Annotated in this window: 58 protein-coding genes, 1 pseudogene and 1 other annotated feature (1 of these 60 running past the window's edge); of the genes and pseudogenes, 47 read left to right on the top strand and 12 right to left on the bottom strand. The window is 37.6% G+C overall.

The genetic code is table 11. The features are described from left to right. The 6 genes from thiM to AC58NB_RS10875 all read left to right on the top strand — a co-directional run. On the top strand, positions 1 to 400 hold the 3' portion of the coding sequence (thiM, locus tag AC58NB_RS10900) for a hydroxyethylthiazole kinase (protein WP_497426856.1). It extends 356 nt beyond the left edge of the window; the window shows 400 of its 756 coding nt (coding positions 357–756); its start codon lies beyond the left edge, outside the window; its stop codon occupies positions 398 to 400. After that, complete coding sequence (gene thiD, locus AC58NB_RS10895) at positions 397 to 1,212, top strand: bifunctional hydroxymethylpyrimidine kinase/phosphomethylpyrimidine kinase (RefSeq protein WP_497426855.1); 816 nt, start codon at positions 397 to 399, stop codon at positions 1,210 to 1,212. The genes thiM and thiD overlap by 4 nt, the downstream gene beginning before the upstream one ends. Beyond that, complete coding sequence (thiE, locus tag AC58NB_RS10890) at positions 1,191 to 1,853, top strand: thiamine phosphate synthase (protein ID WP_497426854.1); 663 nt, start codon at positions 1,191 to 1,193, stop codon at positions 1,851 to 1,853. The genes thiD and thiE overlap by 22 nt, the downstream gene beginning before the upstream one ends. Positions 1,854 to 1,931: 78 nt before the next feature. Beyond that, a complete protein-coding gene (locus AC58NB_RS10885) occupies positions 1,932 to 2,063 on the top strand; it encodes a hypothetical protein (protein ID WP_497426853.1) in 132 nt (43 codons plus the stop codon). 193 nt (positions 2,064 to 2,256) lie between these two features. Then, positions 2,257 to 2,715 (top strand): GNAT family N-acetyltransferase, encoded by a 459-nt coding sequence (locus AC58NB_RS10880; protein ID WP_497427045.1) that lies wholly within the window; start codon positions 2,257 to 2,259, stop codon positions 2,713 to 2,715. A 143-nt stretch (positions 2,716 to 2,858) separates the two neighbouring features. Further along, on the top strand, positions 2,859 to 3,059 hold the full coding sequence (locus tag AC58NB_RS10875) for a twin-arginine translocase TatA/TatE family subunit (protein ID WP_497426852.1): 201 nt from the start codon (positions 2,859 to 2,861) through the stop codon (positions 3,057 to 3,059). Between the two features lie 390 nt (positions 3,060 to 3,449). Here AC58NB_RS10875 and AC58NB_RS10870 read toward each other — a convergent pair. After that, positions 3,450 to 4,084: pseudogene (locus tag AC58NB_RS10870) on the bottom strand (pentapeptide repeat-containing protein). A gap of 521 nt (positions 4,085 to 4,605) precedes the next feature. Between AC58NB_RS10870 and argC the strand changes: the two are divergent. The 6 genes from argC to AC58NB_RS10840 are packed head-to-tail and all read left to right on the top strand — an operon-like array spanning position 4,606 to position 10,097. Continuing rightward, on the top strand, positions 4,606 to 5,643 hold the full coding sequence (gene argC / locus AC58NB_RS10865) for an N-acetyl-gamma-glutamyl-phosphate reductase (RefSeq protein WP_497426851.1): 1,038 nt from the start codon (positions 4,606 to 4,608) through the stop codon (positions 5,641 to 5,643). A 30-nt stretch (positions 5,644 to 5,673) separates the two neighbouring features. Then, a complete protein-coding gene (gene argJ / locus AC58NB_RS10860) occupies positions 5,674 to 6,894 on the top strand; it encodes a bifunctional ornithine acetyltransferase/N-acetylglutamate synthase (protein ID WP_497427044.1) in 1,221 nt (406 codons plus the stop codon). Between the two features lie 14 nt (positions 6,895 to 6,908). Continuing rightward, positions 6,909 to 7,679 (top strand): acetylglutamate kinase, encoded by a 771-nt coding sequence (gene argB, locus AC58NB_RS10855; protein ID WP_497426850.1) that lies wholly within the window; start codon positions 6,909 to 6,911, stop codon positions 7,677 to 7,679. Further along, a complete protein-coding gene (gene argD / locus AC58NB_RS10850; protein WP_497426849.1) occupies positions 7,679 to 8,842 on the top strand; it encodes an acetylornithine transaminase in 1,164 nt (387 codons plus the stop codon). The genes argB and argD overlap by 1 nt, the downstream gene beginning before the upstream one ends. A gap of 59 nt (positions 8,843 to 8,901) precedes the next feature. Continuing rightward, positions 8,902 to 9,864, top strand: coding sequence for an ornithine carbamoyltransferase (gene argF, locus AC58NB_RS10845; RefSeq protein WP_497426848.1), 963 nt, complete (start codon positions 8,902 to 8,904; stop codon positions 9,862 to 9,864). A gap of 47 nt (positions 9,865 to 9,911) precedes the next feature. Then, positions 9,912 to 10,097: a YjzC family protein gene (locus tag AC58NB_RS10840; RefSeq protein WP_497426847.1), complete on the top strand. Its 186-nt coding sequence runs from the start codon at positions 9,912 to 9,914 to the stop codon at positions 10,095 to 10,097. Between the two features lie 25 nt (positions 10,098 to 10,122). Here AC58NB_RS10840 and AC58NB_RS10835 read toward each other — a convergent pair whose 3' ends face one another. After that, positions 10,123 to 10,314 (bottom strand): YjzD family protein, encoded by a 192-nt coding sequence (locus AC58NB_RS10835; RefSeq protein ID WP_497426846.1) that lies wholly within the window; start codon positions 10,312 to 10,314, stop codon positions 10,123 to 10,125. Between the two features lie 265 nt (positions 10,315 to 10,579). On the opposite strand from AC58NB_RS10835, the gene AC58NB_RS10830 reads away from it, so the two are divergent. From AC58NB_RS10830 to AC58NB_RS10820, 3 genes are all read left to right on the top strand, one after another. Continuing rightward, positions 10,580 to 11,302, top strand: a complete 723-nt coding sequence (locus AC58NB_RS10830) for a hydrolase (protein ID WP_497426845.1) — start codon at positions 10,580 to 10,582, stop codon at positions 11,300 to 11,302. A 60-nt stretch (positions 11,303 to 11,362) separates the two neighbouring features. After that, complete coding sequence (locus tag AC58NB_RS10825; RefSeq protein WP_497426844.1) at positions 11,363 to 12,115, top strand: hypothetical protein; 753 nt, start codon at positions 11,363 to 11,365, stop codon at positions 12,113 to 12,115. Positions 12,116 to 12,191: 76 nt separating this feature from the next. Further along, positions 12,192 to 12,374: a ComZ family protein gene (locus AC58NB_RS10820; RefSeq protein WP_497426843.1), complete on the top strand. Its 183-nt coding sequence runs from the start codon at positions 12,192 to 12,194 to the stop codon at positions 12,372 to 12,374. 7 nt (positions 12,375 to 12,381) lie between these two features. Here the strand turns inward: AC58NB_RS10820 and AC58NB_RS10815 are convergent, their stop codons facing one another. Next, positions 12,382 to 12,624, bottom strand: a complete 243-nt coding sequence (locus tag AC58NB_RS10815) for a hypothetical protein (protein ID WP_497426842.1) — start codon at positions 12,622 to 12,624, stop codon at positions 12,382 to 12,384. Between the two features lie 186 nt (positions 12,625 to 12,810). Between AC58NB_RS10815 and AC58NB_RS10810 the strand changes: the two genes are divergently transcribed. From AC58NB_RS10810 to AC58NB_RS10795, 4 genes are all read left to right on the top strand, one after another. Then, entirely contained in the window at positions 12,811 to 13,746 is a 936-nt protein-coding gene (locus AC58NB_RS10810) for a beta-ketoacyl-ACP synthase III (RefSeq protein ID WP_497426841.1), read from the top strand. Between the two features lie 33 nt (positions 13,747 to 13,779). Beyond that, positions 13,780 to 15,021 (top strand): beta-ketoacyl-ACP synthase II, encoded by a 1,242-nt coding sequence (gene fabF, locus AC58NB_RS10805; RefSeq protein WP_497426840.1) that lies wholly within the window; start codon positions 13,780 to 13,782, stop codon positions 15,019 to 15,021. 132 nt (positions 15,022 to 15,153) lie between these two features. Then, the gene (locus AC58NB_RS10800) at positions 15,154 to 15,930 is read left to right on the top strand and encodes a DUF2268 domain-containing putative Zn-dependent protease (RefSeq protein ID WP_497426839.1); all 777 of its coding nucleotides are present in this window, start codon (positions 15,154 to 15,156) and stop codon (positions 15,928 to 15,930) included. Positions 15,931 to 16,029: 99 nt separating this feature from the next. Further along, positions 16,030 to 16,791, top strand: a complete 762-nt coding sequence (locus AC58NB_RS10795; RefSeq protein WP_497426838.1) for a YjbA family protein — start codon at positions 16,030 to 16,032, stop codon at positions 16,789 to 16,791. A gap of 834 nt (positions 16,792 to 17,625) precedes the next feature. Here AC58NB_RS10795 and trpS read toward each other — a convergent pair. Further along, positions 17,626 to 18,615, bottom strand: a complete 990-nt coding sequence (gene trpS / locus AC58NB_RS10790; RefSeq protein ID WP_497426837.1) for a tryptophan--tRNA ligase — start codon at positions 18,613 to 18,615, stop codon at positions 17,626 to 17,628. A gap of 47 nt (positions 18,616 to 18,662) precedes the next feature. After that, positions 18,663 to 18,903: a binding site (T-box leader), on the bottom strand. Between the two features lie 47 nt (positions 18,904 to 18,950). Continuing rightward, positions 18,951 to 19,331 (bottom strand): DUF3899 domain-containing protein, encoded by a 381-nt coding sequence (locus tag AC58NB_RS10785; protein ID WP_497426836.1) that lies wholly within the window; start codon positions 19,329 to 19,331, stop codon positions 18,951 to 18,953. Between the two features lie 370 nt (positions 19,332 to 19,701). Here AC58NB_RS10785 and AC58NB_RS10780 point away from each other — a divergent pair, with 370 nt between their 5' ends. The 6 genes from AC58NB_RS10780 to AC58NB_RS10755 all read left to right on the top strand — a co-directional run bounded on the left by AC58NB_RS10780 (position 19,702) and on the right by AC58NB_RS10755 (position 26,839). After that, a complete protein-coding gene (locus AC58NB_RS10780; RefSeq protein WP_497426835.1) occupies positions 19,702 to 21,351 on the top strand; it encodes a peptide ABC transporter substrate-binding protein in 1,650 nt (549 codons plus the stop codon). Positions 21,352 to 21,477: 126 nt separating this feature from the next. Then, positions 21,478 to 22,407 carry an oligopeptide ABC transporter permease gene (opp3b, locus tag AC58NB_RS10775; RefSeq protein WP_497426834.1) on the top strand — a complete coding sequence of 310 codons (930 nt, stop codon included), beginning with the start codon at positions 21,478 to 21,480 and terminating at the stop codon, positions 22,405 to 22,407. Beyond that, positions 22,407 to 23,435: an oligopeptide ABC transporter permease gene (opp3C, locus tag AC58NB_RS10770; RefSeq protein ID WP_497426833.1), complete on the top strand. Its 1,029-nt coding sequence runs from the start codon at positions 22,407 to 22,409 to the stop codon at positions 23,433 to 23,435. Before opp3b ends, opp3C begins: the two co-directional genes overlap by 1 nt. A gap of 18 nt (positions 23,436 to 23,453) precedes the next feature. Further along, positions 23,454 to 24,524 (top strand): ABC transporter ATP-binding protein, encoded by a 1,071-nt coding sequence (locus AC58NB_RS10765; RefSeq protein ID WP_497426832.1) that lies wholly within the window; start codon positions 23,454 to 23,456, stop codon positions 24,522 to 24,524. Position 24,525: 1 nt separating this feature from the next. Further along, positions 24,526 to 25,467 (top strand): ABC transporter ATP-binding protein, encoded by a 942-nt coding sequence (locus AC58NB_RS10760; RefSeq protein ID WP_497426831.1) that lies wholly within the window; start codon positions 24,526 to 24,528, stop codon positions 25,465 to 25,467. A gap of 172 nt (positions 25,468 to 25,639) precedes the next feature. Continuing rightward, on the top strand, positions 25,640 to 26,839 hold the full coding sequence (locus AC58NB_RS10755; RefSeq protein ID WP_497427043.1) for a putative glycoside hydrolase: 1,200 nt from the start codon (positions 25,640 to 25,642) through the stop codon (positions 26,837 to 26,839). 345 nt (positions 26,840 to 27,184) lie between these two features. Here the strand turns inward: AC58NB_RS10755 and AC58NB_RS10750 are convergent, their stop codons facing one another. Further along, entirely contained in the window at positions 27,185 to 27,373 is a 189-nt protein-coding gene (locus tag AC58NB_RS10750) for a hypothetical protein (protein ID WP_497426830.1), read from the bottom strand. A 298-nt stretch (positions 27,374 to 27,671) separates the two neighbouring features. Here AC58NB_RS10750 and AC58NB_RS10745 point away from each other — a divergent pair, with 298 nt between their 5' ends. From AC58NB_RS10745 to pepF, 6 genes are all read left to right on the top strand, one after another. Further along, positions 27,672 to 28,253 (top strand): GNAT family N-acetyltransferase, encoded by a 582-nt coding sequence (locus AC58NB_RS10745; RefSeq protein WP_497426829.1) that lies wholly within the window; start codon positions 27,672 to 27,674, stop codon positions 28,251 to 28,253. 359 nt (positions 28,254 to 28,612) lie between these two features. Continuing rightward, on the top strand, positions 28,613 to 29,008 hold the full coding sequence (spxA, locus tag AC58NB_RS10740) for a transcriptional regulator SpxA (protein ID WP_066101447.1): 396 nt from the start codon (positions 28,613 to 28,615) through the stop codon (positions 29,006 to 29,008). Between the two features lie 257 nt (positions 29,009 to 29,265). Further along, positions 29,266 to 29,925, top strand: coding sequence for an adaptor protein MecA (gene mecA, locus AC58NB_RS10735; protein ID WP_497426828.1), 660 nt, complete (start codon positions 29,266 to 29,268; stop codon positions 29,923 to 29,925). A 185-nt stretch (positions 29,926 to 30,110) separates the two neighbouring features. Continuing rightward, a complete protein-coding gene (gene cls, locus AC58NB_RS10730) occupies positions 30,111 to 31,625 on the top strand; it encodes a cardiolipin synthase (protein WP_497426827.1) in 1,515 nt (504 codons plus the stop codon). 118 nt (positions 31,626 to 31,743) lie between these two features. Further along, positions 31,744 to 32,895: a competence protein CoiA gene (locus AC58NB_RS10725; protein WP_497426826.1), complete on the top strand. Its 1,152-nt coding sequence runs from the start codon at positions 31,744 to 31,746 to the stop codon at positions 32,893 to 32,895. Between the two features lie 51 nt (positions 32,896 to 32,946). Beyond that, the gene (gene pepF / locus AC58NB_RS10720; RefSeq protein WP_497426825.1) at positions 32,947 to 34,758 is read left to right on the top strand and encodes an oligoendopeptidase F; all 1,812 of its coding nucleotides are present in this window, start codon (positions 32,947 to 32,949) and stop codon (positions 34,756 to 34,758) included. 222 nt (positions 34,759 to 34,980) lie between these two features. Here pepF and AC58NB_RS10715 read toward each other — a convergent pair whose 3' ends face one another. The 5 genes from AC58NB_RS10715 to AC58NB_RS10695 form a co-directional block, all read right to left on the bottom strand. Then, entirely contained in the window at positions 34,981 to 35,154 is a 174-nt protein-coding gene (locus AC58NB_RS10715) for a hypothetical protein (protein ID WP_497426824.1), read from the bottom strand. Positions 35,155 to 35,467: 313 nt separating this feature from the next. Continuing rightward, positions 35,468 to 36,352 (bottom strand): ClpXP adapter SpxH family protein, encoded by an 885-nt coding sequence (locus AC58NB_RS10710; RefSeq protein WP_497426823.1) that lies wholly within the window; start codon positions 36,350 to 36,352, stop codon positions 35,468 to 35,470. Continuing rightward, positions 36,345 to 36,749 (bottom strand): globin domain-containing protein, encoded by a 405-nt coding sequence (locus AC58NB_RS10705; RefSeq protein ID WP_497426822.1) that lies wholly within the window; start codon positions 36,747 to 36,749, stop codon positions 36,345 to 36,347. Before AC58NB_RS10705 ends, AC58NB_RS10710 begins: the two co-directional genes overlap by 8 nt. Positions 36,750 to 36,990: 241 nt before the next feature. Next, positions 36,991 to 37,659, bottom strand: a complete 669-nt coding sequence (locus AC58NB_RS10700) for a lytic transglycosylase domain-containing protein (RefSeq protein WP_497426821.1) — start codon at positions 37,657 to 37,659, stop codon at positions 36,991 to 36,993. Between the two features lie 6 nt (positions 37,660 to 37,665). After that, on the bottom strand, positions 37,666 to 38,277 hold the full coding sequence (locus AC58NB_RS10695) for a CYTH domain-containing protein (RefSeq protein ID WP_497426820.1): 612 nt from the start codon (positions 38,275 to 38,277) through the stop codon (positions 37,666 to 37,668). Positions 38,278 to 38,526: 249 nt separating this feature from the next. Here AC58NB_RS10695 and yjbM point away from each other — a divergent pair, with 249 nt between their 5' ends. The 3 genes from yjbM (at position 38,527) to AC58NB_RS10680 (ending at position 41,016) form a co-directional block, all read left to right on the top strand. Then, the gene (yjbM, locus tag AC58NB_RS10690) at positions 38,527 to 39,150 is read left to right on the top strand and encodes a GTP diphosphokinase (protein WP_497426819.1); all 624 of its coding nucleotides are present in this window, start codon (positions 38,527 to 38,529) and stop codon (positions 39,148 to 39,150) included. Positions 39,151 to 39,171: 21 nt separating this feature from the next. After that, positions 39,172 to 39,966, top strand: coding sequence for an NAD kinase (locus AC58NB_RS10685; protein ID WP_497427042.1), 795 nt, complete (start codon positions 39,172 to 39,174; stop codon positions 39,964 to 39,966). A gap of 138 nt (positions 39,967 to 40,104) precedes the next feature. Further along, entirely contained in the window at positions 40,105 to 41,016 is a 912-nt protein-coding gene (locus tag AC58NB_RS10680; protein WP_497426818.1) for an RluA family pseudouridine synthase, read from the top strand. A gap of 58 nt (positions 41,017 to 41,074) precedes the next feature. Here AC58NB_RS10680 and prpE read toward each other — a convergent pair whose 3' ends face one another. Continuing rightward, entirely contained in the window at positions 41,075 to 41,821 is a 747-nt protein-coding gene (gene prpE / locus AC58NB_RS10675; RefSeq protein ID WP_497426817.1) for a bis(5'-nucleosyl)-tetraphosphatase PrpE, read from the bottom strand. A gap of 132 nt (positions 41,822 to 41,953) precedes the next feature. Between prpE and mgtE the strand changes: the two genes are divergently transcribed. The 13 genes from mgtE to AC58NB_RS10610 all read left to right on the top strand — a co-directional run bounded on the left by mgtE (position 41,954) and on the right by AC58NB_RS10610 (position 57,521). Continuing rightward, positions 41,954 to 43,315 (top strand): magnesium transporter, encoded by a 1,362-nt coding sequence (gene mgtE, locus AC58NB_RS10670; RefSeq protein WP_497426816.1) that lies wholly within the window; start codon positions 41,954 to 41,956, stop codon positions 43,313 to 43,315. A gap of 106 nt (positions 43,316 to 43,421) precedes the next feature. Beyond that, positions 43,422 to 44,201 carry an enoyl-ACP reductase FabI gene (fabI, locus tag AC58NB_RS10665; RefSeq protein ID WP_497426815.1) on the top strand — a complete coding sequence of 260 codons (780 nt, stop codon included), beginning with the start codon at positions 43,422 to 43,424 and terminating at the stop codon, positions 44,199 to 44,201. A 329-nt stretch (positions 44,202 to 44,530) separates the two neighbouring features. Further along, positions 44,531 to 45,502 carry an ABC transporter ATP-binding protein gene (locus tag AC58NB_RS10660; RefSeq protein WP_497427041.1) on the top strand — a complete coding sequence of 324 codons (972 nt, stop codon included), beginning with the start codon at positions 44,531 to 44,533 and terminating at the stop codon, positions 45,500 to 45,502. Beyond that, positions 45,480 to 46,475, top strand: a complete 996-nt coding sequence (locus AC58NB_RS10655) for an ABC transporter ATP-binding protein (protein ID WP_497426814.1) — start codon at positions 45,480 to 45,482, stop codon at positions 46,473 to 46,475. The genes AC58NB_RS10660 and AC58NB_RS10655 overlap by 23 nt, the downstream gene beginning before the upstream one ends. Positions 46,476 to 46,488: 13 nt before the next feature. Continuing rightward, positions 46,489 to 48,087: an ABC transporter substrate-binding protein gene (locus AC58NB_RS10650; RefSeq protein ID WP_497426813.1), complete on the top strand. Its 1,599-nt coding sequence runs from the start codon at positions 46,489 to 46,491 to the stop codon at positions 48,085 to 48,087. 75 nt (positions 48,088 to 48,162) lie between these two features. After that, complete coding sequence (locus AC58NB_RS10645) at positions 48,163 to 49,170, top strand: ABC transporter permease (protein WP_497426812.1); 1,008 nt, start codon at positions 48,163 to 48,165, stop codon at positions 49,168 to 49,170. A gap of 18 nt (positions 49,171 to 49,188) precedes the next feature. Further along, positions 49,189 to 50,088: a nickel transporter permease gene (gene nikC, locus AC58NB_RS10640; RefSeq protein WP_497426811.1), complete on the top strand. Its 900-nt coding sequence runs from the start codon at positions 49,189 to 49,191 to the stop codon at positions 50,086 to 50,088. Between the two features lie 196 nt (positions 50,089 to 50,284). Further along, positions 50,285 to 50,836 (top strand): hypothetical protein, encoded by a 552-nt coding sequence (locus AC58NB_RS10635; RefSeq protein WP_497426810.1) that lies wholly within the window; start codon positions 50,285 to 50,287, stop codon positions 50,834 to 50,836. Positions 50,837 to 51,204: 368 nt separating this feature from the next. Continuing rightward, positions 51,205 to 51,675 carry a sporulation protein gene (locus AC58NB_RS10630; RefSeq protein WP_497426809.1) on the top strand — a complete coding sequence of 157 codons (471 nt, stop codon included), beginning with the start codon at positions 51,205 to 51,207 and terminating at the stop codon, positions 51,673 to 51,675. 12 nt (positions 51,676 to 51,687) lie between these two features. Beyond that, positions 51,688 to 52,167 carry a stage V sporulation protein AC gene (gene spoVAC, locus AC58NB_RS10625; protein ID WP_497426808.1) on the top strand — a complete coding sequence of 160 codons (480 nt, stop codon included), beginning with the start codon at positions 51,688 to 51,690 and terminating at the stop codon, positions 52,165 to 52,167. Between the two features lies 1 nt (position 52,168). Then, positions 52,169 to 53,185: a stage V sporulation protein AD gene (gene spoVAD, locus AC58NB_RS10620; protein WP_497426807.1), complete on the top strand. Its 1,017-nt coding sequence runs from the start codon at positions 52,169 to 52,171 to the stop codon at positions 53,183 to 53,185. 22 nt (positions 53,186 to 53,207) lie between these two features. Next, a complete protein-coding gene (spoVAE, locus tag AC58NB_RS10615) occupies positions 53,208 to 53,564 on the top strand; it encodes a stage V sporulation protein AE (RefSeq protein ID WP_491076560.1) in 357 nt (118 codons plus the stop codon). Between the two features lie 198 nt (positions 53,565 to 53,762). Further along, positions 53,763 to 57,521 carry a PDDEXK-like endonuclease domain-containing protein gene (locus AC58NB_RS10610; RefSeq protein ID WP_497426806.1) on the top strand — a complete coding sequence of 1,253 codons (3,759 nt, stop codon included), beginning with the start codon at positions 53,763 to 53,765 and terminating at the stop codon, positions 57,519 to 57,521. Positions 57,522 to 57,671: the final 150 nt, after the last annotated feature.

Genomic DNA, 57,671 nt, shown 5'->3' with positions numbered 1-57,671 from the left:
TGCCACCATTGCTTGTGTGGACTGGACACAAAAGGGAGTAGATGGTGGATCAGGTGAGATGGATATAGAAAAGGAATCAAAGAAAATCGCCAATCTATATAACTGCTTTGTGATTGTATCTGGAGAGAAAGATGTTTTAACGGATGGGTCAATATGCGCCATGGTAGAAGGAGGCCATATCAACATGACACAGATTACCGGTACAGGTTGCTTGTTAAGTGCAATTTCTGCTGCTGCCTTGACAATCAAAGAGGTAAATCTGGTTCATTTGCAGGAACTGTTACATGAATATAAACTTGTCGGCAGTTTGGCCAGTAAACAATCTCACTATATAGGTGACTTCCAAACAGTCATTTTAAATGAATTGAATCGGTTATCCAGGGGGGAGGACTTGATATGAAAGTAGTTATGACGATTGCTGGTTCTGACAGTGGCGGTGGAGCAGGAATCCAGGCTGATTTAAAAACTTTTCAGGAGTTGAAAGTATTTGGGACATCAGCCATTACGTCCTTAACAGCGCAGAATACAAACGGAGTACATGAAATCTATCCTGTTGATCCCTTGTTTGTTCGGAAGCAAATTGAAGTACTTGTTGAAGATTTTAATGTAGCAGCCATTAAAACAGGCATGTTATATTCTGAGGAAATTATTGAGGAAGTATATCAAGTACTAAAGGATCTCGACATCCCACTTATTATTGACCCCGTTATGGTGGCAAAAGGCGGAGCGAGTCTATTGCATGAAAAAGCGGTACACAGCCTGCGCACAAAGTTATTTACTATCTCTAGCATGATTACACCCAATATACCGGAAGCGGAAGTACTGAGTGGAATAGACATCGTAACTGCAGAAGATAGGAAAAAGGCAGCAAGAATCATTTTGAGCTATGGAGCAGAATGCGTGGTCATAAAAGGCGGCCATATAGATCATCAACATATTGCTGAGGATACGGTCTACTTGGCGGGTGGAGAGACATTCAGTTTGCAAACGGAAAGAATACACACAAAAAATACACATGGAACAGGTTGTACCTTTTCTGCTGCGATTACAGCTTTTCTTGCAAAGGGATATTCGACCCGTGAAGCAATTTTAGAGGCGAAAAAATTCATCCAAATGGGAATCAAATATGATTTACGATTGGGACATGGGCATGGACCGACGAATCATTTTGCCTATAATCAGTATGATAAATGTGGGGTGATTCTAAATTGAATCGTAATCTCCTACGTATTTATTTTGTAATGGGATCACAAAATGTCTTAAACAATCCATTAGATGTGCTTGAAGAAGCGTTAATAGGGGGAATCACTGCTTTTCAATTTCGGGAAAAGGGTGAGGGAGCACTCTCCGGGGCTAAATATCTGGAATTGGCAATAAACTGTCAGAGCCTTTGTAGACAATATGGTGTACCGTTTATCGTAAATGATGATCTCGAATTAGCAATCCATCTTAATGCGGATGGTATTCATATCGGACAGGATGATCTACCGGTACAAAAAGTTAGGGAAATGATGGGGAACAAATGGGTTGGCGTATCTGTACATACTATGGCTGAAGTGAAAGAAGCCATTAAATATGGAGCGGATTATGTAGGAATTGGACCTATCTTTCCTACAAATTCAAAAAGTGATGCCAAGAAACCAAGCGGGACCAGATTTTTAAGGGAAGTGGCAGATCTTTATCCAGAACTGCCGATTGTAGGGATAGGCGGCATAACACCGGACAATACACGCGAAGTGTTAGAAGCAGGTGCAGATGGAATTGCCGTTGTTTCTGCCGTTTCTTTAAGTGAACATCCAACTAAAGCAGTTGACCTGTTTAAGCTTGAGATGACAAAAAGTGAAAAAGTGTGAAACGGATGCAACGCCTAGGGGAATGATAAACAAGGAAAGAGAAGTTCTCTTTGTCATTACTCATACAGGAGGGACATTATGCATCGTTATGACGTAGCACAATTAAATGAAGATCAGATCAAGAAATTAAATGAGTATCAGGACGAACTAAGTGAGCAATTAGGTAAGGATATTATCTTAATTGCTTATAATGATGAGGTAACCAAATAATTTCATATGAAAAGGCGATTGCTGTTATAAACAGCTGTATCGTCTTTTTTTCATTTGAGCGAAGTTGGATTGTTAATATTTAGTAAAATATTAGGAGTTGGGTTAAGGTTAGATAGACATTTTGTTTATCTTTAGATGATCCAAACATACGAGCATTAGATATATAGATTAATTAATGGAGATGGAAAAAGTGATGATTGAAAAGATTAGCAGGTGCACAGAACTTACTGAAAAGCACTGGGAGCTGTTATTGAAAGCAGATCCTTCCAAGCAGCAAGTACAAAAGTATTGTAAAACAGGCTATATTTTTGAATTTCTTCTGGATGAGATTGTAGCAGGAATTATTTGTATCATACCGAAAACACCAGACAGGGTTGAAATTATGAATCTATCCATACATGAACAATGGCAGGGCAGAGGATACGCGAAGACCCTGATTGAATATGCCTGTTCCTTTTCAGTCTCTAAAGGATATCGCATTGCAGAAATTGGCACTGGGAACTCAAGTCTCAATCAACTTGCCTTGTATCAAAAAGCTGGCTTTAGAATAATGGGGATCGACCATGATTATTTTACGAGGAATTACCCTCAGTCCATATATGAAAACGGAATATTATGCAGGGATATGATTCGCTTGGAAAGAAAACTATAGTCTTACTGGAGATTGCAGAATTAGGTCATTTTGTAAATGAATACTAGTAGAGATAATTGTTTTTAAGTGATGAGAATGTTAGGATGACTATGAGTATGATTGTTAAATATTAGTAGACTAATATTCGGATGGGAGAGATATATATGCTTCAAAATATTGGAATACCAGGGCTTATTCTGATTTTAGTGCTTGCATTAATGATTTTTGGTCCATCAAAGCTTCCGGAAATAGGGAGAGCATTCGGAAAAACATTAAAAGAGTTTAAAAATGCAACAAAAGGTATGATTGAAGATGATGATAAAAAGAATGAAAAGATAGAAATGGACAAAACAAAAACTCTTTAATTCTATAAGGAGTTCTGATTGTAGATAAAAGGAATTCAGAAGGCTTTTATAGAGTCCATATACTGAATTCCTTCTTTATTTTTTAGATATTAAATGAGGGTTTCTTACGTATACATAAAGCCCTTATCAATGGTTTTCTTTAGTAATGATTAAAGGAGAGAGAATTTCAATCTGATACCGAGGAAGTCCATATACAAGCATTGTCCTATTTTCTGCAGAATGGGTGAGACTCCTGCGGGAAGAACAAGCTAATCAAGACCCCGAAGCGCAGAGCGCGAGGAGGCTTGATGCTTGCCCGCGGAAAGCGAGCCCATTCTGCAGAAAATAGTGTTAACCAGAACAGGAAGATTAGTTGTGGTTTTTTAACGAAAGGTTTAACAAGTTCCTAAGTTATTCTTTAATAATTAATCCTAATAAGGAGGCAATTGAATAGCTTGGTGTGTTGATACTTTACATCCGTTTAAATCATTTAGGGAAATCATAAGTGAGTCAAAATTAGACGAACTGATATCGATCCCTTTTAATGAGGTTTGTTCAAAGTTTGCTCCATTCAGGTTACATAAATTGAATTCTATTTTTTTAAGTTTACAGTCATAAAAATCCGCATTTTCTAATGAAACCTCATTGAATATTACTTTTTCAAGTTTTGAATATCCGAATGTAGATAAGTTTAATATCGAATTCTCGAATTTTACATTACGAATAGAGGACTCCGGAAAATTACATCCCAGTAATTTGCAGTTAATAAATTCTACTCTATGTATGGAAGCATTACTTAAGTTTACATTGGATAAATCACAATTTTCGAAACGAACATCTACCAATTCAATATGACTAAAATCTGTATTAGAAAACCGACAATTAGCCATTACTAAATTATATAGGCGTGCTCGATCCACAACTTCATTTGTAAAATCAGAGTTGGAGATTAAACACATTTCTAATATGGGATCTTCCTCATGAAAAATATCAGAAAAGTTCCTTTCGGTTAACGCTAACGATATTTTTGGTGTATCAATTTTCATAACCTTCCCACTTTCTAACCTTCATTTCTTATCTAAAATAATTATATAGCATTTTAACGAATCCTTTTGATATATCGAATGAAAGACTGTCCTTTTAGAATGAGGCTTTAGTATATCACGAAGTAGGATACAAAATAGTAAAGTCCGTAGCTATAAGGGTCCTTCACTTACTGATCAAATTAGAGTAACTTTTATTTTGTTTTAAATAAAGGTGGAGAGATCATTAAAACTATACATAAATGGTAGGTGATTAATCATAATTTTGGTGAATAGCGGTTTTTTACTTGAGTAACAGGCAAGCAAATAATGAGTATATGATTACTTGGCAATTTTAAAAGTAAATAAGGCCCCTACGTTACCTTCCATATCATTTAATCATGGAAGCTAATTATTTTTACCGATATTGATTGGGCTAAAGTCCATTTTTTAGAATTTAAATAAAAATACATTTGATTTTATAAATATACATACTATAATAGATAGATATTACAGAATATACAAACAATAAGCGGGGTGGAAACATGGATGTCTCTGTTGTAGGGGCTACAGGATATAGCGGAATGGAATTGATACGGTTACTTTCGAATCATCCAACTTTCCGTTTAACGGCTGTATATTCATCGTCAAGTGCAGGAAATAGCCTTGATGCTGAGAATAGGCAACATTTCGGACTTATTCCACATATTTTAAATGAAGTAGATCCTGGGCTAATTGCAAAACAAAGTGAGCTTGTTTTTTTAGCTTTGCCCAGCGGTATATCAAAGAAGCTTATCCCGGAGTTATCTGAATATGATATGAAAATTATAGATCTATCCGGAGATTTCAGGTTGAAAAGTAGCGAAATGTATAAAAAGTGGTATAAAGGGGAACCGGCACCAGGTCATTTATTGAACAAAAGCGTGTATGGGCTCTCTGAATGGAACAGAGCTAAGATTCGTGAAAGTCGTTTGATTGCAAATCCGGGTTGTTACCCTACTGCTGCTTTGTTAGGATTGGCACCACTTTTATCGAGTGAATTAATTGAATCATCTGACATTATTATTGACGCAAAATCAGGTGTATCAGGAGCAGGTAAAAAGAGTAATGATTCGACACATTTTGCTCATGCAAATGAAAATCTATCAATCTATAAAGTGCATCAGCATCAGCATATTCCTGAGATTGAGCAGCAATTATCAGAATGGGATTCTACGATGGCTCCCATTATGTTTACTACGCATCTTACCCCTATGACACGTGGAATAATGGTAACAATGCATGCAAAAGTAAAGCCTGATGTTACAGCTGAACATATCAACAATGCTTTCCTTAGATCTTATCAAAATGAATTTTTTATCCGATATCGTGGTGAAAATAGCTTTTCTTCCACAAAGGAAGTGTATGGCTCTAATTTTTGTGATATCGGTTTTCGAATAGATGAAAGAACAGGCAGAGTCACAGTGGTTTCCGTGATTGATAATCTAGTTAAGGGAGCTGCTGGCCAGGCAATTCAGAATGCAAATATCATGTTGGGACTTGAAGAAACAGAGGGGCTAGGTTTCTATCCAGTCTATCCATAAGAGACAAAGGGAGTGGAGATATTAATGAATATGCTAGTGAATGAAGACATCAAGGCAGTAAAAGGAGGAATTCTTACACCGCAAGGGTATCAGGCTGAAGGAATCCATGCAGGTCTACGATACTCACGTAATGACCTGGCTATTTTATATTCAACTGTTCCAGCGAATTCAGCGGCTGTATATACATTAAATGCGTATCAGGCAGCTCCAATCCTTGTAACAAAAGAAAGTTTAAAAATGGAGGGGAAACTGCAGGCAATTGTGGTAAACAGTGCTTGTGCCAATGCATGTACGGGGAGTCGTGGATTAAAGGATGCCTATCTTATGCGTTCGCATGTCGCGGAGAAATTAGACTTACCGCCCTCCTATGTGGCTGTGGCATCTACTGGAGTGATTGGTGAATTCTTGGATATCGATAAAATTTGCGGAGGAATTGCCAAACTGGATTTGACGGACGATGAAACAGGAGCCGAGCATTTTGAAGAAGCCATTCTGACAACAGACACTAGGACAAAGAGTTGCGCTTTTCAAACTGAAATCGATGGGGTTATCGTCACAATGGGTGGAGCCGCAAAGGGATCAGGCATGATACATCCTAATATGGCTACGATGCTTGGCTTTATTACAACGGATGCAAATGTGGATAAAAACGCCCTGCAAAGAGTATTAAGAAAAGTGACGAATGTATCATTTAATCAAATTACAGTAGATGGAGATACATCAACCAATGACATGGTCGTTGTCATGGCGAATGGAATGGCAAATAATCAAATGCTTACAGAAGAGCATCCGCAGTGGAGCCGTTTTGTCGATCTGTTAAAAGAGGTCTCTCAATCATTGGCTAAACAAATTGCTCGTGATGGCGAGGGAGCTACTAAGCTTGTCGAGGTATTTGTCAGCGGAGCCGAAACAGATCAAGAAGCTCTGGTCCTTGCCAAGACTGTAATTGGATCCAATTTAGTGAAAACCGCCGTATATGGTGCAGATGCCAATTGGGGACGAATTGTAGGAGCGATGGGGAGAAGCAATATTCCTTTTAACCAGGAACGGGTAAGTATTTCATTTGGACCCGTGGAAGTTCTGCGTTTTGGTGAGCCGATTCTTTTTGATGAGGAAAAGGCGCGTGATTATTTACTTGGTGATGAGGTTCAAATCAATATTCAATTGACAGATGGACTTGGTACCGGAACTGCATGGGGATGCGACCTCACGTATGATTATGTGAAAATTAATGCGAGCTATCGAACATAAAGGGAGATGTGTTGATGAAGATAATCGTTGTCAAATGTGGGGGCAGTATTATTGATCAATTAACCGATGATTTTTTTACTAGCTTATCAGAATTAGAGAAGTGTGGATATTCCTTTGTGTTTGTTCATGGAGGCGGTCCTGATATCAATGATATGCTCGCGAAATTTGAGATTCCTGTCCAATTTGAAAAGGGGTTAAGGAAAACGTCCGTTAAGACTCTGGAGATAGCAGAGCTTGTTCTTGCGGGTAAGACGAATAGGCAGCTAGTGCATAAGTTACAATCCAGGGGATTTCAAACAGTCGGTATAAACGGGTCAGATGGATTCATTTTAGAAGCAGATTATATTAATAAAGATGAGCTTGGGGAGGTAGGGACCATCACAAAGGTGAACATCCATCTTTTGGAGAGTCTATTAGCAAATGGAATGTATCCTGTGCTTACCCCAATCTCAATGTCTAGAGAAGGCAAAAAGCTTAATGTGAATGCAGATTCCGCGGCAGGAGCAGTCGCAGCGGCCTTGCAGGCTGAAATGTGCATATTTATAACGGATGTTAAAGGAATACAAAATGGCAATCAAATCCTTAGACATATAACGGAATCTGAGATTACCGAAATGATTGATCAAGGCATGATATATGGAGGAATGATTCCGAAAGTACAGGCAGCTTTGACTGCTAAAAGGCACGGTGCGTCAACAATATTAATTACAAGCGGTGTATCCGGATTTTTCTCCAATAATAAGTGGTCGGGTACATTTCTTGGAGCTGAAGAGAGGGTGATATAATGTCTGCGCTATTACCAGTTTATAAAAAATGGGATATTACCCCGATAAAAGCAGAAGGTTCGTGGATTGAAGCTGAGGGGGAGAAGAAGTATCTTGATTTTACTTCCGGCATTGGGGTAGTTAATCTTGGTCATCAGAATGAAGAAGTTAAAAAATCTATAGAGAATCAACTACAGTTATTTTGGCATACCTCTAATTTATTTCAGCTTCCAATACAGGAAGAAGTCGCGGAAAAGCTGAATGAACTTACCGGATTGGAGGGTGTATTCTTTTGCAACAGCGGTGCGGAAGCGAATGAAGCGGCACTTAAGCTGGCCCGAAGAGCAACGGGTAAAACAAAAATCATCACCTTTCAACAGTCCTTTCATGGACGTACATTTGGGGCTATGGCTGCTACAGGGCAAAGCAGCATACATGAGGGTTTCGGACCTTTGCTGGAAGGCTTTGTATACGTTCCATTTAATGATATGGAGGCAGTCCATGACGCTGTAGATGAAGATACAGCGGCAATTATGGTAGAAATCATTCAAGGAGAAGGCGGTATTATCCCAATTGAAGAAGCTTTCCTCCAGAGTCTTTCTCAATTATGCAATAGGACTAATATCTTGCTGATTATAGATGAAGTGCAAACAGGAAATGGGAGAACAGGCTATCCATATGCGTATTTAAAGTATCAAGGGATAAAGCCGGATATTGTAACCACAGCCAAAGGACTTGGCAATGGTCTTCCGATAGGAGCCATGATTGCTAAAAAAGAACTGAATGAAGCATTCGGCAAGGGTGTGCATGGTTCTACCTTTGGTGGCAATCCCATATCATTGGCGGCGAGCAAAGCGGTCTTAATGCAAATAAGTGATCCGGAATTTTTAGCAGGAATCAGGCATAAGGCTGAATGGTTCATAAATGAATTGAAAAAAGCGGCTGAGGATCTTCCGATTATAAAAGAAATTAGGGGAGACGGAATGATGATTGGGATTGAATTACATAAAGAGGCCGCTCCATATATCAGCCAAATGCTTGATCACCAATTACTTGTTTTGCCGGCTGGTTCACATGTTATTCGTTTGCTTCCCCCTCTGACTGTTTCGAAGGATGAACTTTTAGTAGCTTTAGGAATTATGAAGGAAGTATGCAAAGTCAATCTATCGATGACAAAGGCATAAAACCGTATTTTATCCTGATTCTGTATGCTGAATAAATTGAAGGTGAGAGGAATACACATATGAAACTACTTTATAGCACTCAACCAATAATCGGCCAAAAAGATTTTCTATCAATTGAGGACATTTCTGCAGAGCAGTTAGCTGATCTGCTGATTTTGGCAGAAGAGATAAAAGAGCGAATGAATAAGGGATATATGGATACTCCCTTAAAAGGAAAAATATTAGGAATGATTTTTGAAAAAAATTCAACGAGGACACGCGTCTCTTTTGAAGCAGGTATGCTCCAGCTTGGAGGCCATGCCATCTTTTTAAGTGCTAATGATTCACAGCTTGGGAGAGGTGAACCGATCGCTGACACAGCTAAAGTTTTATCAGAATATGTAGACGCCCTTATGATCCGCACTACCGATCATGAAAGAGCGGAAACCCTGGCAGCAAGCGCTAATGTACCGGTTATTAATGGGTTGACCGATTTGGAACATCCATGCCAGGCGTTGGCCGATTTATTAACGATTAAGGAAGAAAAGGGGTCTCTTCAGGGGGTTAAGCTTGCCTATGTAGGTGATGGAAATAATGTTGCCAATTCATTATTGATGGCAGCCGTTAAATCAGGAATGCATATCGCAATTGCAACGCCGCCTGGTTATGAGCCAAATTCTGATTTGGTGGATAAAGCAAAGGCAGAGGCCCTTATTACAGGTGGGAAAATAGAATTGTTTCAACATCCTGAGGCTGCGGTTTCCGAGGCGGATATCATTTATAGTGATGTTTGGACCAGTATGGGTCAAGAAACCGAAAATGAAAAGAGGCTGGACGATTTTAAAGAGTTTCAGGTGAATGAGCAATTGGCAGCTGTTGCCAAACCGGATTATTTATTTATGCATTGTTTGCCGGCCCATCGTGGTGAAGAGGTCACGTCTTCCATTATCGATTCTGCCCATTCCATTGTTATTAAACAGGCTGGAAATCGTTTACATGCTCAGAAAGCGCTTTTGGTTGATTTATTGCTTAATCCAAGCTAATAAGATGAACAAGAATTGGGGATTCTAGATCAAAAGGAGGGATTTTTTTGGGACAGAATCGTCATTTTAAACATGGCCAAAAGGCACCGAATAACGGAGAGTATATTGAAATAGGGGAGACTGGCAGTAATGTTGTCAACCCAAAGAAGATTAGATTAAAAGCAGGAGAGTATTTTCCCGAAACAACCAATGATGATCGTCATTGGACATATGTATCAAAAAAGGGCCGCTAATCAGCAGCCCTTTTTTGAAATAAAATTAATGTCCGGATTCGTGTACTGGATCATTGGGAATTATAGCTGAAACGACTAAAATCAATAAGGTAATAACCACACTAAGTATGGAAGCCGTATTGAAATCATATTTACCGCCTTCAACCATTGAACTTGTCACATAGACCACCATATGTGTTAATGCAAATGTCCATATAAATGTCAAAATATATTTCATATTTTCTCACCCCGTTCATTTACAATCCGTTATTATTTTATCATAGATTACAAAACCCTGGAAACAATTTAAATAAATTAAGTAAAAAATGGTTTCTGCTTTATAACATTGGGTTTTATCATAACATAGCCTAAATGGTAAGGGTTTATGAATACGAAATATAGGAATAAATCTATCTGCTGAAGTAAGAGGGTTAATAAGCCCGGACATATTGAATTATAACGACATACATTAAGATGGACTAAGGTTATTTGAGGGGAAAGTTATGATCAATCATAAAACGTTTCAACTTAATAAAGAATGGACAACCATTTTTTACCCGGAGCAGCCAAGTGGTTTTGCGATTATGTTACTCGGTGGGGATAAACACTATATAAGCGAAAAAGCGAATTTCTGGCTGGATCATCCCGGTAAAAAACAGATGATTGAATATTTATTGAATAAAGGGTATACGATAATTAGTTCCTATTTATCCGATGCACATTGGGGGAATGAGGAAGCAGCAGATTTGGCTGTTGAATTATATGCTTTTTTCATCCGACAGGAAATTGTGAATGAACGAATTCATATCCTTGCTGAAGGCACCGGCGCATTATTATTAAACACAATTTGTGGAAAATTAAAGGAAAAGGTGCGCTCCGTTGTATTAATGAACCCAACATTATCCGTAAAACAGAGCTATGCGAAAGAAAAGGCTAATAAACTGTTCTTGAAAAAAATGAAGAACGAATTATATGAGGCCTATCATTTGAATGATCATACATTCGCGGAATGGATGGAGAAAAAACAAGATATTAGATTAAGCGAGGATATACCGATATTAGTTGTTCATATTCTTGAAAAGCTGGACAGCCATTTGCCAATTAAATACCATTCTTTCCTGAACAACCATCCTTTATCAGAGATCAAGTATATTACAGCAGAAAAAAGATATATTATTCCGTACCAAATTAGTACCTTCTTTAAAAAATATGAAAAAAAATTATAAACCTGAATATCCCTCTGTTTGGTTTAATACAATTTATATAAACCGACAGGGGGTTTTTATATGCCTGAACATATTGTTCTGTCTCCATTTTCCTTTGTTGGATTTGAGCTATGTAATAAGTTAATGGAAGAAGGAGTGGAGGTTATTGGAGTAGACCTGCCCATTTGGGTAGATCCACTAGAAAAAGAAGAAAAAGAATTATTTTTAGGGAGAAATTCAAATTTCACATTAAAGAAGCAGGAACAGATGATCGATGAAAGGAAGGGGGAATTTTTTCTCTATATTAGTGATATAGATGTAGAATGTGAAGAATGGCTAGAATATATAGAGAAAATCCCTAAAACAAATGAGGATACTTTTATTTATGTTGTAATGGATAGAGATTGGCTGAAAAACGATCGTATACCCAATCGAGTGAATACCACGATCATTTTGCCAACGATCTATGGTCCATGGCAGCCAGTAGATACCTTCTTTTATAAATGCTTCAGTCAAGATCAATTTCCCTTTGAACAATATGTACAGGAATATAGAAGAGATGCCATTTATATAAGTGATGCCAGTACTGTCATTTTAACTATATCTAGACTCGATGATGGGATCTTTCAGGTTTACACGGATATAGAAAAGCATTGGGATCTTTTATTAAAAGAAATGGGATATCAAATTATGGTGGATGATGTAGAAATGAGGAATCCTATTTCTCAAAATCAAGGCATTCAGCAATATATGGCTGTCACAAAAATATCCCCGCATGAGGGGATCGATTTAGTTAAAAAACATATAAGGGTTAGGGAAATCCTGCGCTATTAAAATAGATTTAATAAGTCTCCCCTTTCATCCTGGGTAAAGGGGTTTTTTAATGTTAGTTAGAAAGGTTGTGTTCTAATTGAAGAGGAAACTTGAATATATGACTATGGCTATGAAGCATTATCCCGAAATCAAGCAAAAATTAAGCGAGGCTGGTTTAGATATTCATCGTCAGCAGTTACAGCCGTTTATGGAAATATTTTTTACTGTTATGGATGAAGCCTATGAAAAGGGATTTAAAGATGGGCAATTAAAAAGATAAAAGATAGTTATTTGATTAAATTTGTAAACTTACTCAATAGCGAAGGCAATTTTTTAAAGTATGGACTTAGTTCGTTAAAAGTTGTCATTAATACATCAGAATGCTCCATTAGTTTAGTGAAATCAATATTGGACGGTTGCTGTTCTGCAGGGGGAGGACTTTCCGTCTGATTTTTACTATGGCGTTCACCAAACATGAATCGATTAAAAGCCTCTTGATTTCCTGCAGTACTCTTCTGTTCTTTGTTCAAGATGTTCACCTCATTTACCATTTATTCTTACTTAATAATGTATGTTGATTATGCCTCCTCGTATGGACATTCATTCATCTTTTCAGGAAAAATTTGTTGCAATAAAGAGCAATTTCTTTTAATATTAGTACCAAGTCATAATATCAATTAATATAATCAGATGAATATAGCAAGAGGGGTGTAGGGATGAATGCTGGCATAATAGGGATTGGCAAATATCTTCCTGAGAATGTGGTAACAAACTTTGATTTAGAAAAAAGGGTTGATACGTCAGATGAATGGATCCGAACACGCACTGGAATAGAAGAAAGAAGAATTGCCGATGATTCAATGGATTCTTCTCATATGGCCTATGAGGCAGCGGTGAGGGCTATGCAAGATGCCGGTGTGACTGCTGAAGAAATCGATATGATTTTAGTAGCAACTGTTACACCGGATCAATCTTTCCCAACTGTTTCCTGTATGATTCAGGAAAGATTGGGTGCAGTGAATGCGGCGGCGATGGATATCAGTGCCGCTTGTGCTGGTTTTACCTATGGAATGATAACCGCAAGCCAATTTATTATTGCAGGCAGTTACCGCACGATTTTAGTAGTAGGTGTAGAAAAACTTTCAAAAATTACGGATTGGAATGACCGTAATACAGCAGTCTTATTTGGAGACGGAGCTGGAGCAGCTGTCATAGGGCCTGTAAGTGAAGGCAAGGGCATCTTATCGTTTGAACTTGGAGCGGACGGATCTGGTGGAATTCATTTGGAAAAAAAGCAAGATTATCTTACTATGAATGGACGCGAAGTCTATAAATTTGCAGTTAGACAAATGGGTGAATCATCTATTAATGTTTTAAATAAAGCGGGACTAACGAAAGAGGACGTAGACTTTTTAATTCCGCATCAGGCAAATATACGTATTATGGAAGCGGCAAGACAAAGGTTGGAGCTGCCGATTGAAAAAATGTCCAAGACGATTCATAAATATGGAAACACATCCTCATCTACGATTCCAATTGCGATTGCTGAAGAAGTAGAAGGCGGAAAAATTAAAGATGGTGACTTACTGGTGTTGGTTGGCTTTGGAGCCGGGTTAACATGGGGAGCCGTTGCGATGCGTTGGGGCAAATAAGAAAAACCAAGACTAACTCAAGGAGAGATTGTGATGGAGAGTAAACGTGTAGTTGTGACCGGTATGGGGACCATATCACCTATAGGCAATACCCTTCAGGAAAATTGGGAGAACCTCTTAGCGGGAGTTTCAGGAATCGGCCCATTAACCCGAGTTAATGCAGATGAGTATCCTGCCAAAACCGCAGGAGAAGTCAAAAACTTTGAGATTACAGATTTTATTGATCGTAAAGAAGCCCGAAAAATGGACAGGTTCACCCATTACGCGATTGCGGCATCAAAAATGGCTGTTGATGATGCCAAATTGGAGATTACTCCTGAAAATGAAAATCGTGTAGGTGTATGGATTGGATCTGGAATTGGCGGCATGGAGACATTCGAACAGCAATATGAAACATTCCAAAAAAGAGGATATCGACGGGTCAGTCCATTTTTTGTGCCAATGCTCATTCCAGATATGGCTGCAGGGCAAGTATCCATACTTCTTGGAGCAAAAGGAGTAAATTCCTGTACAGTAACGGCGTGTGCCACCGGTACGAATTCCATTGGTGATGCATTTAAAGTGATCCAGCGTGGGGATGCAGATGTGATGATTACAGGTGGAGCGGAGGCGCCTATCACGAAAATGTCAGTAGCTGGATTTTGTGCCAATACAGCGTTATCCTTTAATCCAGATCCTAAAACGTCAAGCCGTCCATTTGACAAAAATCGAGATGGTTTTGTCATTGGAGAAGGTGCAGGGATTTTGGTACTTGAAGAATTGTCACATGCGCTTGCGAGAAATGCTCAAATTTATGCAGAAATTGTTGGTTATGGATCAACAGGAGATGCCCATCATATCACAGCACCAGCCCCTGAGGGTGAAGGTGGAGCAAGAGCGATGAAAATGGCTATTAATGATGCGAACTTGGCTCCTGAACAGATTGACTATATAAATGCTCATGGAACGAGCACAGAATACAATGATTCATATGAAACGATGGCCATTAAAACAGTCTTTGGTGATCATGCTTATAAAATGCCAGTAAGTTCAACTAAATCAATGACAGGGCATTTACTGGGTGCGGCAGGTGGAGTTGAGGCCATTTATACGGTTTTAGCAATCAAAAATGATATCGTTCCACCTACTATTAATCTGGAAACACCAGATCCGGTCTGTGATCTGGATTATGTCCCAAATGAAGCAAGGAAACACCGTGTAGACTGTGCAATGAGTAACTCACTTGGTTTTGGCGGCCACAATGCCACAATCGTGTTTAAAAAGTATAACGGATAGAAATCAGTCAAAGCCCTCCTTTTGGAACATCCAACTAGAGGGCTTTTTTTTTTATCCTTTTCTATATGATTCCCATTTAAAAGTCATTTCATATAATGCTCTATGCAAATATGAACAGGATGGGTGAATGGGATGGGAGTTATCAGCACGGATAAATGGTTGGATGAGTTCTTTACGAATCGTGAACAAATTGAAGAACACATCTTAGACACAGTGAATATGAGGGAGCAGGTTTTAATTGAAGCTTTGAATAGAACAGGATTATATCGGCCCAATCAAAAAACGAGAAAGACGTTTCAAGAGATGAAGGAACGCAAGGTATGGAACAGGATCATGCATTATTATGAAAAGTATAAAAAAAAGTGGAATGGACCAGATATTCCTATTTTTTTGTTTCCAATGGCCAGTGAAGTGTTTAGTTTATTTCGCTCTCCCAATAAACATAAGTCTGGTATAGCCTATTTTGATAAATTATTTTTGTTTATGACAGAGGAAGTAAAGGACAAAGAGCTTGAAGCTTTATTTGTCCATGAATACCATCATACGACCAGATTGAACACTTTAGGAAATCGGGTCAAGTACAGGCTGGCTGATTCTGTTATTATGGAAGGCCTAGCAGAGTTTGCCGTATCAGAATATTGTGGTGAAGCTTATTTAGCCCCCTGGATTACAAGTGAGAAAAAACTAGATTTAGAAGAACTAATCAAAGATAAATTTAAACCGAATTACGAGGTCAAAAGGTCTGAACCACTGCATGATAAGTTGTTATTCGGACACGGAACCATGCCGAAAATGGCCGGGTATGCGGTAGGTTATAAGCTGGTTAAAGATTATGCAGATCTTCATTCGCTTACAACGAAGGAAATGATTAATCTCTCCGCTGATAAGATTATAAAACGATCCACCTAAAGTTACGGAAAATCAATTTGCCTCTTAATGAAGGAATATTTTACTGGAAACTTGCCTATAATGATTGACAAATAGGATAGAAGTGAGGGATATTCGGGAATGTTGTATCTCCATGATGTTTGGGTAAATTGGTTTGAAGGAGAAGAAAATAGTTATAACATTTGCAGCTTTCACGAGTGGAGGAAAGAGGATACGGTTGAGTTACTTGACCAGGTTCCGCTTTTGAAAGTGGAGCCAGTTCTTTTTCATTACATTGAAAATGATTTGTTAGAATTGCCTTCCAGTCTTCTTCAGGATGTATACAAAAAGGCATATATTCGAAAGAATCATGAGAGAATTTCAATGGATTATTGTTTTGTTGTGACAGATGGGACAGGCATTATCGCCATTGATACGATAGGATACACCGTCCCGATCCGCAAGAGCAGATTAATCCCTAGGCAGGAGCAACTGGCCTATGACATGGTGCGTAATGTGGACGCTCATCCATATGACTACCAGACAATGGTTACCGATTATAAGAAGAAAGAATATCATATTCTTTCTCCATCTCCGGCCTTTATGCTTGGGTTAACAAGAAGGGAACGTCAGCTTAAGCAGCTTCTGTTCATGGTGCTTGATCAATTGAAAAGTTCAAGCAATACGGCCGAAATTCGCTATTGGTATACAGAATGGGCACCTGAGCAATATTCAACAGTTGTAAAAATGGACTTTGATGAAATATGGCACAAGCTATATTCAGAAATGAAAGTAGGATGGACAGAGAAACATGCCATGCTATGTGAACGCCTAATAAAAGGACAACCATTTTTTGAAAAACTCTGGGAAATGGAAGTAGGAGATCGACCATCCATGCTCTAATGGATGGTCGATTTTTTATATAAAAGGCTGAAGGGCCTTGGTTAGCCGCGACCAGCATAAGAGGCGGTGTGGAGGGAGAGCGCTTTTCTCTCCCGCAGCAGCTACACTTATGACTCGAGCGGCTAGGCCCAGAAGCTAGATTGAATAAAAAGCTGAAACAGCTTGCCCAGAAGCGAGGAGCATAAGACAGGGTCTCGGAGGGAGGCGCTCTTCCCTCCTGCAGAGAACATGCTTATGTCCTGAGCTTCTAGCTGTTGAAGCTAGATTGAATAAAAAGCTGAAACAGCTTAATTAAGGAACGAAGACTAAGAACACCACGTCCTGTGGTAACGTCTTCATGACCTACATCCTGTAGGCCCGCGACAAGCATAAGATGAATACTCGTAGGGAGGTGTATTCCCTCCCGCAGAGTATTTGCTAGAGCAGCTAGGCCCAGAAGCTAGATTGCGTAAAAACCTGAAGGTCATTAATCAGGAGCAACAAGCAACAAACGGATAATTGTAAACAAATCCAGCCATTATGTAAGGTAATCCGGCTTAGTGAGCGGAATCCAGCCAGATGAATGAAAAATCCTGCTGATTGAGAGAAAAATAGAGCCAAACACACCATAAATCCAGCCGGAGTGAGAATTAATCGAGCCAAATGAACAGAGAACCCGGCTGAGTGAGCGGAATCCAGCCAGATGAATGAATAATCCAGCCGATTAAGAGAGAAATAGAGCCGAATACATCATAAATCCAGCCGAATTAGGATTAATCCAGCCAATGTGCAAAATAATCCTCAAAAAAACAGAAGGCAGCCATCAGGCTACCTTCTGTTTTTAATGCTGTTTATTTATCTTCTTTTTCGTCCTAAGCCAACTGCATTTTTCATTTTCCGTAATGTCTTATTAGCTGCTTTGTTTGCCTCAAGTGCACCTTTATCGAGGATTTCATCTAATTCTGGAGAGTTTAATAGCTCCTGATGACGTTCCTGGATTGGACGGAGGGTTTCAACGACCACTTGGGCTACTTCTGCTTTAAAGTCTCCATATCCCTTACCAATAAATCGTTTTTCAATGGATTCAATGCTTTCACCGCTAAGTGCAGAGTGAATAGATAGAAGATTTGAGATCCCTGGTTTATTTTCTTTATCAAATTTTACGATTCCTTCAGAATCGGTAACAGCACTCTTGATCTTTTTTTCTACCTGTTTTAAATCATCCAATAATGAAATTGTTGATTTTTTGTTTGGATCGGATTTACTCATTTTTTTGGTAGGCTCTTGTAAAGCCATGATACGCGCTCCAGAAGCAGGCAGCTGAATGTCAGGAATCGTAAAGACCTCTCCGTATTTTTTGTTAAAGCGTTCAGCAATATCGCGGGTCAACTCAACATGCTGTTTCTGATCATCGCCTACCGGAACAAGGTCCGTTTGATATAGCAGGATATCAGCAGCCATTAAAGGTGGATAAGTTAGAAGTCCAGCTGAAACAGATACCTGTGATTTTGATTTATCTTTATATTGCGTCATCCGTTCAAGTTCACCGATGGATGTATTACATTGCATAATCCATCCGGCTTCTGTATGAGCAGGAACCTCAGACTGTATAAAAATCGTTGCTTTTTCAGGATCAATGCCAACAGCCAGATAAAGAGCTGCCAGATTTCTAATGTTTTTTCTTAATTCAAGTCGATCCTGCGGAACTGTAATAGCGTGCTCGTCAACGATGCAAAAATAGCAATGGGCGTCATTTTGTAATTCAACAAATTGCCGTAATGCACCAATATAATTACCAATGGTCACAAGACCAGTTGGTTGAATACCAGAAAAAATAATATTCATTTTTATTCTCCTTTCAATATAAAAAATCCCATTCGTCTCCACTATAAAAAAGGGACGAATGGGATTCGCGGTACCACCCTAATTGTTTATGTTCAATTACATAAACCACTCAGGAATATCGATTAAGATATTCGTGCCCTGTAACGCGGGCATACGTCCTGTCATACTGTAACTTTTCCTACAGGAGGCTTAAAAGTCCATTCAGGTATACTTAGTTGTTTGTTCACAGCGACCACAAACTCTCTGGAAACCTTGTACTACCTTACTACTCTTTGTCAGAGCCTATAATAAATATTAAGTAATGATATTCTACTTAAACCGGCTTGAAATTGCAACTATCCAAAGAAAATTATTGAACAAATAAATGTAAAGACACAGGAAAAGATTCCGGAATAAAGTAACGGACTAGTCCAGGAGAAAGTAAGTACCTCCATATTCGGCCCTGTTTGTTCGGATTCACCTTCAAGTTCGGATACATATTCCTCTTTTTTGGATGTTTTTTTCCAGAATTTTTTTAAGGAGTAGGAAAAGACTGAGAAGAAACCTCCTCCAATCACGTAAAGGCTTGCTCCGGCACAAACATAGAATAGACCAATCATGAAGTAGGCATCGATTAATGTAAGCAGAAAATGTTTTTGTAAAAAAGTCGAGTAGATGATGGAAATCAGTAGGCCTATGCCATTTAATAAAAAAAACTTATTTTGTGAAGACTTCATGTCTTTCCTCCGATATAAATATGTTTTATGAAGTGTATTTAGATTTTATATTAATTTTTTAAAAATTTAAAGTTGAAAGTTTTTTCATAAAAATTTATTATATTTATAACGTTTCATATTTTAGTATTTTGTACCAACTCTGGTTGGAATTTTCTGAAAAAAATAATTATTTTTATTTGAGTAGGATATTTTACCCAGACATTGTTTTATCAAGCTTTACTGTTCATTGTTGTATTCGAAATGACATATGTTCGTAAACAAAATGTAAAAAAAAGATTGCAAAAAATTCTGAAACGTTTTATGATTGGTTACGAAATCTTCTGAAAATTATGGAAGAGTAAAAAAAAGAATAGGGAGGTCATTTACTAGTATGAAAGCAAAAAAAATCTCATTATTTCTTGTAATCATCCTTGCTTTGAGCACTTTTCTTGCAGCTTGTTCTGGCAATGACGAAGAGGCAGGCGGCAGTGGTGAAGGCGAGAAAAAGGTAGAACAAGTACTTAACTTGGTAGAAACTTCTGAAATACCGTCTATGGACACTGTCTTAGCAACAGACTCTGTTTCTTTCAATGTAATGAACAACACGATGGAAGGTCTTTACCGTCTAACTGAGGGAGATAAAGTTGTTCCTGGTGTTGCTGAGGGCGATCCAACAGTAAGTGAAGACGGAAAAACTTTCACTATCAAACTTCGCCAAGATGCTAAATGGTCAAATGGCGACCCTGTTACAGCTCATGATTTCATTTATGCATGGCAAAAAGCTGTAAACCCTGAAACTGCTGCTGAATACGCATATATGATGTATGTAATCGAAAATGCTGAAGAAATCAACTCTGGTAAAAAGAAAGTAGAAGAGTTAGGTGCTAAAGCTGTTGATGATTACACACTTGAAATTAAATTAACAAATGCAATCCCTTATTTCCAATCTCTACTATCTTTCGGTACTTTCATGCCACAAAATCAAAAATTCGTTGAAGAACAAGGCGAAAAATTTGGTCTTGAAGCAGATACAACAATATACAATGGACCATTCACTATGTCTGAGTGGAAACATGAAGAAAGCTTCACGCTTTCTAAAAATGATCAATACTGGGATAAAGATACTGTAAAGCTTGAAACAATCAATTTTAAAATCGTAAAAGATACGAATACAGCTGTAAACTTATATGAAACTGGCAAAATTGACCGTGTAGGTTTGACTGCTGAAAACGTTGATAACTACAAAGATAGCGATGAGTTTTTAACTGAAAGTGATACATCTGTATACTTCCTACGCTTTAACCAAAAGAACAAAGCATTAGCAAACGTTAATATCCGTAAGGCAATTGATATGTCTTATGATAAAAAACAATTCGTAGATACCATTTTAAACAATGGTTCTGTACCTGCTTATTACTTGGTACCAAGTGACTTTGTTAAAAGTCCGGATGGTAAGGATTTCCGCGACACTAACGGTGATATGAACGTTACGAATAAAGAAGAAGCTAAAAAGCTTTGGGAAAAAGGTTTGAAAGAAATCGGCGAATCTAAAGTTACTTTGGAATTGCTAAACTATGATGGTGACTCGGCTAAGAAAACTGGTGAGTATATCAAAGAACAACTTGAAACTAATCTTCCAGGTCTTACAGTTACCCTTAAGCAACAACCATTCAAACAAAAACTTGATTTAGAATCTAAAGGTGATTATGACTTCTCTTATGCTGGTTGGGGTCCGGATTACCAAGATCCTATGACTTTCATTGATATGTTCATAACTGGTGGAGCTCATAACCAAATGGGATATAGCAATCCTGAATATGACAAATTAGTTAAAGAAGCTGGAACTACACTTTTAAGTGATCTACCAGCACGTTGGGAAGCACTGGAAAAAGCAGAAAAAATCCTAATTGAAGAAGATGCGGCGATCAGCCCACTTTATCAACGTGGACTATCCTTCGCAATGAAAGGTAAAGTTAAAAATCTATACAATCACGCCTTTGGTGGAGATTACAGCTACAAATGGGTATCAATCGAGGAATAAATTCTCGTGTGCCTGAATGGGAGAGTGCATGCCTGAAATGGGCATATACTCTCCTTTTCCCTAGTTATGGGAGAAAATTCAGAATAAATAAATAATTTGAGAAAACTGAAAAAGGGGGGGCTATTAATGCTGCGATATACATTACAACGGATATTCTACATGATTATTACCCTATTTGTTATTACAACTGCTACCTTTTTCTTGATGAAAATGCTGCCGGGATCCCCGCTGAAAAATCAGGAAAAACTGACTGCTGAGCAAAAAGAGATTATCTATGAAAAGTATGGATTGAATGACCCGGTACCGAAGCAGTATGTCACTTATATGACAAACTTAGTAAAAGGGGACTTGGGAACTTCCTTCCAATATGACAACAGACCGGTTACAGAATTGATTGCTACACGTATACCAAACTCAGCTCACTTGGGTTTACAGGCTTTGATTTTAGGAACAATTGTTGGCCTAATGTTAGGAATAGCTGCTGCACTGCGTCATAACACATGGATAGATTATGGTGCCACTGTTATTGCTGTCCTGGGTGTTTCGATCCCATCCTTCGTCTTTGCTGCATTTTTACAGTATTTCTTTGCCGTTAAATATGAAATCTTTCCGGTTGCTTTCTGGGATGGATTCGAATATACGGTTTTGCCGACTCTGGCGCTATCTGCAGGTGTAATTGCGAATATTGCCCGTTTTATGAGGTCTGAAATGCTGGAAGTTATGGGTTCCGATTATATTACTCTAGCAAAAGCAAAGGGTGTATCCAACGCTGGTGTAGTATTTAAGCATGGTATCAGAAATGCGCTGATTCCAATTATTACGATTCTTGGACCAATGGCTGTTAATATCATGACTGGAACGCTGATAATTGAGCGAATCTTTGCTATTCCTGGATTAGGGGAACAATTTGTTAACTCTATTAATATGAATGATTACCCAACCATTATGGGTACTACAATTTTTTACAGTGCTCTATTTATATTTGTAATCTTCTTGGTGGACATCATGTATGGAATTGTTGATCCTCGTATCCGCCTTGCTGGGGGGAAAAAATAATGGAAAATAATCTTAAAAACGAAAATCTTTCTCCTAATTTGTTTAAGGTAGTCGGACAAGAATCTAATGAATCAGAAAAAATAGTTCGTCCCAGTCTGACGTTTTGGCATGATGCCTTGAGACGTTTAATTAAAAATAAGGGAGCACTTTTTGGTCTTGTTATGGTCGTGATTTTTGTCCTTTTGGCGATTTTTGCGCCAATGACTTCAGGTTACACATTTAAGGAGCAAGATCTAGCAAATTCTAAATTGCCTCCTCGTGTACAAGGCTTGGAAAACATTAGCTGGCTTCCGTTTGATGGTACAGATAAAAATGGTGTAAATGTCTATGAAAAAAATGGAATAGAAGATAAATATCATTGGTTTGGAACAGACGATTTGGGACGTGACCAATGGACAAGGGTTTGGTACGGTGCAAGAATTTCGTTATATATTGCTATTTTAGCTGCCGTAATTGAATTCTTTATTGGTATAACCTATGGAGGAATATCCGGTTTCTTCGGCGGCAGAATTGATGCTGTCATGCAACGGATTATCGAAGTACTCGTTGGGATTCCATATCTAATAGTAGTTATTCTGATGATTTTGATCTTTGAAAAACCGGGGGTGCTTTCAATTACACTCGCCATGGTCATAACCGGTTGGATTGGAATGGCTCGGATGGTAAGGGGTCAATTCTTAAAACTAAGAGATCAGGAGTATGTACTCGCATCGAAAACGCTTGGTGCTTCAAACAGAAGTTTAATATTCCGCCATCTATTACCAAACGTATTAGGCCCAATTATTGTTACATCAATGTTTACGATACCGGGTGCTATTTTCACAGAGGCATTCTTAAGTTTTATCGGATTGGGAATCGCTGCACCTGAAGCTTCGTTAGGTTCTTTGGTAAATGACGGTTTTAGATATATAAAATCATATCCGTATTTATTGATTATTCCATCCGTAGTTATCAGTGTATTAATCCTAAGCTTTAACTTATTGGCTGATGGTCTTCGTGATGCGCTAGATCCAAAAATGCGAAAATAATAGGGGAGGAGAATTCTAATGGAAAAATTACTTGAAGTAAAAAACTTGCATGTCTCCTTCGATACCTATGGTGGTGAGGTTAAAGCTGTACGTGGAGTTAGTTTTGACCTGTTCAAAGGAGAAACATTAGCGATTGTTGGAGAATCCGGTTCTGGAAAATCCGTTACAACTAAGGCGTTAATGAGATTGATTCCTAATCCTCCTGGGCGTATAAAAGAGGGACAGATCCTTTTTGGGGAAAATCGTGATCTTGTTAAAATGACTGAAAAAGAAATGCAACGAATCCGTGGAAAAGAAATGTCTATGATTTTCCAAGACCCAATGACTTCTTTAAACCCAACCATGAAAGTTGGCAAGCAAATTATGGAGGGTTTAATTAAGCATCAAAATTTAAGCAAAGCAGCTGCCCGTGAGCGCGCAATTGAGCTTTTAAGATTAGTAGGTATTGCCCAGCCTGAAATTCGAATGAACCAATATCCCCACCAATTCTCTGGGGGGATGAGACAACGTGTTGTTGTAGCGATTGCTTTGTCTTGTAATCCTAAAGTGTTGATTGCCGATGAGCCTACAACTGCATTAGATGTTACCATTCAGGCGCAAATTCTTGAATTAATGAAGGATTTACAAAATAAAATTGATACATCGATTATTTTCATCACGCATGATTTGGGAGTTGTTGCTAACGTAGCTGACCGTGTAGCGGTTATGTATGGTGGCCAAATTGTTGAGACTGGAACGGTAGATGAAATTTTCTATGATCCGCGCCATCCATATACATGGGGGCTGTTATCCTCTATGCCAAGTTTAGATAATAGTGGAGATGTGGAGCTTACTGCTATTCCTGGTACTCCACCCGATTTGATTCATCCACCAAAGGGTTGTCCATTTGCACCAAGGAATCCATATGCCCTAGCAATTGATTATGAAAAGGAACCGCCTATGTTCCAGATTTCAGACACTCATTTTGCCAAAACATGGCTCCTGCATCCGGATGCACCAAAAGTGACACCGCCGGAGCTTGTCCAACAGCGAATACGCCATATGGCCTCCAATTTTGAAAAACCGGTACTAGTAGGAGGGGGTAACTAATATGGCTACAAAAGAAAAAATAATTGAAGTCAAAGGTCTTAAGCAATATTTTAATGTTGGTAAACCTAATATGGTTAAAGCGGTTGACGATGTATCTTTTGATATCTTTAAAGGTGAAACATTTGGTCTGGTAGGGGAATCTGGTTGTGGTAAATCAACAACAGGCCGATCTATCATCCGTTTATATGATTTGAGTGGCGGAGAAGTCATTTTTAAAGGGAATAAAGTCCACGGTAGAAAATCAGGTAAAGATTTAAAGCAGTTTAACCGAGGTATGCAAATGATTTTCCAGGATCCTTACGCTTCATTAAACCCTCGTATGACTGTAGCGGATATTATTGCCGAAGGAATTGACATACACGGTTTGGCGAAAAATAAAGAAGATCGTATGAAACGTGTATATGATCTTCTTGAAACAGTTGGTCTTAATCGTGAGCATGCGAACCGTTATCCGCATGAATTCTCTGGTGGACAGCGTCAAAGGATAGGGATTGCCCGTGCATTGGCAGTGGATCCTGAGTTTATTATTGCCGATGAGCCGATTTCTGCACTTGACGTTTCTATTCAGGCGCAGGTTGTTAACCTTCTGAAAAATCTTCAAAAAGAAAAAGGTTTAACGTATTTGTTTATCGCTCATGACTTGTCGATGGTTAAATACATCAGTGATCGTATTGGTGTTATGTATTATGGTAAATTGGTTGAGGTCGCAGACAGCGAGGACTTATATAAAAACCCAATGCATCCATATACACAGTCATTACTTTCTGCCATTCCGCTACCGGATCCGGAAAGTGAACGTACACGTAGAAGAAAACCTTATAATCCAGAAGTTCATAATTATGATGAGAATGAAGAGCTAGAAATGCGTGAAGTAGCTCCAGGACATCATGTATTATGTTCTTTAAAGGAATTTGAGCAATATAAAAAAACGTATATCAAATAAGATCTGTTTACCTAATTTTGGTTTGTTAATCTTATTGAATTTCTATCAAAAAGGTTATCCAGCTGTGGATAGCCTTTTTGGTTTATATTTGGAAAAAGAGGTGGGAGAGGTTTTTTCATCATAATAGGAGGTATAATGATAGTGATAATAAGGAGTGATGTGGGGAATGGAAATGGTTAAAAAAATGGTAGCGTTTTTGTCAATCCTACTAATAGGAGTGTCGTGTGCAGAAGTATCCTATGCTGCTACAGAATCGGAAAAAGAGTTTATATTACATAGTGGACAGACAATTATTCTGGAAAATAAAGAACTTCCTGATGGAATGAACCGATTTATAAAGGAATCTAATTATTCATTTACATATCCAGATGCAGTTCGCGGCATTTATGTAACAGGAAACTCTGCTGGTGGCAGTAAATATAATGAATTGGCTCAATTAGTGGAATCTACTGATTTAAATGCCATGGTTATTGATATTAAGGATGACCGTGGTAATTTAACCTATAAGCCAGATTCCTCTAAATCCTATGCAAAGGCCGGCGTGAATTTAATTAAAGATCCAGAAAAATTATTAAAAGATATGGAAAAAAGAGAGATATATCCAATTGCGAGAATAACTGTATTTAAGGACAGCTATTTGGCAAAACAAAAACCTGAATGGTCATTCATGGATGGAAAAGAAGTATGGAAGAATGGCAGAGGTGAATCATTTGTTAACCCGTTTGTGAAAGAAGTTTGGGAATATAACGTAGAGATTGCGAAAGAAGCAGCTGAAATGGGCTTCCAGGAAATTCAGTTTGATTATGTTCGTTTCCCCGAAGGTTTTGAGACGCGCGATAAAGAATTAAAATATTCAGTGGGTAATTATGGGGATAAAGCGGTAGATAATGTACAGCACCGTGTAAACGCCGTCACAGACTTTGTGGAGTATGCTAAGAGTGAATTGGAGCCATACGGGGTAAAAGTATCTGTTGATATCTTTGGCTACTCTGCTACTCTTCCTGAAGCCCCTGGAATAGGACAAAACTTCTCCAAGATATCTGAGCATGTCGATGTTATTTCTTCAATGATCTATCCAAGTCATTGGACATCTTATTTTGGAATTTCCAAGCCCGACTTAGAACCATATAAGCTCGTGAAAGAATATGCAAAACTCGAAAATAAGAAATTAAGCAGTTTAGAGACGCCGCCAATCTCAAGGCCATGGATTCAGGATTTTACAGCGCCATGGTTAGGAACAGGAAATTATAAGCCATATGGCAAACAAGAGGTAGAGGATCAAATTCGAGCCTTGAAAGAGGAAGGAATCAATGAGTATTTATTATGGAATTCAGGAAACCGCTATACAACAGGAGTAGATTATAAGCAATAAGTCAACTTCATTCAGATAAAAAGGATTGGCCAAAAGCCAATCCTTTTTTTAGTTTTAAAAGAAATAGACAAACAATGAAAAGAGTATGTGTTAGCCCATTTTTCACTGTTATGGTGATCTAACACTGAGGGACTGGGTGCGGGGGTTCTGAACTTGAATTTCTTTTTAATGGGTAGTGGAAATAGCTTTTTAAAGTTTAGATAAAGTGCTTAATTGATTCGTTGATCGGATAATACAGACCTTAAATCAATTTGTAATATCAATATTTGTTTTAGTGATAACATAGTAAATTACAGGACAGATAGATATTTTTCCTTCTATAAATAATGAAAATCTTGTAGTCTGCTATTTGTTACCTTTGCCGCCAACCTTGTTAAAGCCGGCTGTCGAGTGATTGGATTGGACAACATATTTGGAGCGTTGTTTCCTGCCGAAAATCAGATTACCAATACCATTCGTTAGGGGACCCATAAAAGCGGTCAGTCCAATTATTAAACAGGCTACTAAAATGAAATCAAGGATATACTGGCTCATTAGCTCCTCCTTCTATATTTCATAGTTGTGAAGTTCTTTACAATTGTATTCTAATAGTTTAAAAAGTGGTAGGAAAGGGAATATGTACCTTGGTTGTTAAGTGACTCGGTTTTATTTACTTAAATTATACAACTAGTACCCTATATCCTTCATGCAGGTGATAGATTCGAATGAATTAGCATGAGAAGCCTGGTGTTCGATATAGTGAATGAATATTCAACAACTTAATAGAGACAGCAGAACATAATCCCCTAAAAAGGGAATATAGAAATAGATAGAGAAGGAGAAGGTGCATCATATGAGTTGGTATCAAAAACTTTGCGAATATTTCCCGAAAGAAGAAATGAAATCAGAAGAACATATAAACATGCTGCTTAATCACGGTAAGAAGGATTATTTTCTGGATGAAGGAAAAAGTCATATCCTATTATATGCAGAAAGAGAGAATTTTATCTTTGTAGATTATTTATATGTGATGAGTAATTCCCGAGGGAATGGAACAGGTAAAAAGGTTTTAGAGAAATTGAAGTTGAAGGATAAACTGATATTTTTAGAGGTAGAGCCTGCAGATGAGGCAGAAGAAGATACAGCAAGAAGATTGCGTTTCTATAAACGAGAAGGATTCAAGCATGCAAACACTGTTTCCTACATTAAAAATTCTCTTGCCACAAACGAAGATGTGGAATTAGAACTATTATATTGGAGTCCAGAACCAAATGCTGATATGGATCAAGAAGTATTAAAAGCAATGCAGGAAGTTTATAGGGAATTGCACACGTATAAAGATGAACAATTATATGGCGGTAAATATAGACCAACTGAGAAAGCACTGAAAATAAAAGAAGATAAATTAGATATTTTAAAAGAAATTACAAGCTGAAGATAGATTCTCCAGCTTGTAATTTCTTTTTTTTTGAGGATGTTTAACAGCTTCGCTCTCGGGTATATAAATAGTAGATTATATCGGAATATAAAGGGACAGGTCAAATGAAATAGTGCAAAGGAATGGAGTAATATAACAATTATTTCATTTATGTGTTAGTAACTTTAATATTTTGTAAACGAGGAAACATTTTCAAAAAAATCTCTACACATTCCATAATTTATCATGTATAATAATTTTATATATTTCTTAATTATAATAATTATAATTTAGATAGTAACATAAGCATTGTAAAATGTTAAATATATAGCTCAATCGGGATAAGGGAACTTTAAGAATAGGGAGAGTGACAGGGAATGGTTACACTTTACACATCACCTAGCTGTACGTCATGTAGAAAAGCAAAAGCATGGTTGGAAGAACATGATATTCCATATAAAGAACGAAATATTTTTTCTGAATCATTAAGTCTTGATGAAATTAAAGAAATCTTACGTATGACTGAAGATGGTACCGATGAAATCATTTCAACGCGCTCAAAAACTTTTCAAAAGTTAAATGTAAATCTTGATAATTTGCCATTACAGGAATTGTTTAATATCATTCAACAGAATCCTGGCTTGCTAAGAAGACCAATCATCATTGATGAGAAGCGTCTGCAAGTTGGTTATAATGAAGATGAAATCAGACGATTTTTACCACGTAAAGTAAGAACATTTCAACTACGGGAAGCGCAGCGCTTAGTCAATTAGTTTTTTATAATTAAAAACCCCCTGCCTGGACAGCAAGGGGTTTTTTGGTGTATCTTAAATTATTAGACATAATTATTTTATGAAATATAGGCTTTTTGTTTCCCACTATTCTTAATTTATCATAAAATATAACTACCACCTGCTTTATAAATAGTACATCCATGATTAACATTTTTTAAAACAGGGAAAAGATATAACAACCTAGTTTGGGGGTATATCCCTTCAATTACCTCAAACCAGAAGGGAGAGAGTGAATCATGGAAATCGAACGTATTAATGAGAATACAGTAAAATTCTACATTTCATATGGAGATATTGAAAAGCGAGGCTTCGATCGAGAAGAGATCTGGTATAATCGTGATCGAAGTGAGGAACTTTTCTGGGAAATGATGGACGAAGTGCATGAAGAAGAGGATTTTACTGTCGAAGGACCACTCTGGATTCAAATCCAAGCTCTTGAAAAAGGGTTGGAGATTTTAGTCACTAGAGCCCACTTGTCCAAGGATGGTCATAAATTCGATTTGCCAATTGATGATCCCGCCAATTCTGTTGATGTGAAAATTGAATCTATGCTTGAAGAGCATTTTCAAACTAATCACGCGATAGAAGAGCAAACAGCAGAGGATGAGACGTTGGAATTTGTCCTTTCATTTAAAGACTTTGAAGATGTCATTGCGTTAAGTAAAACAAATGGAATCCAAGGAGTTATGACCAAACTAATCTCCTTTGAAAATATATATTATTTGTATGTTGAGTTTCCGGATGGAGATTTTGCAGAAGAGGAAATTGATAATATGCTATCAATTTTACTTGAATATGCAGATGAGTCTGTAGTTACAATCCATCGGCTCGAGGAATACGGCAAAGTAATCATACCTAATGATGTATTTTCAACTGTAAGTCAATACTTTGCTTAAGTATATTTATTAAAGGCTGATTTCCTGATGGAAGTCGGCTTTTTTGTCCTTTTTTAGTAACCGCTCCATACAGAGAGACATTTTTTCAGGAAACGCATATAAAACCAATAGCGTATTTGAGTCATTACGTCAATATTTGGGTATAGATAATGAAAGTTGTTTAAGAAACGGATAAGGTGAGGATTATGAAGAATTTTATTAATGTTCTTTTATTTATCGTGATTTTAGGGGTAATTGGTTTTATTTATGATGAATATTACAGTGGTGAATATATTCAATATGCAAGTATATTGTTTACTTTATCTGTTATTTTCATTGCTTTTGTCATTTTTATGGAGAATCGACACCCTACACAGACGGTTGCATGGTTAATCGTTTTAGGTGCATTTCCTGTTGTTGGTTTTTTATTTTATTTGCTATTTGGTAGGAATTATCGAAAAGAAAAGATCTTTAAGAAGAAATATTTCTTAGATAAACAAAAGTACATGGACATAACTGGGGAAAAAGAAAAGAAGTTACTGGAGATTTCTGATGAAAATCAGGATTACAGGCAATTATTCCATCTTGCTGAACAAATTGGAAACACACCAATCTCTCTATCTACTGATACAAAGGTCCTTACGAATGGGAAAGAGACGTTTAATGCCATCAAAGAAGCGTTACTACAAGCCAAACATCACATACATATAGAATATTATATTGTTCGCCATGATACACTAGGAAACGAAATTAAAGATATCTTGATTAATAAAGCAAAAAACGGCGTGAAGGTACGATTTCTCTATGACGCTGTTGGTTCATGGACTCTTTCCAAGAAATATATCAATGAAATGAGAAAATGGGGGATTGAAGTTGTCCCATTTGGTCCAGTAAAGATTCCCTTTCTAAATAATAAATTCAACTTCAGAAATCACCGAAAAATCGTTGTGGTCGATGGAAATATTGGATTTGTTGGCGGTTTAAACATCGGAGATGAATATCTGGGTAAAGATGAGAACTTCGGCTTTTGGCGTGATACCCACTTGATGTTGATGGGAGAAGGGGTACGCAGTTTGCAGCTCATTTTTGTGCAGGATTGGTATTATATGACCAATCATAGCTTTTTGACGGATGAGTATCTTGCTCCTCAGCAGATGAGCATTGATAAAAGAATGGGAGGAGTACAGATTATATCAGGTGGCCCAGATAATGAATACAGTACCATTAAAAATATTTTCTTTTCTATGATTACTTCAGCAAAAAAATCGGTATGGATTGCTTCTCCCTATTTTATTCCGGATGAAGATATATTCTCAGCCATAAAAATTGCTGCATTAAGCGGTGTTGATGTTCGCTTATTAGTACCAAGCAACCCAGATAAAAGAATCGTATTTCATGCTTCAAGATCCTATTATCCAGACTTACTAGAAGCAGGGGTCAAAGTCTATGAATATCGTGAAGGTTTTATGCATTCGAAAATCGTGATTGTAGATAGTGAGCTTGCCTCCATAGGTACTTCAAATATGGACATGAGAAGCTTCCATTTAAATTTTGAAGTGAATGCTTTTCTCTATAAAACGGAGAGTGTACAAACATTGGTAAATGATTATTTACATGATTTATTGGTTTCTAACGAGCTTCATATAGAAATATTTAAGGAACGGAATTTTGGTATGAGAATGTTGGAATCTTTGTCAAGATTGTTATCTCCGATGCTATAATGTTGAAATTACTTATGAAAATTGTTCATTAGATTGACAATTAGATTTTAATTAGGTGAAGGGTTAGGAATAAAAGTCGGGAATAGAGTATGTATCAGACATAGGAAGGAGACTGTACATGCTCATTGCGATTAATAAAAAAAACAAGCAAATCCCTGCAAGAACTATTATGAATAAACCTGTGGAAGAGTATCGTTGTCCTGCATGTCTTAATCGAGTCATTTATCGTTCAGGTCCTCATACAATTCCACATTTTGCCCATCGTTCCAAAGAGAGTTGCCAGGCAGCCGCTGAATCTGAAACGGCAGATCATCTATCAGGTAAGACTAATTTATACCGTTGGTTACTAAGATGTAATATGAATGTCGAACTAGAGAAATATTTAGCAGATATCAAGCAAAGACCGGATATTTTTATAAAGAAGGATAACCACTCGTATGCCATTGAATATCAATGTTCACCCATTCATGAGGACCTATTTTTGAAAAGGACAATGGGGTATATAAATGCTGGGATTGTGCCAGTCTGGATTTTTCACAGCCATTTTATTAAACGAAAGAGTCCTTATTTATGGAAGTTAACCTCTACCTTGAAATCTGCCCTCAGTCAATCTTCTACCGCTTATCTCCTCTTTCATAATCCCAAGACACCTAACTCTATAATAGCACTCGTTAATGTCATACCTGCTTCAATTGAAGATTATTTTGGGCAAATGATAAATGTAAGGTTATCTAATGACAAGCCCCTTGAAACTATTTTATTCCCCCCTCAAAAAGAAATTTCGTATCTAAACGAGTGGTTTAATAAACGTCATTTGCAACTATATAATGAAATACGCTTTAAGGGTCTAACTAGTAAGCTGATGAAAGAATTATATCAAGCAGGGGTATCTCCCTATAAAATACCTGGGTTTATAGGAATTCCTTTGTTAAGTGGCTGTATGTATGGGGTACCGGCCTTTGTCTGGCAAGGATTCCTCTATATCGATTTAAAGAATGCGGGCAAGCTGCATGAATCGATTAGTGAGGGATGGATTCGGACAAGATTTTTGGAAAGAATAAAGAATAAAGATATCATATTAAATAAATGCCCTTTAATAAATCAGGATTTATTCGCTGCACTAAAAGAATATCTCCATTTCCTCGAAAAAATTGATTATTTGGAAGTATCCAGTACAAATCATTATATAATAAGAGAAGAAGTCCTTTTAGATGATAATCTTGAAGAGATAATCAAATTGAGGTTATTCGATTTTTTTGAAGGGAAATAAAGGTACTGTGAAGAACTTTTATGAAAGAAGTAAATGATTGGAGGGAACTGCATGGCTGCAGAAGTAAAGCAATTACCTGAAAGAAAAGATATACCTGTAGAAGATACGTGGAGACTGGAGGACATTTTCCCAAGTGATGAAGCGTGGGAAAAGGAATTCAAGGAAATTTTGGCGGAATTGCCAAAAGGAGATCAATATAGAGGGAAATTGGGAGATAGTGCCGATACTTTATGGCAGGCTTTACAATTTCAGGATATGATTACTGAGAGACTTGGGCGTTTATATACATATTCCCATATGAGATACGACCAGGACACTGGTAATACATTTTATCAAGGAATGGACGACCGTGCACGAAATCTATATTCTCAGGCTGCCAGTGCGTTTTCCTATATTCTGCCTGAAATCCTTGCAATTGATGAAAAAACAATCAATCAATTTATGCAAGATAAAAAAGAGCTTTCCCTATATGAGCAATCTTTAAAAGAAATTAATCTGCAAAGGCCTCATGTACTATCAGCTGAGTCAGAAGCCTTATTGGCTCAGGCATCAGAAGTAATGGGGACTGCTTCCAATACGTTTGGTATGTTAAATAATGCCGATCTCCGTTTTCCTACCATTAAAGATGAAAATGGAGAAGAAGTGGAACTGACTCATGGTCGGTACAGCAGATTTCTTGAAAGCAGTGATCGCAGAGTTCGTGAGGAAGCCTTTAAAGCGATGTATAAGACGTATGGGCAATACCGCAATACATTTGCGAGTACCTTATCCGGAACGGTAAAGAAAGATAATTTCTATGCTAAAGTGCGTCATTATGATTCTGCCAGACATTCAGCGTTGAGCAATAATAATATTCCGGAAAGTGTATATGAAAACTTAATTAATTCCATTCACAACAATCTGCATTTATTACATCGTTATGTAAAATTGCGTAAGAAGCTGTTGGGTGTGGATGAACTGCATATGTATGATTTATATACACCATTAGTAAAAGATGTGAAGATGGATATTCCATATGATCAGGCAAAGGAATATGTGTTAAAAGGACTTGAGCCTCTGGGTGAAGAGTACATTAATGTATTGAAAGAAGGATTTGAAAATCGTTGGGTAGATGTGCATGAAAATCGCGGTAAACGAAGTGGGGCATACTCCTCAGGTTCATATGGAACTAATCCGTATATTTTAATGAACTGGCAGGACAATGTGAATAACTTATTTACACTGGCACATGAGTTTGGCCATTCTGTGCATAGCTATTACACACGCAAGAATCAACCATACCCATATGGTAATTATTCAATCTTTGTTGCTGAAGTAGCCTCTACTACAAATGAAGCTTTATTGAATGATTATTTGCTGAAAACGATTGATGATGAGAATAAAAAGATCTATTTATTAAATCATTATCTTGAAGGCTTTAGAGGTACAGTGTTCCGTCAGACGATGTTTGCTGAATTTGAACATATCATCCATAAGATGGCGCAGGATGGAGAAGCTCTGACTGCAGAGAGTCTTACAGAAAAATATTATGAACTAAATAAAAAATACTTTGGTGATGATATTGTCATAGATGAGGAAATTGGTTTGGAATGGTCCAGAATTCCTCACTTCTACTACAATTATTATGTATACCAATATGCGACAGGCTTCAGCGCAGCGGCTGCATTAAGTAAACAGATTTTAGAAGAAGGGCAGCCTGCAGTTGAGCGCTATATTGATTTCTTAAAAGCAGGTTCAAGTGACTTCCCAATTGAGGTTCTTAAAAAAGCTGGCGTAGACATGACATCGTCGCAGCCGGTTGAAGAAGCTTGTAAAGTCTTTGAAGAAAAATTGAATGAGATGGAAGCTTTATTGAATAAATAAGGATAGACTAAAAAGAGTAGCACAGATCCAGAAAAGGTCTGTGCTACTCTTTTTTACATGAGAAGGCCGACTACCTTAACGAGAAATAAATACCATCTCATAAGTTTACATAGTGGTTTTGCAGCTCCCGTTTTGATCAATCTAAACGAGTGTCTATCCTACCTCGATTGTTATCCAACGGTGGTTATGTTTCATGCAACGAGTGGTCTACTCAATAGCTATTTAAAATCCCTTAAATTTCTTTTGATAACCTATACTATAAAGAAAGATAAAAAAAGAGAGGAATAATATCGGTGAAGATACATAGAGAGGGATTATACGCATAATACCAAGTAATTGCAGGAATAAAGAAAATAAAACCAGTATAACTAAGCCGCCAAAATAAAATTTTTTCATAGAAATCACCCTTTATTATATATAGTGGGAAATGTATTGATTACTATAGATTATGGCTCCGAAAGAGAGAGTATGCTGAGAAAATGACAGAAATGTGAATAAATGAACAAAGTACTTGCATAAGTCCTCAACTTTTGTTATATTACTATTGTGAAGTTGATCACTAGCAAACATTTACCCCTTTGTTTGACCGTGAAAAATTTCTCCCATCCCCTTTGTTCGTATGAAGAAGAAGACTCTGTCCGATTACAGAGTCTTCTTCTTATTTATGCGGTAAAATATTTTAAAATAATAATGATAATAGCGAATTCACTTAGTTTTCTGCATATCTCCAATACGTTGTGTTGGAGGATGATACCCTCTCAACTGTGCGCTTCAAAAGTAATTTTTTCATTTCTCTTTCAACTTCCTGCTTATCCATTTGATAAATAAAGGTGATTTCATGAGTATTAATAATTTGGAAATCCTTAATGCATTCCTCTATAGGTGGAAGTGACTGAGCTTTAGGCGGATATCCCAACATTTCCTCAAGTATTTGTACATAGACTTCATAAGGATAGGTTCCTGATATCTTAATCCCTTCTTCTTCCATCTTTTGATTGAAAAAGACTAAGCTTGGCAAATCAGTGATATCCATTTCAAAAGAAATTTTAAGATCACATTGAAAAGCCTTTATGGCACTTTCTGATTGGATATCACGTACAAATTCATCACAATCAATATGGGCTTTACGAGCACAGGCCAACAATGTTTGCCAATTGGACACACTCTTTTGATCAAGAAATAAAGCTTCCTGAATCTTTTTGAAAAAACGATAACCTGCTTTTTTTCCTTGCAATTCGGCCGCTTTAATCGCGATAGGGGTCATATATAAAGAGCTCTCGGGATTACTGATCCAGATATTTTCATCGCAGGAAATCCCTGCTCTACTTATGGCTGGAAGAGGCGAGGGATTTTTATAGTATACTTTAGACTTTGAATGATTTAGTCCGATTTTTTTACTAAATACATATTTTAAAGAAAAATAGTGACCAAATTCTAGTTTAAGTCTTTTTATAATTCGGTCTAACTGAAAGCAAGACGGACAAGTAGGATCTATGAATAAATAGATTTCTAATGGTTTTTCTAACGGTTTAAAAAATTGATGTGCGGAAAGCCAATCTGGCCATTTAGGAATAGAAGAATTATGCTTATTCATAAAAATCACCTTTTTGCTGTAAATCTTTCGTATTAATCATATGCTCAGCTGTTAAGGTGAGTCTGTTTAATAGATACTCTCTTAAGGGAGACTCTAGATGGATGGTATCCATAGCCATCTCCATGCAGCTCAGCCAGGCTTTGGCATGTATAGAGGTTATTTCAAAAGCGAGATGTCTGGCTCTTAACATTGGATGGCCATGTTCCTCTGTATATAATGTTGGCCCCCCTAGAAATTGTGTTAGAAACTGTTTTTGTTTACGAGCTGTCTCTGTCAGGTCATCTGGAAATAGTGGAGCGAGCAGTGGATGAGAACCCACAAGATCGTAGAATGTATCTATTAATTCAGATAGCCGCACTTCCCCTAATGCATCATATGGAGTTGGATGTTCAGCCATACATAATTCTCCCTCCATGAGTTGATAAGAATAATATTAACAAGAGAGACCTAAATTTTCCAATATCCTGCTTTTTTTTGCCTCCTTTTATAATTTTATGGCAATATAAGTGTCTATATAATGGGGAGAAGTGACCAAAATTATATCCGATAGCTATCTTAATGATTTGGAATGGTTAACAAGCTTCCTGAGCATTAAAAAAGCTATCCATATACATGAATAGCTTTGCTTGTTTCTTCAATTATGCGTAATAGGAAGTCATGACTTTATTTACATATGCTTGTGTTTCTTTAAAAGGAGGGACACCACCGTATTTATCCACATTTCCTGGACCTGCATTATAAGAAGCTAAAGTCAGTTCAATATCTCCATTATATTTTGTCAGCATAGACTTAAGATATTTCGTTCCACCCATAATATTATCATAGGGATCCATAATATTATTTACACCTAGGGAAGAAGCAGTCGCGGGCATTAGCTGCATTAAGCCGGATGCACCGGCAGAGCTTATGGCATTGGAATTATAACCGCTCTCCTGCTGAATGACAGCTTTGATTAGTTTTTCAGGAACCTGATATTTATTGGCTGCTTCTTTTATAATGCTATCGTAGCCAGTAGGCTGTTCCACATTCTCTGTTTTAGCAGTTGGATGGCTAGAAACAGAGATAGGATTATATGACGCTGGTGAAACGGTAAGTAAGCTATTATTTAATATAGTGGCCAAGGTACCTAATCCACTATTGGCTTGAATCGCATTAGTTGGATTGCTGGCAGATGTTAGTACCTCATTCAGCAAATCCTGAAACAAATTAGCAGAAGACGTTGTTTGAGATGTAGATTGAGTACTGGTTGGTCTTAGAGATCCCAGAGCTTGAAGCTGAATAATTGTACTTATGTCTCCTACGTTCACTTTGGTTCACTCCTCAGTAAGTTTTAAAACCATTTGGTTATAAAAGCGTTGTACTTTATTTTTGGTTGGTCGGATTGGAATAGCAGCTTCTCTTAAAAGTTGATCAAATTCGTTTTTTCCTTGGATGTAGTCATGCACTTCAAATTCTACCTCATAATCCTCAATTTGGAAATAGGAGCTATTATCTAAAACGAGCAGACCGTTTTTATAAGGAACTTCAACTCGTTTTGTTGTCAGGGTGCCAAAATATTGAATCGTTTGTGGGTCGATTTTTAAATCGCTAATCTTATCAGCAATTTTACTATCAGGTATCCCACCGTTTTCCATTATGCTATTGGCCGTCAAATGATCCAAATCCCAATTTGTTTCGAGTAAGCCTTTTTGATTTTTAAGAGGTTGCTTAAGAGTCATTTCATAGGTTGAATTTTTTTCTCGGATGCGTAAAGCAGAATTATATTTTTTTAAGTCAAAGTTTTCGGTGTCAAAATAATGATTTTTTTGCATGATAAATTGTTCAGGCTTTATCCCAAACTTTTGTATGAGGTAATCAAATTCCTTTTTTGTCAGTAAATTTTTGAATTCTATTTCGATTTGCTCGCTCATATACTCATCCTCCATGATAAAATTATGTATAACTATTATGACTTCTTAGTGAGATAACATCAATCTTAGATATCCCTGTAATCTTTGTGTTAAAATGGTTTGGAACAGAATAAGGGCAATAATAGTACGAATTGTATTCATTATAATGGGTAACATTCAGTGAACGAGTTTTAAACATACATATAGATGAAAACGGCATCAATCTGAAGTTTTCCCTTGCTCGTTATAAGAAGATATTGAATAGTATTTCAGGTGGTGGAATCCATGAGTAGAAAATGGGATGAATTTTTAGCCCCTTATAAACAGGCGGTTGATGAGTTGAAAATCAAATTAAGGGGTATAAGGACCCAATGTGACTTAGAAAAAGAACATTCACCAATAGAGTTTGTTACTGGACGTGTCAAACCGATTGCGAGTATTCTGGATAAGGCTTATCAAAAGCAAATACCTGAGGAAAGACTTGAAATGGAGTTGCAGGATATAGCTGGTCTTCGAATTATGTGCCAATTTGTGGATGATATAAAGCAGGTAGTCATGCTATTAAGACAAAGAACTGATTTCGTGATTATTGAAGAAAGAGACTATATTACAAATAAAAAAGCAAGCGGATATCGTTCCTATCACGTAGTCATTGAATACCCGGTTCAAACGATTCACGGGGAGAAAAAGATATTAGCGGAGATTCAAATTCGTACCCTTGCTATGAATTTTTGGGCTACAATCGAGCATTCGCTTAATTATAAGTATAACGGACAATTCCCGGAAATTTTACGTAGTCGCTTAGAGAGATTAGCTGAGGCAGCTTTCCATATGGATGAAGAAATGACCCAAATTAAATTGGAAATACAGGAAGCGCAGCGATATGTCTTTAAGAAGAGGGGGAAATAACATTTACAGGTGGGGATTATGATGAAATATGCAGTTACGTCTAAAGGAGATACCAAATCTAATCATTTCATGGAGCAAGTAAAAGATCAACTTGATAGTATGGGTGTTATTTATGATGAAGATCAACCAGATGTTGTTATATCAGTAGGCGGTGATGGAACATTATTATATGCCTTTCATCGCTACAGTTCACGCCTTGATAAAACGGCATTTGTAGGTGTACATACAGGGCACCTGGGTTTTTACGCTGATTGGACTCCAGAAGAGATCAATAAGCTTGCGAACGCTATTGCTAAAACACCTTATCAAACTGTGGAATATCCATTATTGGAGATTACGGTACGATACAGTCATGGAGGCAGAGAAGCTAAATATTTGGCTTTAAACGAATCAACCGTGAAAAGTGTGGGAAGTACATTTGTAATGGATGTAGAAATAAGAGGACAATCCTTTGAAAGATTTAGAGGAGATGGACTATGTGTATCCACTCCTTCCGGTAGTACAGCTTATAATAAAGCGCTTGGTGGTGCCATTATTCATCCATCTATCCCTGCTATCCAATTAACGGAAATGGCTTCTATAAATAATAGAGTGTTCCGTACAATTGGTTCTCCTTTAATACTGCCAGCTCATCATACCTGTATGATGAAACCAGTAACAAACGATGATTTTCAGATTACGATTGATCATTTGAGCCTTTTACATAAAGATGTAAAATCAATCCAGTTCAGAGTAGCCGATGAAAAAATTCGATTCGCACGTTTCAGGCCTTTTCCATTCTGGAAAAGAGTACGTGATTCGTTTGTTACAGAATAAGGAAAGATATAATAGGTGTCCTAAAAGTATGCATGTAGCTTTTGGGCACCTTTTTTACTGAATAAACTACTCGTTAAGTACAGAAACTTTTGAAGTATGAAAGACAAAAGGAAGGTAATTATGGGGACGCCATTTAAGATGGAATGGATAATAGAAAATCAGGATTGCAATAAAGTATTGAGAGATTATTTGGTTGATAAGAAAATATCAAAATCAGCTCTGGCGGATATTAAATTTAAAGGCGGCTACATTTATGTAAATCAACAAGAGGTAACTGTTCGATACATATTAAAGACAGGTGACCAGGTTACGATTGTCTTTCCGGAAGAAGTGGGAAGTAATCAGCTTAAGGCCGAAAAAATTCCGCTTTCTATCGTTTATGAAGATGACTATGTAATGGTTGTTCAAAAACCAGCCGGTATGTCTACAATTCCATCAAGAGAACATCCGCTTGGCAGTTTAGCTAATGCAATTAGAGGGCATTATGAACAAATTGGACACTTGGCTACTGTCCATATTGTCACGAGACTGGACCGGGATACTTCAGGTTTGGTTTTGATTGCGAAGCATCGCCATATACATCATTTATTAAGTCTGTCACGGTCAGTAAAAACGGTTGAAAGGAAATATAAAGCTATAATTACGGGTGTGATTTCCCCTTTAAACGGTATCATAGAAGAACCTATCGGCCGGATGGATTCGAGTATTATTAAACGTGAGGTTCGTGCAGATGGCCAGTATGCCTGTACGGAATATAACACCCTTCAAGCATGTGGGGATTTTTCACTTATGGAATTAAAGCTGCAAACCGGAAGGACCCATCAAATAAGAGTACATATGGCCTTTATGGGTCATCCATTGATGGGCGATGATTTATATGGGGGGAGTAGACAGCTGATTGAACGGCAGGCACTGCATTGTTATTCACTGAAGTTTTCCCATCCTATAACTGAAGAAACACTTTCGTTTGAATGTGCCTTACCGGATGATATTAAGAATGTTATTCGTGCGGGTAATAAAGTAGATAATAGGAAAAATGAGTCTACATGAAGAGATAGAAGAAGGTATACCACACCCCCTTTAAATAAGGAAGGGTGTGGTAAAGGAATCATTCAGCATAAGTATGAAATTTTTCCGGCACCAAGGGAAGGGAAGAGTTAACTGAAAATAATGTCAGCTCAGGATAACGCAGTGCTGTTAATTTTCCTCCAAATACAGCTCCGGTATCAATATTGTACGTATTATTTTTAATTCTTGGTTCACGAACAGGCGTGTGTCCATAGACAATCATCGGGTTACCAGGGTGGTGGAGTGCCCAGTCCCTTCGCTCGGGTCTTCCGTCTGGGAGGGTATTCCCCGTTATATCCCCATACAGGACAAACGTTTTAACACCCTTATGCTTGGATCCTATCAATTCTTTTTTGATTCCTGCATGGGCAAGGACAAGCTTTCCTTGATCTAAGACAAGATACAGGGGAGCAGACTCGTATAATTGCACAAATCGGTCGCGAACTTTCTTTCTATCCGGTTTAGACAAGGCATCGAGTTCGGCAATTGTCGTCTCTAAGCCATGAACAGCCTTCACTTTATTACCTAGGAAATAACGATATAATTTATTGCAATGGTTTCCTGGGATATATAATCCTTTTTTTCTTTGTATGGTTAATGTCCATACGAGATGAATCATCTGGATTGAGTGAGGACCGCGATCTGTTATATCCCCTATGAATACAGGAGTATAAGCGTTTGGATGTTCAGGTATACCCTCACTATCAAATTGATAGCCCATCTTTTTGAATAATGCTATACATTCATCATAACAACCGTGTACATCACCGATGCAATCATAAATCATTTAAATCACTTCCTTCTATTACCTTTATATTACCCTTTTTTACTTTGTTTCAATTATAACGATTTAGGAAATTGTATAGGGTATAGTAGACAGATTAGAGACGACATAATAATGAGAGGGTGACCTCAAAGAATGGACATACAGGAAAGCAAACAAAGAGATTTGCTGCAAACTTTAAAAGAAGAAAATCTCCAACAGTTCCGGAAAATATTTTTGGGAATACATCCATACGATCAAGCGCAGTTTTATGCGGAATTAGAAGAAAAAGAAAGAGCTACCGTTCATCATTTCCTTTCACCAGATGAAATGGCAGAGCTTATTGGAAATCTTGCTTATGAGTATGAAGATCAAGTTATAGAGAAAATTTTAGCCGAAATGGATCCTCGATATGCTGCTTCTATTTTAGCTGAAATGCATACGGATGATGCAGTCGACCTGCTTAGTAATTTGGATAAGGAACAAATTATTAGTTATTTGTCTTTAATGGATGAAGAGCAATCGCAAAATATCAGGCATTTGCTTCACTATGAAGAATCAACTGCAGGCAGTATTATGACTACGGAGTTTATTAGCATTGTGGAAAATCAAACAGTAGGATCTGCGATGAAATTAGTGAGGAAGGAAGCTCAGGATGCTGAATTAATTTATTATATTTATGTGATGGATGAGGATCATAAATTAACTGGGGTTCTTTCCTTGCGTGATTTGATTGTGGCGGATGACAACACAATGGTTTTTGAGTTAATGAACAGACAGGTCTATGTAGTAAAAGTTAGTGATGACCAGGAAGAAGTAGCTCGAAAAATGAGAGACTACGATTTTATAGCGATGCCGGTTGTCGATTTTCAACATCATCTGGTCGGTATTATTACTTTTGATGATATGATTGATGTTATGTATGAAATTGCTTCGGATGATTACTCAAAACTAGCTGGGGTATCCGATATGGAATACATGGACAAGAGTCCATTTTCATCTGCTCGAAAAAGGCTGCCATGGTTAATTATCTTATTATTTTTAGGCATGATGACGGCTAATTTAATTGGTCAATTTGAGGAGACTCTATCGAAAAAAGCAATCCTTGCTGTCTTTATTCCTTTAATCGCAGGGATGGCCGGTAACTCAGGTACCCAAAGTTTGGCTGTTATTGTACGAGGAATAGCTACTGGTCAAATTGAGGATGAGAGCAAGCTGAAACTTCTATGGCGAGAAGCCGGAACAGGTCTTATAACCGGTGTATCATGCGGGATCGTGGTAACTATTATTGTGTATGTCTGGAAAGGTGAGCCGGTACTTGCCGCTCTTGTTGGAATTTCAATATTGGTGAGTTTAATTGTTGCAACATTAGCTGGAAGCCTAGTGCCTTTATTGATGCATAAAATGAATATTGATCCTGCCGTCGCTTCTGGACCGTTTATTACAACAATTAACGATTTAATCAGTATCCTTATCTATTTTGGAATGGCTACCCTCTTTATGGGGTATCTAGCATGATATATTTAGCTGAAAAAACAGAAAATGGTTGCGATTCTTCCTTACTTAGTTTAAATTAGTAGTAGGTACTAATAACATGTATTAAATTTAAGGAGGAATCCTTCGTATGAACTTGAGTATGGATGGGAAAACCATTGTTGTTATGGGTGTAGCAAATAAAAGAAGTATTGCATGGGGGATAGCTACTTCACTCTACCAGGCTGGCGCTAAATTAATTTTCACTTATGCTGGAGAACGAATGGAAAAGAGTGTTTATGAGCTTGTAAACAGTTTAGAGGGCGGAGCAGAGACCTTTGTACTGCCATGTGATGTAACGAAGGATGAAGAGATTCAACAGTGTTTTGCCATTATCAAAGAAAAGTATGGCAAAATAGATGGAATAGCACACTGTATTGCTTTTGCCAACAAGGAAGAGTTAAAGGGCGAGTATATGAATACAACAAGAGATGGATTCTTATTAGCTCAAAATATTAGTTCTTATTCCTTAACGGCTGTTGCTAAAGAAGCGAAGGACATCTTGAATGAGGGAGCAAGTATTATTACTCTTACATATCTTGGCGGAGAGCGGGTAGTGCAAAACTATAATGTAATGGGTGTAGCAAAAGCTTCTCTTGAAGCAAGTGTCAAATACTTGGCTAATGATCTTGGACCTAGAGGTGTAAGAGTGAACTCTATTTCTGCAGGAGCTATTAGAACCTTGTCAGCTAAAGGTGTTGGCGATTTTAACGAAATACGAAAAGTGTTTGAAGAACGGGCACCATTGCGGAGACAAGTAACTCAGGAAGAAGTAGGAGATACAGCGCTATTTCTCTTTAGTCCATTGTCCCGTGGGATTACGGGTGAGAATATCCATGTTGATTCAGGATATCATATTTTAAGTTTATAATGATAATGACTACTCTTCAATGTGAAGCGGTTTTTGATAACCGTTTTGCGTTGAAGAGTTTTTTTATTCTATCTAAAAAAATGATGGAATAGCATTAAAAATGGTCAGATCATCCACGCCTATGAACAGGTGAATCCCCTTATTTATTCTCAAATATAATAAAAAATGTTAATAAATTCTAATAAAATGATAGTCAATTACGAAAAGCTATGACATAATAAATCATAATATTTTAAATATTTTAATAAATTACATAATTATTGTATGCAGGAGGGAAAGGCTTGGAGGACTCTGTGGTTTTAGATGTAAACCATTTAACTGTTTCTTTTATGGATGACGGAAAACTAGTTCCTGCAGTAGAGAATATCGATTTCCAGCTTCATAAGGGAGAAATTCTTGGAATTGTTGGTGAATCCGGTAGTGGAAAGAGTTTGACCTCTTTATCGATTATGGGATTGCTTCCCCAACCACCGGCTATTGTTGATCCCCAATCAGTCATTAATTTTGAAGGGGACGATTTATTAAAAAAAACTGAATCACAAATGCGAAAAATTCGCGGTAACCAGATATCTATGATCTTTCAGGAACCGATGACTTCTCTTAATCCCTTGTTTACAATCGGTCAACAAATGATCGAAGCATACAGGCTACACAGAAACGGCAATAAAGTTCAGGCGCGTATGGAATGCTTGGAAATGTTAAAGCAGGTAGGGTTACCCCGGGCTGCTGATTTAATGAAAAATTATCCTCATGAATTATCTGGCGGTATGAGACAGAGGGTTATGATTGCGATGGCCATGGTTTGTAAACCAAATATCTTAATTGCGGATGAACCAACTACGGCTCTAGATGTTACTATTCAGGCCCAAATCCTTAAGTTGATGAAAGATTTAAATAGTCAAACGGAAACGTCAATCATCCTCATTACTCATGATCTTGGAGTGGTGGCTGAAATATGCGATCGGGTTTTGGTCATGTATGCAGGAAAAATTGTGGAGAAAGGGACGGTCAGGGACATCTTTAAAAACCCAAAACATCCATATACAAAAGGATTGTTGAAATCTGTACCTGATATCAGGCAGAAAGACAGCAAATTATATTCTATTCCAGGTAATGTGCCAAAACCAGGGATGATTCAAAATGGTTGTGTTTTTGCTCCGCGTTGCGAATATGCCATGCCCGCCTGTGCCACGGTGAACCCAGAATTACAAAAGGTATCTCCTGAATATCAATGGGTAAGGTGCCTATTATATCAGGGGCAGGAAGGAGGCATCATTCATGACGGAGCTATTAAAAGTTGAAGGCTTGAAGAAGTTTTTCCCGATTAATGGTGGAGTTTTGAGCAAGAAAATTGGTGAAGTAAAAGCTGTAAATGACATTTCATTCTATGTGAAAAAAGGAGAAACCCTTGGGATTGTTGGAGAGAGTGGCTGTGGAAAGTCAACGACCGGCAGATTATTAATGAGGTTAATTGATCCGACAGAAGGAAGTATAGTCTTCGAGGATAAGGAAATCATGTCCATGTCAAAAAAGCAGCTTAGACAAGTGAGACGTGATATCCAAATGGTTTTTCAAGACCCTTATGCGTCATTAAATCCGAGGCACTCCATCCAGCAAATATTAGAGGAACCTTTAATTGTTCATGGGATTGGCAATAAGAAGGAGCGGGCTAATAGGGTAGCAGAAATGATAGATGTTGTGGGACTCAGTTCCTATCATTTAAAACGCTATCCCCATCAATTCAGTGGTGGTCAGCGTCAGCGGATTGGTATTGCCCGAGCCCTAATGACCAAACCTAAATTAATTATTGCAGATGAGCCTGTTTCTGCACTTGATGTATCCATACAGGCACAAGTATTAAACCTTTTAAAAGACGTCCAAAAAGAATTTGGCCTAACTTATATTTTTATAGCCCACGATCTGGGAGTTGTCAGGCATATCAGTGATCGCGTGGGAGTTATGTATTTGGGTAGAATGGTAGAATTATCGGGCAGCGAAGAGTTATACGAACAACCTCTCCATCCATACACACAAGCTCTATTATCTTCAGTACCAATACCAGATCCGGATATTAAGCGTGAATCTATCATCCTAACTGGAGATATACCAAGTGCATCCAATCCACCGAGTGGTTGTGCTTTCCATACAAGATGTCAGCATGCAATGGAAGTTTGTAAGACCATTAATCCAGTATACCAAGAAATAAAAGCCGGTCATTATGCTGCATGTCATCTCCATGGTGAACATGGCAGCAATGATAATAAACAAATATAAGAGGGGGTTTCATATGAAAAAGCTTTTATTGGCTATGGTCAGTGTTCTAATGCTAAGCGTTGTACTGGCAGCATGTAGTTCTGGCGACAAGGAAACTGAGGGTGGTGGCAGTGAAGAGAAAGGAAATACAAAGGATACACTTGTTTTTGGACGTGGCGGTGATTCCACTTCGTTAGATCCAATCACAACAACCGAAGGAGAGTCATTTAAAGTCACAATTAACATTTTTGATACACTGCTAACTTACGGTAAACAGGATACCACGCTGCAGCCTGGATTAGCTGAAAAATGGGAGGCTTCTGATGATGGTCTTTCATATACGTTTACATTGAAAAAAGGCGTTAAGTTTCATGATGGTACTGATTTTAATGCAGAAGCAGTTGTATTCAACTTTAATAGATGGATGAATGGAGATGCTGATCAATTCCCTTATTACAGCATGTTTGGCGGCTATAAAAAGGATGAAGGGCATGTCATTAAGGAAGTAAAAGCGGTTGATGAAACAACTGTTCAATTTACATTGAAGCGTCCTCAGGCGACTTTCCTTAAAAACATCGCAATGAGCTGTTTTGGAATTGCCAGCCCTACTGCAGTTGAAAAAGATGGCGATAAATTCCGGGAAAACCCGGTTGGTACTGGTCCTTATAAATTTAAAGAAAAAGCAAATGACAAAATCGTGATTGAAAAGAATGAAGACTATTATGTAGATGGTGAGCCAAAATTAAAGACAATTATTTTCCGTACAATTCCTGATAACTCCGCTCGATTGAATGCATTAACAAGCGGTGAAATTGATTTAATGGATGGTGTTAATCCATCAGATCTTGAAACCATTAAAGGGAATTCAGCTATTCAGGCAATTGAACGGCCTTCCATGAATATAGGATATTTGGGCTTTAATGTTACGAAGAAACCTTTTGATAATCCAAAGGTGCGCCAAGCTTTAAGCCATGCCGTTGATAAGCAAGCTATCATTGACGCTTTCTATTTAGGAATGGCAGAACCAGCAAAAAATCCTCTGCCGGATTCTGTTGAAGGCTATAATGATGAAATTCAGGATTATGAATTTGATTTAGATAAAGCAAAAGAATTATTAAAAGAAGCTGGTTATCCAGATGGATTTACAATGGATCTTTGGGCTATGCCAGTTCCGCGTCCATATATACCAGAGGGTAAGAAAATTGCAGAAGCAATCCAGGCAAATTTCGCGAAAATAGGAGTTAAAGCAGAAATTCAGACGGTAGAATGGGCCACATACCTTGAGAAAGCAACAGCTGGTGAATTCCCGGCCTATATGCTTGGCTGGACAGGTGATAATGGAGACCCTGATAACTTTATCTATACATTGCTTGATAAAGACTCAATTGGTTCCAATAACTATTCCTATTATGCGAATGATAAGCTCCATGACATTTTAATTGAAGCGCAGACAATCGTTGATCAGGATAAACGGAATGAGCTTTATAAACAAGCTCAGGAAATTATTCATGAAGATGCGCCATGGATTCCATTAGTGCACTCAACACCTTTATTGGCAGCATCAGCTGATTTAACAGGACTTGTACCGCATCCTACGGGATCCGATATTTTAAAAAATGTAGAATTTAAGTAAAACTGCGTTAAGTAAGGGCGCCTTTACATGGATGATTCATATAAGGGCGCCTGTTTATTATGGGGGTGCATACAGATGTTTTCTTATACAATGAAAAGGATTCTGTCTGTTATACCGGTTCTGTTTGGAATGACGTTGATTGTATTTGCCATCGTCAGAGCCATTCCTGGAGATCCGGCACAGGTTATATTAGGACAAAGGGCAACAAAGGAGTCCATTGCCGTATTAACTCAGGAGCTTGGATTGGATAAAGCCTGGTATGTTCAATACATAGATTATATTAAGAATTTGTTTACTGGTGATTTAGGTACTTCTATTAGAACAAATGCTGAGATTACTAATGAGATTTGGCCGTATATTGCTGCTACTCTTGAGTTAACGTTTGTAGCGATGATCATTGCCATCGTCATCGGTGTAAATGCGGGCATCATCAGTGCGTGGTTTTCAAATTCTTGGTTTGATTATTTAGCGATGATCTTAGCTTTAATAGGGGTATCCATGCCCATTTTTTGGCTTGGGTTAATGGAGCAGTGGGCATTTTCATTGCAGCTGGGCTGGTTACCGACTACTGGACGTGAAGATATCAGAGATCCAATCAATGCGATCACTAATCTATATTTGGTGGATACGTTGCTGCAAGGAGATTTTGACCAATTTATTGTCACTATCAAGCATTTGATTATGCCGAGTATCGCGTTAGCAACTATTCCAATGGCTATTATTGCAAGAATGACAAGATCAACTATGCTGGAAGTTATGCAATCAGATTTTATACGTACAGCTCGTGCTAAGGGTGTCAGTATGTTTTGGGTGGTGTACAAGCACTCCTTAAAAAATGCATTTATTCCGGTTTTAACTGTCATAGGGCTGCAAACTGGTTTACTTCTTGGAGGAGCCATTCTGACCGAAACCATTTTTGCTTGGCCAGGTATAGGCAGATATTTATATGAAGCGATAGGCTATCGGGATTATCCGGTGATTCAGTCCGGTATTTTACTGATTGCTGCCGCATTTGTTTTTATTAATTTAGTTGTCGACCTCCTTTATGCATTGGTCGATCCACGAATTAAATACTCCAAATAGGAAGGGTGGTGTAAGGCATTGGGGGAATTGGTACGAAATACAGATGAAACACCATTGGTAATAGAAGAAAAAGTGATTTCTCCATGGGGAGAAGCATGGGCTGCCTTTAAGCGTAACCGTTTGGCAATGGTAGGCCTGGGAATTGTTCTATTCTTTATTTTATTGGCCTTATTAGCTCCGATTATTGCTCCTTATGGATTTAAGGAGGTTAATTTAGCCGACCGTTTAAAACCGCCATCTGCCGAGCATTGGTTTGGAACAGATGACTTTGGGAGAGATATCCTTTCACGTATATTATATGGGGCACGGATATCCTTATCGGTTGGTTTCTTCTCAGTATTGGGTTCTGTCATTGTTGGTTCGTTGCTGGGACTTGTTGCCGGATATTATGGTGGATGGATTGATACGATTATTTCACGTTTTTTTGATATCCTTCTTGCCTTTCCAAGTATCTTATTAGCCATTGCGATTATTTCTATTTTAGGGCCGTCTCTGCAAAATGCCCTGATTGCCATTGCAATTATAAACATACCGAATTTTGGGCGTCTCATAAGATCAAGAGTACTGAGTGTGAAACAAGAAGAATATGTGATGGCAGCAAACGCAATAGGTATGAAGGATTCAAGAATTATCTTTCGTCACATCTTACCGAACAGCATGACACCAATCATTGTTCAAGCTACTTTGGCCATTGCAACAGCAATTATTGAAGCAGCAGCGCTTGGGTTTCTCGGATTGGGAGCCCAAGCACCAACACCTGAGTGGGGGAAAATGTTGGCGGATTCGAAAGGGTTTTTAGTTCAGGCTCCGGGTACACTTTTCTTTCCAGGTTTAGCGATCATGTTAACTGTGCTTGGATTTAATTTATTAGGTGATGGGTTGAGAGATGCTCTGGATCCTAAAATGAAACAGCGTTAGGTTGTAAATAAAGAACAGTAAAACTCCCAATTGTTCGGTAGGACGGCAATTGGGAGTTTTTTTGTGTGTATGTATGGAAAACCACCTCGATTGAACGATCCATTCAAGGAGTAAACCCATTATGTATATTTGAAATATCCTCAAGCTAATGCACATATACATACTAAATAGACTGCAGGCATAGGAGGGTTAAAGGATGAGCCATAATGAAATCAAGGGTCCATTGCCGGCAAATGCCTGGCTTGACAAGGAACAACTCATGATACGATTAAGTGAAGAAGAAATAGTAGAAATTGACGATTTTTTTACAAACGTTGGAACAAAGGAAGTGAATCAGCTAAAGGAATATCATACGGAAAATAGAGAAAATTCACATGAAGGCCATGATAAGGAGGAAATACCGTTACAGCAACCGCCTCTATTAAGCTTTGGTACTGAAAAAAAGCATGCGATAGAACCGCCAAAAGAACAGGAATCTAATTTTTCGGAAGCCCTTGATACGAATGGAAAGATGAAGCGGAAACGTATTGAAGAAATGTCAAAGGATGAGTTGGTGGCTTATTTGGAAAAAATGCCGACGCTCATGCCGAGCCCTGTGTGTGATTTTATAATCGAAGATGGAAAGAGATTGAGGGGGACCGTTGAAAAAGTTAAAGGAGAATATGTCTATATTAAAGTTGCATTCGGGAAGAAATGGATCAAATACACATTGCGGCAAATAAAAGATATAAAGATCGTTCGATTTTAATAACCAAGCAAATTAGTTTTCATATTTTCTGGTTATTTGTATTAGACAAACCTTCCCTTTCTACATACTTATACTATATGAGTCCTAATCAGGGAAGGAGGACCTTTTTATGAAAATACAAAAACAAACAGCAACCGAAATCAAGAAAACACTATCAAAGCAAAAGAAAAAAAATTGTGGATGTACGAAAAATAAAAAGAGAAGCCGTTTACAACCGTAACCCTGCTGTTTAGTCAGCGGGCTTTTTTTTATTTGGATATTTCTAACATATTCAAGTGAGTTTCCCTAAAATAAGTGGATAAAAAGCAGCTTTTTACAAACAATACAGGAAAATGATTTCAATATGAAGTGAGGGGGTGAAAAATGCTATGCATAAGAGGATTGCTTCATTTTTAGCCATAGCAATGTTTTTCACAATGGTAAGTGGGTGTTCCGGTGATTCAAGCAGTAAGGAAGCCAGAATGTCGCTTATTCAGTCTGTGGACCAAGACCCGGTCTACCTTGGTGATCATTCAAAGGCACCATTAGAAGAAATAAAAAAGAAAGTAGCTTCCCATAAAGAAATTTATGATGTGGCTGTTGTCCAAAAGGATAAAGATATTTTGGTGGCGTACAAGGTTAAGCATATGCAGCGTTTTCGCATGAAAAGTATTGAAAGTAAGTTGGATAAGGAATTAAAGAAAAACTTTAAATCCTTTAATTTCACTGTATCAAGTGATATGAAAATATTTCTTGAAACAGTCGAGTTAATCGTGAACGTGAAGGACAAAGGATACCCCAAGAAAAAAGCTGGAAAATGGTTTGATAAAATAATGAAACTACAAAAGGATATGGCATAGGCAGGTGTACATATGGCAAATAAAAAGAATAAAAAACTAACCCCTGAACAACAAAAATATAAAAAGCTTGAACAAAAATATGAAGCAAAACGCCCTGTTGTAAAGAATTGTATTAAGGCATTTTTTGTAGGCGGGCTATTTTGTCTTCTAGGACAAGCTATTACGTATATGTATATATTTTATTTTAACTTTACTGAACAAACAGCTAGTAACCCCACTGTGGCAACGATGATATTTTTATCGATGTTATTAACAGGCTTTGGGGTTTACGATCGGATTGGTCAATTTGCTGGAGCGGGAAGTGCTGTTCCGGTTACGGGATTTGGTAATTCAGTCATTTCAGCAGCAATTGAGCATAGAACAGAAGGATTTGTGCTTGGGGTAGGAGGAAATCTATTTAAATTGGCTGGAACTGTAATCCTATATGGTGTTTTTTCAGCATTTGTCGTTGCATTAATAAAGCAAATCTATCTAATGGTTATAGGAGGTTAATATGCTAACTGGTAAACAAACTTGGATATTAGAAAATCAACCGGTCATTTCCTCCACAGGCGTGGCTGTTGGACCATTTGAAGGCAACGGCAATTTAGCAGATGATTTTGATATCATTCATGATAACCTTTGGCTCAATGAAGATTCATATGAGAAAGCAAGTCGTGTATTACTAGAAGAAGCCGCTCAAACAGCTTTGGAAAAAAAGAACCTGAAAACACTTGATATCCAGTATTTCTTTGCTGGTGACCTAATCAACCAAATCACACCCACCAGCTTTGCAGCCCGAACATTGGGAATTCCATACTTGGGTTTATTCGGTGCATGCTCAACAACCACTGAAGGCTTGGCGCTTGCATCCTTTATTGTTAATTACGGTGGTGCCAATAAAGTATTGGCTGGTGCTTCTAGTCACAATGCCGCTACAGAAAAGCAATTTAGGTATCCGACAGAATATGGGGGTCAAAAACCACCAACTGCTCAATGGACTGTTACGGGGGCAGGTGTTGCCTTAATTGAGAAAAACGATAGATCTCCTGAAAGTAAACTGGTGGTTACGAGTGCAACCATAGGCAAGGTTGTTGATATGGGATTAAAGGATCCGTTTAATATGGGAGGCGCGATGGCCCCTGCTGCAGCTGATACAATTTATCATCATTTTAGGGATCTAAATCTTCCTGATGATCATTATGATTTAGTCGTGACGGGAGATCTAGGGAAAATAGGCCAGGAAACTGCACTAGATTTATTAGAACAGAAGGGTATAAAGCTTGATAAAGATAAATTTAGGGATTGCGGATTAATGATTTATAAAGAAGATCAGCCCGTACAATCAGGAGGAAGTGGAGCAGGTTGCTCAGCGTCAGTTTTATACGGCCATTTACTGAATGAAATGCGTAATGGCAGATATAAACGAATTTTAATGGCAGCAACGGGAGCTCTTCTATCTCCCCTGACCTTCCAGCAAGGGGAATCCATTCCTTGTATAGCACATGCGGTTGCAATTGAAAGACTATAGCGCTTGAAAGTGAGGAGCATATATGCTGGCAATGTTTTTTTGGGCCTTTGTTGTAGGAGGCATTATTTGTGTGATTGGACAGCTTCTATTTGATGTAGCGAAATTAACGCCTGCCCATACCCTTTCGACATTTGTTGTCATTGGAGCTATATTGGGTGGTATCGGGTGGTATGAGCCGTTATTGGATTTTGCAGGTGCTGGGGCTTCTATTCCGATTGTAAGCTTTGGAAATTCGCTTGTAAACGGTGCTTTAGAGGAGGCAGATAAGCATGGCGTTATTGGCGTGCTAACCGGAATGTTTAAAATTACTTCATCAGGCATAACGGCAGCGATCGTCTTTGGATTTATCGCAGCCTTGATTTTTAAACCAAAAGGTTAATGAAAAATCCCCACTAAGCATAAGGATGGATGGTGGGGATTTTTTTGTATTTTTTTATTATTCTTTTAGCACTACATTCCATTGAATTTAAGAATGAAATAAGAGATATTATAAAAGATATTGTATAAATTACTTTTTATGGGAGCATATATGGTTCCTTATTATGATGCTGATTTTCTCTGGAAAGAAGGTTAAACGGTGAAAGATAAACTAATTCATATGAGAGATAAATTAAATAATATTAGTCGTCGTAATCGCTCCATTAGATTATTAAAGATATACAATAAGTGGAGTTTTGATTTGACTGAATTAGATAAGTTATCTACTGATAATAAAAATATTAGTGAATCTATAGTAAAAAAGATTGTAAAACAATATAAAGATGAAATTATCTTACTTAAAGCAACAAAAAGAAATGAAGATTCTATGGTGATGTCAAAAAAATTGACGGATCTATTACGGAATATAAAAGCCATTGAAGAAGAAACTGGTGTCCACGATTTTTATTTAGGTTTCCCTTTTATATCAGGTACCCTCGCGGATGGTACATTTTTTCAAGCCCCTTTATTCTTATATCCCATCCGTTTAGAAAATAGCAGGTTAAATACGAATAAATGGATAATCCGAGTAGAGGAAGGAGGTCCGCAGATTAATCGGACCTTATTCCTAGCTTTTAAGAAATTAAACAAAGTAGACTTTACTGAAGATTTCTTTGAAGAAGCTGCAGAAATTGCTAAGTCATATGATAAAGAACAATGGAGTGCTTTCTTTGAAAAATATGAATTAAATCTATCATTTACGAATGATGGACTGGCAAAATTAAAAGAGTATAAGCAGGAAGATATTCCTGAAACAACTGGTATCACTTTATTGGAACATGCGATTATCGGGAACTTTCCACAGGGTGGTTCGTCAATTGTCAAAGACTATGATGCAATGGTAGACCTAACAAAAGAAGCAGCATTATCCTCACTTGTAAGTGAATTGATTGATCCACAAGAGTTGGAATTTGGAGATGTTGAGATTGATGAAAACAATGGAAATACTCCTCCTGCTGAAGAACCGGATATCCTGAATCTACTTGTTACAGATGGGTCACAAGAGGAAATTTTAAAAGAAGCAAGATACAAGAGAGGACTTGTTGTCCATGGTCCTCCAGGAACAGGAAAATCACAGGTAATTGTAAATTTAATTACTGATGCACTGAGTCAGGGAAAGAAAGTATTGGTAGTTTGTCAGAAAAGAGCTGCTCTTGATGTAGTCTATCAACGCTTGGATAGCTTAAAGTTAACAAACCATATAGCTTTAGTTCATGATGAAAAGGTGGATCGCAAGCCACTATATAGCAAAATAAATGCTGTTCTTGAGAATAATAGAGTCATGTTTGAGCGATCGAAATCTGAGTTGGAATCTGCTTCTAAAAGTTTAATGGAGCATGAAAAACTTTTAAATCAGATTGCCAAGGGGCTATATGAGTATCAGGACTATGGATACCGTTTATATGATCTTTATGGAAAAGCAGCTCCATTAGACGATATGACTAAAATGTTGAATTTAAAACCAGTATTAAGTCAATTGAACAAAGATGACTTAGTTGATATAAGTGAAAAAATATACAGCTATGCCGAATGGTATGAACGTTTTGGCGGTGAGCAATACGAACTGAAAGAACGTAAATCATTTGCACGATTTACGATCAAAGATAAGCTGGAATTGGTAGATTTGCTTAATGATTTAATAGAAAAGGCGAAGAACGCTTCCGATTATTTAAATTCATTGGATTATAAAAAAATCACTCCTGCCTACACATGGCTGATGGAAGACAAGTTAGCAAAGATATATCCGGACTTAGAGGATAATAGCAAAAAAACGATGCAAAGCTTGAGGATTTGGTGGTGGACATCCTTCTCCGGTAAATCAATTCTCGAGGAGCTATTAGAAGGTGAAAAGTTTAAAGGAACAAACTCCTCGGAATGGGTGAAGATTAAGCAAGCCCTTATGATCATGAATCAATTAGGGAATGAAACAAAGAAGATGTCCGAGGAAATCGACCGATTAAAAAGATATTTCGATGATAAAGTGATTGAACGTTATCAAAATAGAATTGCGGAAGGTGATATTCCGTTACAAGAATTAGATAAAATACTAGAATATGTTCACCAGGATTTTGAGGATATCCAACAAATGGATTCTTATTGGGAAGATTGTTCTGAGCTAACGAAAGAAATTGTTCAAGAACTTATAAAGAAAGGTACCGTCTCAGATCAAGCTCTATCGGAATACTGGGTTTCTTTATTTATAAACTCGACCTATATTCATTGGATTGATGAAACGGAAAGCAAATATCCTGAGGTTAAAAAGATATCAACAAGTGAATATTCAAGGATCAGGGAGCGATTTGGCCAATTGATTGAGCAAAAAAGAGTGGCTGCCAATCAATATCTAATTCATCAATTAACCAAATCTGTCGATGAGCTACAGAAAGTTTTCCCGAAAGAATTAAGGAATCTAAAACATCAGGTAGGAAAAAAGAGAATGATTTGGCCACTGCGCAAATTGGTCAATGAATTTTCCGGTAAAGGGCTGGTGAAATTAATGCCAGTTTGGCTGGCCTCACCTGAAATAGTGTCTTCTATTTTCCCATTAGATGATCAATTATTTGATTTAGTTATTTTCGATGAAGCTTCTCAATGTACGGTAGAAAGCGGTCTGCCTGCTGTATTTAGAGGAAAACAATTAATTGTTGCAGGAGACGAAAAGCAATTGCCACCTTTTAATATGTTCCAGTCTTCTATTGTTAATGAAGATGATGAAGAAGAGTATGAAATTGATGAATCGCAAAGTTTGTTAAATTTGGCGAAAAGAAGATTTCCGGAGAAAATTCTTCAGTGGCATTATCGTTCCAAATATGAGGAACTAATTAACTTTTCAAACCACGCTTTTTATAATGGACACGTTCAAATTGCTCCTAATGTTGAGCCGTTGAAAGATCCTCCAGCTATCCAATGGAAGAAAGTAAATGGAAGATGGATTAATCAATCCAACGAAGTAGAAGCAATCGAGGTATATAAAATTTTAAAAGACACATTGATCAATCAACCAGGAAAAACAGTCGGTATTATTACATTTAACGCAAAACAACAAACCAAAATACTGGATATCATCGAAAGATCAGCAGCAGAAGATCAAGAATTTAATGTTGCATATAATCAAGCGATGGCAAAAGAATTGGACGAACGAGTATTTGTTAAAAATATTGAAAATGTTCAAGGGGATGAAAGAGATATCATTATTTTCTCTGTTGGCTATGCTAAAAACGAAGAAGGGAAGGTTTATAACCGCTTCGGTATGTTAAACCAATACGGCGGAGAAAATAGATTAAATGTTGCCGTATCAAGAGCGAAAGAACGTATTATCGTAGTATCAAGCATCGAACCAGAAGAATTGAATGTTGCGAACACAGCACAAATTGGACCGAAGCTTCTTAAATCCTATTTAAAATATGTAAGGGCAGTTTCCAAGAATCATAAGGTTGAAATTGATTCGGTTGTCCAGGAAATCAATGAAAATGTCAACACGCATGTACAAGAACTAGGCCTTCATTTTGACTCGCCTTTTGAAGAACAAGTTTATAAACAGCTGAGAAATTTGGGTTATGAAGTAGCTACACAAGTAGGGATGTCCGGATACAGAATCGATATGGCCATCGTTCATCCAAATGATTCTTCAAAATATATATTGGGAATAGAATGCGATGGGGCCATGTACCATAGTTCTGCCAATGCAAAAGAACGAGATATCTATCGTCAGCGATTCCTCGAAAGCCGAGGCTGGACGATTGAGAGAATCTGGAGCAGAAACTGGTGGAAAACACCTAGTAAAGAAATCGAAAGAATTGATCAAAAGGTCAAGGAATTAGTAAGAAGTGAAGAAGTAAAGAAAAAAATCAGCCTATGAAGCACCTATCGATCGCCCTTACCCGAGCTATACCCGGGTAAGGGCGATTTAAGTGTGTGGAGAAAGGCCAATGAAGTGGCTATGGAGTACCTATGGACCGGCTATGCCCGAGCTATACCGGGGTAAGGGCGGGTCAAGTGTGGGTGAAAG

This window comes from Pradoshia sp. TA40_28, from assembly GCF_059694525.1.
Note: the sequence above shows the minus strand (reverse complement) of the source record. Positions and strands in the feature narration are given on the sequence as shown.

Coding starts and splice junctions, on each gene's coding strand:
- AC58NB_RS10750 (WP_497426830.1), bottom strand. CDS start 27,373: ATGAGCCAGTATATCCTTGATTTCATTTTAGTAGCCTGTTTAATAATT.
- opp3C (WP_497426833.1), top strand. CDS start 22,407: ATGGAAAATAATCTTAAAAACGAAAATCTTTCTCCTAATTTGTTTAAG.
- yjbM (WP_497426819.1), top strand. CDS start 38,527: ATGAGTAGAAAATGGGATGAATTTTTAGCCCCTTATAAACAGGCGGTT.
- mgtE (WP_497426816.1), top strand. CDS start 41,954: ATGGACATACAGGAAAGCAAACAAAGAGATTTGCTGCAAACTTTAAAA.
- AC58NB_RS10710 (WP_497426823.1), bottom strand. CDS start 36,352: ATGAATAAGCATAATTCTTCTATTCCTAAATGGCCAGATTGGCTTTCC.
- cls (WP_497426827.1), top strand. CDS start 30,111: ATGAAGAATTTTATTAATGTTCTTTTATTTATCGTGATTTTAGGGGTA.
- fabF (WP_497426840.1), top strand. CDS start 13,780: ATGGAGAGTAAACGTGTAGTTGTGACCGGTATGGGGACCATATCACCT.
- AC58NB_RS10645 (WP_497426812.1), top strand. CDS start 48,163: ATGTTTTCTTATACAATGAAAAGGATTCTGTCTGTTATACCGGTTCTG.
- spoVAE (WP_491076560.1), top strand. CDS start 53,208: ATGCTGGCAATGTTTTTTTGGGCCTTTGTTGTAGGAGGCATTATTTGT.
- AC58NB_RS10705 (WP_497426822.1), bottom strand. CDS start 36,749: ATGGCTGAACATCCAACTCCATATGATGCATTAGGGGAAGTGCGGCTA.
- AC58NB_RS10685 (WP_497427042.1), top strand. CDS start 39,172: ATGAAATATGCAGTTACGTCTAAAGGAGATACCAAATCTAATCATTTC.
- prpE (WP_497426817.1), bottom strand. CDS start 41,821: ATGATTTATGATTGCATCGGTGATGTACACGGTTGTTATGATGAATGT.
- AC58NB_RS10825 (WP_497426844.1), top strand. CDS start 11,363: ATGCCTGAACATATTGTTCTGTCTCCATTTTCCTTTGTTGGATTTGAG.
- argC (WP_497426851.1), top strand. CDS start 4,606: ATGGATGTCTCTGTTGTAGGGGCTACAGGATATAGCGGAATGGAATTG.
- AC58NB_RS10695 (WP_497426820.1), bottom strand. CDS start 38,277: ATGGAGGATGAGTATATGAGCGAGCAAATCGAAATAGAATTCAAAAAT.
- spoVAD (WP_497426807.1), top strand. CDS start 52,169: ATGCTAACTGGTAAACAAACTTGGATATTAGAAAATCAACCGGTCATT.
- AC58NB_RS10795 (WP_497426838.1), top strand. CDS start 16,030: ATGTTGTATCTCCATGATGTTTGGGTAAATTGGTTTGAAGGAGAAGAA.
- AC58NB_RS10660 (WP_497427041.1), top strand. CDS start 44,531: ATGGATGACGGAAAACTAGTTCCTGCAGTAGAGAATATCGATTTCCAG.
- opp3b (WP_497426834.1), top strand. CDS start 21,478: ATGCTGCGATATACATTACAACGGATATTCTACATGATTATTACCCTA.
- AC58NB_RS10765 (WP_497426832.1), top strand. CDS start 23,454: ATGGAAAAATTACTTGAAGTAAAAAACTTGCATGTCTCCTTCGATACC.
- AC58NB_RS10880 (WP_497427045.1), top strand. CDS start 2,257: ATGATTGAAAAGATTAGCAGGTGCACAGAACTTACTGAAAAGCACTGG.
- AC58NB_RS10875 (WP_497426852.1), top strand. CDS start 2,859: ATGCTTCAAAATATTGGAATACCAGGGCTTATTCTGATTTTAGTGCTT.
- fabI (WP_497426815.1), top strand. CDS start 43,422: ATGAACTTGAGTATGGATGGGAAAACCATTGTTGTTATGGGTGTAGCA.
- spxA (WP_066101447.1), top strand. CDS start 28,613: ATGGTTACACTTTACACATCACCTAGCTGTACGTCATGTAGAAAAGCA.
- argF (WP_497426848.1), top strand. CDS start 8,902: ATGAAACTACTTTATAGCACTCAACCAATAATCGGCCAAAAAGATTTT.
- AC58NB_RS10835 (WP_497426846.1), bottom strand. CDS start 10,314: ATGAAATATATTTTGACATTTATATGGACATTTGCATTAACACATATG.
- thiD (WP_497426855.1), top strand. CDS start 397: ATGAAAGTAGTTATGACGATTGCTGGTTCTGACAGTGGCGGTGGAGCA.
- AC58NB_RS10785 (WP_497426836.1), bottom strand. CDS start 19,331: ATGAAGTCTTCACAAAATAAGTTTTTTTTATTAAATGGCATAGGCCTA.
- AC58NB_RS10725 (WP_497426826.1), top strand. CDS start 31,744: ATGCTCATTGCGATTAATAAAAAAAACAAGCAAATCCCTGCAAGAACT.
- AC58NB_RS10680 (WP_497426818.1), top strand. CDS start 40,105: ATGGAATGGATAATAGAAAATCAGGATTGCAATAAAGTATTGAGAGAT.
- trpS (WP_497426837.1), bottom strand. CDS start 18,615: ATGAATATTATTTTTTCTGGTATTCAACCAACTGGTCTTGTGACCATT.
- AC58NB_RS10830 (WP_497426845.1), top strand. CDS start 10,580: ATGATCAATCATAAAACGTTTCAACTTAATAAAGAATGGACAACCATT.
- AC58NB_RS10650 (WP_497426813.1), top strand. CDS start 46,489: ATGAAAAAGCTTTTATTGGCTATGGTCAGTGTTCTAATGCTAAGCGTT.
- thiE (WP_497426854.1), top strand. CDS start 1,191: ATGTGGGGTGATTCTAAATTGAATCGTAATCTCCTACGTATTTATTTT.
- AC58NB_RS10755 (WP_497427043.1), top strand. CDS start 25,640: ATGGTTAAAAAAATGGTAGCGTTTTTGTCAATCCTACTAATAGGAGTG.
- argJ (WP_497427044.1), top strand. CDS start 5,674: ATGCTAGTGAATGAAGACATCAAGGCAGTAAAAGGAGGAATTCTTACA.
- AC58NB_RS10630 (WP_497426809.1), top strand. CDS start 51,205: ATGCATAAGAGGATTGCTTCATTTTTAGCCATAGCAATGTTTTTCACA.
- AC58NB_RS10655 (WP_497426814.1), top strand. CDS start 45,480: ATGACGGAGCTATTAAAAGTTGAAGGCTTGAAGAAGTTTTTCCCGATT.
- AC58NB_RS10760 (WP_497426831.1), top strand. CDS start 24,526: ATGGCTACAAAAGAAAAAATAATTGAAGTCAAAGGTCTTAAGCAATAT.
- pepF (WP_497426825.1), top strand. CDS start 32,947: ATGGCTGCAGAAGTAAAGCAATTACCTGAAAGAAAAGATATACCTGTA.
- argB (WP_497426850.1), top strand. CDS start 6,909: ATGAAGATAATCGTTGTCAAATGTGGGGGCAGTATTATTGATCAATTA.
- AC58NB_RS10800 (WP_497426839.1), top strand. CDS start 15,154: ATGGGAGTTATCAGCACGGATAAATGGTTGGATGAGTTCTTTACGAAT.
- AC58NB_RS10810 (WP_497426841.1), top strand. CDS start 12,811: ATGAATGCTGGCATAATAGGGATTGGCAAATATCTTCCTGAGAATGTG.
- AC58NB_RS10745 (WP_497426829.1), top strand. CDS start 27,672: ATGAGTTGGTATCAAAAACTTTGCGAATATTTCCCGAAAGAAGAAATG.
- spoVAC (WP_497426808.1), top strand. CDS start 51,688: ATGGCAAATAAAAAGAATAAAAAACTAACCCCTGAACAACAAAAATAT.
- AC58NB_RS10780 (WP_497426835.1), top strand. CDS start 19,702: ATGAAAGCAAAAAAAATCTCATTATTTCTTGTAATCATCCTTGCTTTG.
- AC58NB_RS10715 (WP_497426824.1), bottom strand. CDS start 35,154: ATGAAAAAATTTTATTTTGGCGGCTTAGTTATACTGGTTTTATTTTCT.
- mecA (WP_497426828.1), top strand. CDS start 29,266: ATGGAAATCGAACGTATTAATGAGAATACAGTAAAATTCTACATTTCA.
- AC58NB_RS10885 (WP_497426853.1), top strand. CDS start 1,932: ATGCATCGTTATGACGTAGCACAATTAAATGAAGATCAGATCAAGAAA.
- argD (WP_497426849.1), top strand. CDS start 7,679: ATGTCTGCGCTATTACCAGTTTATAAAAAATGGGATATTACCCCGATA.
- AC58NB_RS10635 (WP_497426810.1), top strand. CDS start 50,285: ATGAGCCATAATGAAATCAAGGGTCCATTGCCGGCAAATGCCTGGCTT.